This window comes from Bacillus sp. FSL W8-0770, assembly GCF_038008705.1.
Lineage (GTDB): Bacteria > Bacillota > Bacilli > Bacillales > Bacillaceae_G > Bacillus_A > Bacillus_A cereus.
The window spans coordinates 519,041-569,478 of record NZ_JBBOZR010000002.1 but is presented as its reverse complement, the minus strand read 5'-3'; the positions used below and the strand labels follow the sequence as shown (position 1 = coordinate 569,478).

Sequence of the window (50,438 nt, the reverse complement as noted above, 5' to 3'; positions counted from 1 at the left end):
GTAAAACTATATCTAAATGATGAGGTTTTACTTGAGATCCAGGTGATAGCGGTAAAATACATCACCATTTGCTAGTATTCTTCCATTACTTCTTTTTGAATTATACTCCCTCCTGTTCTCCATACAATATACCTACCTAGATTCAATTTATGTTTTAAATTGTTATTTTTTATCCACCTCAATCAAGCTAGCAAAACTAAATATCATTTTACTTTTTTATTATATAGACTATACTAATTTCTCTTCCCACTTATAGGTTTCGTTTAAGCTAAAAAATATAGCCTCAAGAACGGGATCCTGAGACTCTATTTTTATTTTAGAAAGGACAGCATAACTTTCTCTGTTTCTTCTTTACTTAAATCACCTGCAATAATAAAGACTTGAAAAGCGCTATTCTTTCCTTTTGCAGGAACAATCATTTGCATTACTTTATAGGTTTCCTCTGTATCAAGACTTTCAACTAAGGTTATTTTTGTACCTTCTAATTCATAATTTGTTACCTTTTCATTATAATCCGCTTTTTTATTCGAGAATTCTATTCCCTCAGCAGTAACTGCAGATTGGTGCACAATATATACATTATCTTTACTTTCATTTTGATATTCATAAATAAAATCGGGATTCATTTTTCCAGTAGTCATCGGTGTATTAACACCTTCTCCAGTTAATTTAAACCCTTTTACCACATAACTTGGGGTGTTAATTGGAAAATCAACATATTTCTGTGCTTCCTTTTTAGTTAATCTAAAATGCGAATGAATTTTCTCTCTAAATGGTCCAATTTCTTCACTGTTTTTCTCATATTTTTTTTCCTCTTCTGGGTCTAACTTTTCAGGACTTCCTACTTGCCTTACTTTTTTATCTAAAATATGTGCTTCTGTTTCCAATGTAATGAATCGATCAAATTCTTCTTTCGTAAACAGATTCCTCGCCACTCCAATCTCTGTAAGTAAAGTATTATAGTCTCCTTCGGAAACAAAAAATTCTGCTTCTGCTTGTTCTTTTGTACCAATCATTTTTTCTACAATTCGCTGTATAGGAGCATCTGTTCGTGTTTTTAATTCTTTCATATTATTTTTCACTTCTAATTGTTGTTTCTCAGGGTTAGTCGGCTGATCAGCACGGGCGTTTAATAAGGATACAGATGATACTGCAATCACTGCCACAGCCCCTATCGCAGACCAACGATATGATTTTTTTTGGAATTTTTTAATCATTAGAATTCTCCTTTTTAACGCTCTCTTGTTTTTACTAAAATTTGCTATACTTGGTACTTGATAATAACTTGAGTAGTGTTCCAAAAGACTAATAATAGTATGTCCATACGCAATTTGTTCCTCTGAATCTATACATGTAAGAGCTAATGCATCGCATGCTAGTTCTTGATCTTCCCGCATACATGAGTAGGCATACCATAGAATGGGATTAAACCAATTTAAAATGAGTAAGCCATGCATAAGCCAGTTCACACCAACATCTCTTCGCTTGATGTGAGCTAATTCATGATAAAAAATATATCGTAACTGTTGTTCATCTAATATTTCCATATGTACAGTTGACAATAACAACTTGGGACGAATAAATCCGAACACTGTTGGACTGGAAACCTTTCCAGATACAAATAGAGGGATATTCCGTTGAATAGACATAGAGTGCTTACACTTTTCAAAAATCTGGATAATCTTTTCATCTGTAATAACAGGTTGTTTTTTTATGTAAAGTAATAAACGCCTGTTCATTATAAAAGTAGCAAAGCATAGAAGGATAACTCCAGTAAGCCAAATATATATAAAGATTGTATAGAATGGAACCGTCTTTTCATTATTGTATGTTTGTGTTGAACTTGAGGTATAAGTATCTTCTTTTGTGAGATCCTTTGTATTATCTATATTCTTCAATTCTTGCATACGTTCTTTTGTAAGAATACTAGCTACAGGGTTTTGGCTAGAAATAAATGCATCATCATTCTTGTAAGTAAGTACAGAATAGATACTATAGGAACTATCTGGCGACCAAGGTAATACAAGTCTTATAATTAATATGATCCATAGCATATACTGCCAGCGTGGCGTTAACTTATTTCTAAACAAGACCTTAATACACAATATTAGTCCCACTAATATACTAGCCATAATAGAAGTCTCAATCATCCAATCAAAAAAAGCAGGTAGATAGATATTTATAAATTTTTCTATCACTATAATCTATCCTTCCTCTGATTTTCCTCAGTTTTCTCATCCAAAATACGTTTAAGTTCGTTAATATCTTCTGAAGACAGCTTTTCTTCTTTTAAGAAATTTACAAGTAAAGGTTTAAATGCTGCACCATAGAAACGTTTAAGTAAAGATTTCGTTTCTACCTGTAAATAACTATCTTGCGATACCAAAGGATAATAAGAGTACAAACGCCCTTTATCTTGATGATAAGCCACTGCTTCTTTGTGAACTAATCGATTAATCAACGTTCGAATCGTTTTCGGTTTCCAATCCATTTTTACCTCCAACGCTTCAATTACTTCATTTGCTGTTTGTGGAGATTGTGACCATAATACTTTCATTACTTCTAATTCAGCCTCCGAAATTTTAGGTAATTCTTTCATTGTTTAAAATTACACCTCTCTGTATTACATTTGTAATCTATAACTGCATATTACACTTGTAATCTCGCGTTGTCAATCGTATTTAATGTTTGTAGAATCCTTTCCTATGCCCATTAACATAAATTTAGACTATCATGTTCTCCTAATGAGACAAGAAAGCAGATCTTTCATAAATATTTTTTGTTACTAATATAGACTTAAATTTTAACTTCAAACTTTGTGCATTTGTTGTTGTATAAAGGCATGAACATGGGAGCTTTTTAGACAAGATAGTGGATACTATTTTATAAACAATAGCTTCTGTAAAATTTAATATTATTATATTATAAAGACATTTACTTACTCTAAATCATAAGTAAATGTCTTTTGATTAAAAGATAGTTATTTCTATATAATAACTCCCAGTGGGAAATCCAACAATATAATTAACTATTTAAATTTAACTGTTAATCAGACTTAAAAATTGCCCTATTTTAATAGCAATTTTTTATTATTTTCACATTATATTTGATTGCTCTTTGTCTTGCTTCTCGATAGTAAATTTTGAAACTAATGCTGACAATGCTTCTACTTTTTCTTTTATTTTGTTAGATTGATTCGATATCTCCTTGATTGATGCTGCTTGTGATTGGATAGATTGTACAGTTTGAGTTGTTTCCTTAGCTACTTGCGTGGCAGTTTCAGAAACACTGGACATAGAGGCATTGACTTCTTCTGTACCCGCAGACATTTCTTCTGTCGCTGCAGATACTTCTTGAATTTGACTAGTGATTTTATTAATAGCCGACATAATAGATGTGAATGCTTGATCTGCTTTATTAGCTGTTTCTTTTCCTTCTGAAGCTTTTTGTTGACCTCTTTGCATTGCAACAACTGTATCTTTTGTATCTTGTTGAATGGCTTGTATTAAATGATTGATTTCATATGCAGATGTTTTAGACTGCTCAGCTAAATTTCCTACTTCCGCTGCCACTACTGCAAATCCTTTTCCGTTTTCTCCAGCACGTGCAGCTTCAATTGAGGCGTTCAAGGCAAGAAGATTTGTTTGTTCTGCAATATTAGTGATTGCATCCAGGGCTTTATCTATTTGTTGCGTACGTGTAACAAGCCTCTCAATTACTTTAGAAGTTTCTTCAACAACCTCATGAATACTATTCATTTGAAGTATAGATTGTTTTATCACTTCACTACCAGAATTGACTTGTTCTGTTGTTGTGACAGCCACTTCTGTAACCGTTGCTGAAGATTCAGCTACTGTTTGAACGCCAGTCGCAATTTCTTCCATTGAGGATGAACTTTCTTGAATACTTGTAACTTGTACTTCTATTTTTTTATCAACCTCAGATATTGTTTGAACAACTTCTCTTGAAATATGGGATGCTCGTTTAGTATCTTGTAACATCTCATCGGTCGAAGAAATAACCTCTTGTGTCGTGATTTTTACTTCTCCAATTAATTGTTGTAAGTTATCCAACATACTATTAAAAGATGTTACAATACTTCCTAATTCATTATTTGATTTATAAGAAGTACGTATCGTTAAATCACCTGCAGATACCCCTTCCATATCTTTTTCTAATAATACAATTGGTTGATTAATAGCTTTTTTAATAATATAGCCAATAAAAATAACGATTGCGATTGCTATAATGGAGATACTAACAAACAGCATCATGGTATTTGTTGCACTGTCAGTATTATTTTTTTGTAATTGATCTGCATTATTATTATTAAATTGGATAAGTTCGCGAATTGCCTGAATTGACTTTTTCATATTAGGATCAACCTCTTTTAGGTAATAAGCATATGCTTCTTCATTATTAGATTGTCCCAAATCTTGCACGTTTTTCAGTTGTGTTCTTAAGTCTTTGAATATTGTATAAAATGTGTTATACAATTCCTTTTCTCTATTAGAACTAACTCTTGTCTCAAATTTCTTTAATAATTGATCAGTTTCTGCACGAGCTACATCTATTTCTGTTAAAAGTTCTTTTATTCGTTTTTCATCTTTTGATAGGATCGTTTCCTTTACATTCATATTAATAAGATAAAAATTAGACTCTATAGCTCCTATCCACTGAATTGGCAATAAACTATCTTCATACATAGTAGTAGAAGCATGCTCCCCTTTTTTAAGGCCCCAAAATCCTAGTATAGATAATATGATACAAGAGACACTTGCTATAACTACCATTAAGTTTAGTGTTGTTCCAATTTTACTGTTTTTTAAAAACGACAATTAAATCCACCTCATTGTTATATAGTAATTAAGTAATTGAATGTATAAAAATAAAAACCATTTAATTAATTATTTTTATACATTGAAAAAACCTATACTTAAATTTAATAATAAAAAATAAATGGTTAAAAGAGCGTGTTGTTATATATTTAGGTCAACGCGCTCTTACATATATTTAAACCCTATATCAATTTCTTATTCCATTCTTTTAACTAATAAATACTTTTTATATTCGGTTATCATGCCAGAAGTTTATTGAAAAATGATTATTCTCCTCATAAGCTTCAAATTCATAACCTTTTTCTTTTAATCCCTTTATAATTGCTGGAACTGCCGAGACAGATTGTGGATGAATATCATGCATTAAAATAATTTCTTTTGAAGACGTCGCACCAGCTAAGACATTTTGAACAATTTTTGCGGCTGCTACATCAACGGGGAATTTATTGTATTTCCAATCTAAAGAATCAATTGTCCAATCCCATACTTTTAAATTATTTCCGACCACTTCACTTCGAAGTGATTCATTTAACCCGGGCATCGATCCATATGGTGGGCGTGTTAATTTCGGCGAGTTTCCAATAACATTTCTAATTAAAGATTGATCCTCTTTCATTTCCTTAACATATTGCTGATTGGTGTATAGCTTTTTAAAATCATGTGTCATACTATGCATGCCCACATAATGGCTCTCTACATGCTCTCGTTTCACTAAATCTGGGAACCTTTTCACATTGTCGCCAATTAAAAAGAATGTTGCTTTCACATTATTTCTTTTTAATATATCTAATAGGTTAGCTGTATATTTTCCTGGTCCATCATCAAATGTTAAATATGCAACTTTTCTTTCTTTACCATCAAAACGAGTAGGTATCGATTTTTTCAATTCATTTTTAGGTAGACTGCTAACATGTTGAACACTGTATACTTCTTCTGCATTTACCAGCTTAGGATTTGTAATAGATTGAAACATGTAATACCCTATTGCTACTAATGTAATAGCCAACAATACACTTATAATTCTTTTTTTCTTAAGCTTAATTTTCATATTATAATCTTCTTTCTATCCTATTATTTCACTTTATGTTGTTTAGTTATATTATCCTATTAGCTTATAAAGTTCTTTAACTTAACCAATGTCAATTTTGGATTACTTATTTTAATAATCTATATAGGTAAAAATTAGTGTCCTGCACTAGCATTCATGCCATTTCCTATGATAGTTAGAACCAAAGGATATAATACTGGTCCTAGGGTAAGGAAAATGTTTAAAATTACAATAAATATATATAACAGGCTGTAATTTTGACTATTTTGATGTACATATACTAGGATAACTAATGTTATTATAGTAATGAAATGTAGTAATAACATTATCAACCAATAATACATCATTATAGTAAGATTCGCCTTTCCTAATAGTTGGCATGTTATCCCTATTATTATTCCTAATACTGTAGCATTAAAGGAAATAAACAAAATTCTTTTTAATATTCTAGATAATGTTTTGTGATCCACAGTTTTATTATATAAGGCTATTAAAATGCCCAAAGATAGATATGCGAGTAATAACCCTACCCAATCCCAGATCCAATCTTGACCTTCCATTAAAGTAAACAAAAGCGAAATGACCCCTCCTACTGCAAGAATCAAGGAGATTATAATGTTAGTTAAAGCTGATTTCATAATGTTTTCACTTCCTAAAAAATTTTATAATAAAGCATTGGTGTTTACTCATATGTTGTCATTTATTTATTAGAACTTCTTTTTAATTAACTGAGAATCTGTTTGATAGTATTTTCTTCCATTACTTTTTTTGGAATCATACTTCCTCCTGCTCCCTATACAATTTGTGTACCTTGATTCAATTTATGTTTTAAATCATTATTTTGTAAAGAGCCTCTCCCCCACTTTATGCAATTTAATAGGTCTAATCATTCCTGCTAATATTGTTGGTTCTAGCTAAATAACCTCTTTACCCACTATTTTTTTTAATAGTTTATATAAATGATTATCACCAACTGTATATGCCCCACATAAAAATGGTTCCATTGCTTCCCCTACAAACCCAAATGCTATTCCAAGTGCCAGTCCATCCGCTATTGCATTATTGTCAATCCCAAAATCTTATACAGAAATTCAATCATATAATCAGGTCATCATACTTAATAGTTCACATGGAAAAATAAGTATCAATCATTTTTCGTCTTATTTACTATTCTCACAACTATGCAGGTGCTTGAAAATTAATCATACTTTATTATAATTAAGTATATTAACAACATGTTTAGTATAAGTGAATAACATTAATTTTAATTTTATTTACTTATTTAAAGGGGATTACGCATATGAACAATATTAATATCGGTGAAAAAATTATGATATTTAGAAAAGGTGCTGGATTAACTAGTAAACGGTTAGCTGAATTAGCTGATATAACACCTTCCATGTTAAGTCAGATTGAGAAAGGAATCACGAATCCATCCTTACAAACACTAAAACTAATTTCTGCAGCATTAAATATTGCTTTATTTAATTTTTTCTTAGAAGATACCATTACAGAAGAATTAGTTGTAAGAGCTAATCAAAGAAAAAAAATAACTTTCCCTGAAAGCGGCAATGTTTCGTATGAGTTATTATCACCTAATTTAGATGGATCACTGGAATTAGCTTTAATGAATCTGTTACCTCAAACCGCTTCTTCTATGGAGCCTATGGCACATAAAGGTGAAGAAATAGCATTTGTTATGGAAGGACAAGTAAAACTCTATCTAAATGATGAGGTTTTACTTCTTAACCCAGGTGATAGTGTTAAAATCCCACCATACGTAAAACATAAATGGGAAAACACTTCTTTACACAAAGTCACTGTTATATTTGGAGTAACCCCACCATCTTTTTAATTTCAAGTACTAGCGCATAAAAGTTAGAGAAAATAATTCTCTAACTTTTTTGTGTACATAACTATATTTAAAAAAGTAAAAAACTTGTCTCATAATTATATGTCATTTAAATCTAAATGATTATGAGTAGTGAAAGAGACCTTTCTAATTACATACTTAATTTACTTTTTAATGTCCAGTATTTTTCTCCAGTAGTGTCAAAAGAGAATTCCACCCATCCATTTGGATCTTCACGATAAATAAAGATGTTTGTTCCACGAGTTACTGTACCAACTTTATTTTCCTCGACTGCTACATCTGAGTTACTTTTAATTTTTAAGTTAAATGGATACGGTACATGGTAATAAGCAGCTGTTGACACAACATTTACTGTTGTCCCATCTTCATACATGTTATATGGAATGTTATTAGATAACGCTTCAACATCTAATATTTCAGGATTTTTTGGTAATTTTTTTGCAGATGTATAGTCTTCCGCACGGAAAGGTTTAATGCGTTCCATAATATTTGCAATTTTCCCAGCCCAGCCTTTGTCTGATGCATATTTTACGTTCATACCAGCTAATGTTGGTCCATTATAATGCATGCCATCTTCTTCTAAATATCTTTCTCGTACATAATTGGCGTTATAAGCAATACTGTCACCGTAGGTTGGTAAATATTTTGCATATTTAAACGGATCCTTATCATACGCGCGTAACCCAAATAAATTGTGTTTTCGATATGCGATTTCTGATTTTCCATATCCAGACTCTAAAATTGCATGTGCTGCTAAATACTGTGCATTGACACCGTATTGATTTTGCGCATTAATAAAATCTTGCCCATGTCCAACTAACGGACTATCTGAATGGTATTTTGCAATAAAACTATCAATCTCTTGGGCTGTAATTTTCGAAGCCACTGTTAAATTTAAATCCTCATACGAAGTAGCAGTAATGATTTCTTTGTCTTTTAAACCATTATTTTGATTTTGTTGCAACATATCTGTTTTAGCAGTAAGTTGAGCGGCCTCAGCGCGTGTTATAGACCTATTTGGTTGCCAACCATTATCAGTACCATTGGAAATATTTAAGTCAATTAAAATATTGGCATACTTTTCTCCCCAATGCCCTTTTAAATCCTCAAATTTACTTTGGGCATTATTATTTGCTGTACCTTGTAATTTATAAGCATTTACTAGCATCGTCGCCATAGCAGCACGTGTAACTTTTCCAGTTGGATTGAAAAGGCCATTCCCTTCGCCTTTAACAATGCCAGCTTTTTCAGCTGCAGCGATATAAGGGGTAGCCCAATGGTTTTGTGCATCTGTAAAGGATGGTTTTGCATCAAAGTCAATTTGTATACCTAATACTTTTGTCATAATTTTCGTAGCGGAAGCTCTGTCTAATGAATCATGTGAACCAAAAGTTCCATCTGGATAACCAATTATGACTTGTTTATCCACTAAATAGTTTACAGATTGTTCTGCCCACTTGGGAACATCAGGAAATTTGTGAGTATCTGCAAATATATTAGATGAGTAGGATAGTAGACTTCCTGCAATAATTCCTGTAGCAATTAACTTGGATTTCATAAAATATTCTCCTTCTAAATCTTAATTTCTATCCATTTTCATGCATTTAATTTACATTATTACTTTATTAAGAATTAGTAATAAAAAATTGCAATAAATGTTGGTGAGCTTATTGAATAATTAACTATATTGTTAATGGACAATATATATAAAGAGTTGCATAAATAAAGGCTCTTTCCCCAACAGATTATATAGAGAAAAGATTTTCTATCATTTTCTATCAATATGTATCTTTTAAAAATTTTTAAGCATAACTTACATTTGGTTCAACGATTTTAGCCGCCTGTATATAAGTGTCAATGAACAAATATAAGTTTATATTCAATTTTTTTAATTAAATTCAAGTTAGTTTTTGTATACTTGTTAAACTAGTATACAAACTTGAAAATCAATCTCAATTAATCACGATTAATTATAGTTAAGTATACATTAATACGTCAACACCTTATTAATTTTCAGTAAATAAAATTAATTTATACTGATTTTTTATGTCAATATTGAACATTTTTGTAAAAGTTATTCATTGACACTCATACATATAAGTAACTATAATCGTTACACCAAATTGAATAGATGTCAGCAGCATCACAAACATATAAATATAAAAATAAAAAATCTCAATTTGGTAATACAATAGATTGGTAGAGGTGTGTATTTTTATGAAGCGCAAATTAATTACAACAGGTATCCTTGCAGGAGCTATATTATCTTATTCTTCTAATATTTTAGCGAATACTCACAAATTTCCTGATGTTCCCAAGTGGGCAGAGCAATCTGTAAACTATTTAGTGGATAAACAAGTCATAATTGGTTATCCAGATGGAACTTTGGGCTCAAACGTTACGTTAGATCGAGCTTCCGCTGCAACAATTATAACAAAAGCTTTAGGAATAGAAATCGATCCCAAAGACAAACCTTCTTTTACAGACTCTCAAGACCACTGGGGCGCTCCGTATATTGCTGCAGCTGAAAAAGCTGGCATTGTTAAAGGAGAAGGGAATAGCATCTTCAATCCATCCGGTAAAGTAACTCGCGCTGCTATGGCGACAATGCTAGTAAATGCTTATAAACTACAGAATACAACACATGATAATGGCCAAAGTAAATTTGAGGATTTAAAAGGACATTGGGGAGAAAAGTATGCCAATATTTTAATTGACTTAAATATTTCCAATGGTACGGATAACGGATGGCAACCAAATAGACTCATAACACGAGCTGAAGCCGCTCAACTTACTGCTAAAACTGATATGCTGTCAAGAGAAATGAATAGTGAATTAAAAGAAAAAGACTATACAAGTACTAATACTCTTCTAAATCAGCACCAAAAACTTTCAGGCAAAGTAATTGAAAAAACGGATGATGGATTGGTTGTTTCTGGTAAAAATTCAAGTGTATACGCTATTGTTTCTTCCCCTGAGGTACTTAAAGATATTAAGATTGGGGATACCGTTACCATTTATGCTCCTATTTTTATAAGCACAATACCAGGTGATCCAGCTACAGCTAAATATGCAATTGTTCAAAAAGAAAATGAAGAAAACGTGTTAAAAAAACAATATAAAATGCACACTGGAAGTGTAATCAATAAAACGAAGGAAACAATCCAAATTTCTAGTGAAGGCCTGACTGTTACTGCTGTTGTTTCTTCTGAAGTGCTTGAGGATATTCAAGTTGGAGATACCGTTACTATTTATGGGGCATCTTTTATGAGTAATATGGCAAGTGGTGAATTATCTGCTAAGGCTCCAATCATTGAAAAATTGGCAAGTAAGACAATGACTCCTAATACAAGTGTAAATAAATCGAAATCTATATCAGAAGTCGATAAAAAAGAACAAAATGCTCTGGATCAACATCAAAAACTTTCAGGTAAAGTTATTGAAAAAACGGAAGACGGATTAGTGGTTTCTGGTAAAAACTCAAGCGTATACGCTATCGTTTCTTCCCCTGAGGTACTTAAAGATATTAAGATTGGGGATACCGTTACCATTTATGCTCCTATTTTTATAGGCTCAATACCAGGTGATCCAGCTACAGCTAAATATGCAATTGTTCAAAAAGAAAATGAGGAAAACGTGTTAAAAAAACAATATAAAATGCACACTGGAATTGTAATCAATAAAACGAAGGAAACTGTCCAAATTTCTAGTGAAGGCCTGACTGTTACTGCTGTTGTTTCTTCTGAAGTGCTTGAGGATATTCAAGTAGGGGATACCGTTACTATTTATGGGGCATCCTTTATGAGTAATATGGCAAGTGGTGAATTATCTGCTAAAGCTCCAATCATTGAAAAGTTGGCAAAATAAATATTAGGTTTCCAATGGGAAAATCCCCATACTAATAAGTATATAGATGCTATTTCTCTAATAACTATGGTTGTGTTAGTTATTTAAAATTGATATAAATTTTCTTTGTCTAAAACTAAAAACAAGAGGCTTCTTACAATTAAGAAGCTTCTTGTTTTTTGTATAAGTGAATGAGATTTATAATTATTAAAATGGAACATTTTATCCCCTATAAATCTATTTTTTAGAATACTTCCATGGATATTTTATTATAAGCTAAGTAGTTTAAGGTTTCTTGTTCCTAGTTCAAAAAGTTTAGACTTTCATGTCACATTATTGAGACATGAAAGTACCTACAAAATTTATGATAATGGCTATTTATCAACGAATGTTCATGAGATTTTAGTATAGAGATTTATGTCTTTCTACACTAGTAGCAAAACGTCATACTAAAAGTAAAAGAACCACCCAGACGTCTGCCAAACGTAAGAAAGGTGGTTCAAAGAAAAATAATTAAACTTTGCAATATACCACCTAAAGACAGCGGTTACAAATCAGACGGGATTTTACCAGCATCTCGTCTTTTATTATTATGCACATAGTTAGTGAGTTAAAACCTTTAATAAAAGGTTTATCTCTACACTCTCATTATACATTTTATCTCATTGGAGAACAATATCATCTTGTTTGGTATTTTTTATAATGAATTCTAGATTGATACTGCTTAAGACTTTTTTATTTTGGTGAGCTTTTTTCAACTACTTCTTTCTTTATATATGTCTTTTAATACCGCTTCATTTATTTTCAAATCCGATTTATCAACTAAATTCTTCTATATATAGGATTGTCCTTTTTATCTTTGCATTCCTTTTATGATAATTTGAGATGCATTGAGTTGGTGACTTGCACTACCTTATCAAAATTAATTAATTCAAGCTAATCCGAACATATCAGATGTAAATTTTTAATAATTTCCCTCTACAAATAAGAACTTCATTCGTTTCTGCATTCGCAAAGTAACAAGTGCACTATGTCACCAGTATGGCTTTGAGGATCTCTAGTTCTTCTATCTCTAAGTTTGGCTATCTTGTCACTCAATAGACAAACGAATTGAATTTCATGGTAAAATAGTAAATGTTTTTAAATAAGGGGATGGAGGGGTTTCAAGTGAAACTTAGAAAGATTTTTATGATTTGTTTTTTATTTATATTCACATTAACTATTGTGACTGGTTGTAGTTCTTCACAAAGTTCTACAACTGTAAAAAATGGAAAGGCATCTTCGTCTTCGAAGAACGTGGAAATTGAAGTTGAAAATGCTGAGTACGTATTACCATTAAGTGGGTCAATAGGAGGAATAAATAAAGATAAAGTATTGAAATTCAAAGTGAGTTTGAAAAATAAAGGGGATGAAATGTTAGAGATATCACCTTATCTCTTTACACTATATCAAGGTGATGAAAAAATGAAGAAATATGATAAGGCTGATTCAGATAAATTACGTTTAATAGAATTAGAACCTGGTAAAAAAACATCGGGGATTCTCTACTATGAAGTGAATAAAGCCTCATCATATGAGCTCGTTTATTCCAATGAAGAAACAAAAAAAAGAGACGATGAAACAGAAAAAGTTTCTTTCAAAATTGATACACAAGAAATAGAAAAGAATACAAAAGACTTAAACAAACCAGCTGAAGCTCTAAAAACCTATATAAACGCTGTTTATTATGATAAAGATATAGACAAAATTAATGAATTGTCCGGTGAAGATGGAAAACAATTTACTCAAAATATACATCAAGAATTTAAAAAAGATGCAATGTCCAGTACGCATAATGGAATTAGTGACCAGGAATTTGAAAGCTATTATAAAAAGTTAAAATCTGTACTGCAGGAAAAAGTTACATTTACAGTAAAATCAGTAGGTTCTTCTCCTGAGGAAGATAAAGTTGAAGTGGAATTAAAAGTAAAACCATTATTATTAAGCGAATTGCAGCCAAAATTAAATAAGGAAAATGAAAAATTGTTAAAAGAAAATCCAGGAATCGAACAGCCTAAATTATTTAGCCAATCGTTTAGTTACTTCATATCTATTTTGCCAGAAGCAAAAGTTTCAGATAAAGAAAAAGTAATAAAGGTTGAGATGGAACGATATGGAAAAGAACAATGGCGTTTTTCTAAAGGTAAAGTAACCGATTCAGAGGACGTAATGGAAATAATGGGAGAGTTTTTAAAACAATAAAAAGATATAAATGAAAACGAAGTTTGCAACAACCAAACTTCGTTTTTTCGATTTATAATAACTTACAACAACTGTTACCTCCAAACGATAAAAACACAAACTTTCAATTTAGAGAATATTTTAAAATCTTAGCTTGATGGATATGTGTCGGTACCCCATGTCCATCAAGCTAAGAACTTGTTTTACCCCCTAGTTTTTTGAGAGTAAGTTGTTTTTTGGAACCAGAAAGTTATATTTTTAACTATAAAAACTATGGGAAATTTTATCTGTTTTTCCTTTTTACCTACTTGCTAAATTCAGCAAGTAAAATATTTTTAAAAGGATCAGAACGACTAGTTTTATGGCCATTCAAATTGATAGCCACTGTATGCTTGCCTCCAAGTGTACCTCCAGCAAAAGTAGAAAACCCTGGGACACCTCCTGAGTGTCCCCATATCGAGACACCGTTTTGAAGTTTTGTTTCAAAGATTCCAAGACCATATCCATCGATTACTTCTGTTCCTGTAGGAACTGTAGTAAGCATTTGTTTTAGTTGCTGTTCCTTCAGTAATTTGCCACTGAGCAAGTAAGAGAAGAATTTATTTAAGTCGTCAGCAGTAGAAATCATATCACCATCCGAGCTACCTGGATTAGAATAAGTAACGTCTTTCAGCTCACTTTCTCCGTCATATCTTTCATATCCTCGGGCATGATTGGTGCCTGGAATAACCGTTGAATTGCCAGGTAGGAATGTATTCGACAATTCAAGCGGTTCAACAATTCGATTTTCAACCTCTTCCGCATAGCTGTTTCCAGTTACTTTTTCAATAAGGATACCCAATAATACATATCCCGTGTTTGAATAAGACCAACCCTTTCCTGGAGCAAAGTCTGGGGGAAGAGAAATCCCCATCTTTACGAATTCTTCAGCTGTATACGCTTTTTTTGTATCTTTAATATCAAAGTCCTTTGACTTTATGTAGTCAGCGATACCACTTGTATGGTTCAATATCTGCCGGATCGTAATCTGGTTACTATCATATCCGTTTCCTTGAATAACACCAGGCAACCATTTTTCAATGGAGTCGTCTAAATTCAAGCGGTTTTCTGCAGCTAATTGAAGTAGTACTGTTGCAATGAATGTTTTCGTCACACTACCAATGCGAAAGCGAAAATCTGCCTTCATTGGTTTCTTGGTTCTCAGATCCGCTATCCCGGCGGCATAGCTCCAATTTTTACCACCCTTAGAAATTTGAGCGAGTATTCCAGGGTATCCAAGTTGGAGTGCATCCCGCATTGCTTTCTTAACGGAAGTACGATCGCTTTGATTACTTGTTTGTAACGAACTAGATACATTTTGCGTGGGTTCTGCTTTTACAATTGAGGCTGGTGTTATGTATAACAGGGAACTTCCAGCTATTAAAAATGATAGACTTGCACATGTAATTTTACTGCGTGTTTTCATAAAGCACCCCACTCCTTTTTTTAAATTGTATAGTTAGTTGCTTGCTGTTTCGTATTAATCACACAGCTGTTATCTCCACCAATGACAAAAAGTCAGAATTGAATTCGTAATCATATTCATAATTATTATTTTTACGGACGCTATTCTGTCTTAGCAAACGGTAAATCCCTCTTCTTCCACATATATGTTAACGCCAGAAATTAGTTCTTTTGCTTAAAACACTCTTGTTACTGGTTTGTTTTTCATATATAAGTCATATCTGTTCCGCCTTACACACCTCCTTATATTTTGATCTTACACATTAAAAATCTCTTTTTTCTTACCTATTCCTTACAAATTACTTACGTTCAAAATAGCTTCTATAATAAAATAAAAACACAGAGATTTTTCACTTCTATGTTTCTTTTTTCGTTTTGGGAAACAATTAATTTTTAAGTTAATAGCGATGTGTCAGTACCCCATATTCATCAAGCTAGTGAAAAAACAACCCAAAACAGTAAAATTGATATTTCTGGGTAAAAATGTACAAAAATCTTATTTGAGGGCGTTATAAAATCCTTAAGTTGATGGATATGGGGTTCTACATTTTTTGCTGCACTAAAACAATCTTCAATAATCTAAATTAGATTTGTAACTACAAGTGGGTTTCTACTTGCATTAATATCATGAATGTTGCTTACTGCTATAAGATTACGCTTCTTGTAATCTTTCAAATGTAGACATATTAGTTCCCATCTTTGGTGCAGATACGGAATGTTGTTACCTTCAGTGCTCGCTTCTCTTGGTGGGACATAAATAATCCTGTAATGTTCCTTTAAAGACCTGAATCCCGTTCGAGTATGCGATAACAGTTTTATCAAAATTTAACGATGTAAGTGTAGACATTAAGTTTTTCATCTTATTTATTCACTCCTGTTTTCCATTCAGATTTTGTAATGGTCCCGTCAAAGTTGTATGAAATCTCTAATTGGTCGAATCCACTCTTATAGATATGCTTCGTACTTGTTCCGTTCAGCTCGGTAACATCTGTCCATGGCAGGTTACTATCATCTATCTCAATAAAGTTTACACCCTCCTTAGCTACTTGTAACATATCCTTACTAGCCCATCTCGAAAGCTTCGGCTTAATTAGTTCTTTGTATGTCTCCTGCGCTTCTAAACTTCCTAGAGAATTGAGATTCGCATATGCTTTCTTTTCTCGGGCTGCATATTGCTCCTCTTTGAGTGTTTCCTCTTCAGATTTCTCTGGCTCCTTATCTTGAATCAGCGTCTCTTCCACCTTCTCAACAGGTTTTTCTTCAGTGTCATCAACTTCTGCAGGTTTCTCCTCGGGTAGATTCTCTATCGCATCTAGTTTAGCCTTCAGCTTAATGTAATTAATTTCTAATTCATCATACTCTTTGGCTAATTTCTCTGACTCTGCTTGATAACGTTCTACTTGTGATGATAATCTATCGGTTTTTTGGTTATAACAAGATGTCAGCCCAAAGAATAGAAGAACTGTTGCCCCATACTTTGCAGCTGTCTTTCCTTTAATAGATTGTACTTTCTCGGTAAATGTAAATTTCTTTGATTCCATAATTTGTAGTCTCCCCCAAGTCACTCACATATCTAATTATAATGATTTAGTTACATATAAAATTTTACACGACTATTAATCAGATGTACAGTTGACTATACTAGACGATTAGTCATTTTTTCAAGGATTTAATATAGTGATAATATACGCGTATTTTGCCACTGTTTAATGACTACAGCGTATTTCTACTTAATGAGTTCTCACCACACAACAATCAGCTTAAGGTTTTAAATTATCCCCATAACAAAAATTTAGAACCATGTTAGTTAATTTTTTTAAAATTAGGAAAGCCATCCTCATAACTGAGAATGGCTCTTATAAATAAAGGTTTATGAATGCATTTTTGTACGTATACGTTTTAAATAGTGGTGTCTAATAATAAAGAAGTAAACCATTTGAATGCAAATAAAGCTTACTAATACTACAATTGAGCTTTGTAAAACAGACATTTCCCTACTTACTGTTTGTCCTAATTGATGAAACGTTAGAAATGCAAAACTACTGTGAAGCATAGCCACTACTATCGGCAGGAAAAATAGTAACATCATTTGTCTTGTCACGATTTGCTTTAACTCTCTTTTACTTAAACCTAATTTTGAGATCATTTCATATTGCTCTTGATCGCGTTCTAAATCAGTAAATAGCCGGAAATATAAAAAGCTTAACGTAAACACGAAAAATACAATCCCCACCATTACACTTGAAATAGAAAGTAGTCCGTTTTGTTGTTTCATTTCAATCCATCTTAAATACAGTGATGAAAACTTATAATAGTCTTCTTGATTCGTACCAATGAACTTCTTAAGACTTGTCGAAATCGCACTTGTTTCAGACCAATCTTTAACGATAAAACCGTAAATCGTGTAATCTCGGAGTACGCCTTCTTCTTGAACATGTAGGACCTTATTATAAACAGCATCAGAAACAATAACAGGGTTATCAATCATGGCTAACTCTGGGATATACACTGTTTTTTGTACAGAAAGTGGAATCTCGAGTTCACCATGATTTATTTCAAAAAATTTCAGATGCTCTGTACTTTTCTCTTTCTTATTAAGTCGTATAGCAATGCTATCATTTTCATTTGTTAATTTCTCTATTTCATACCCTAATTTTTTAGCGTATTCATTATACGCAGAAAGTTTAATCAAAGCCAATCCGTCTAATGTCCTTTTAAATTCTGTTGCTACAAGGTTATATGAAAATCCAGATTCCTCTAATTGTTTCTTTATCTCTTCAATATGAGCTTTTTCTTCTATATTCCCCTTATCTGAACGATAGGTAAATGCATATGGAGTCTCATGCTTAGCCAATTCAGGATTTGCAATAGCCGTACAAACTCCAATTGCTGTAAAAGATACTGCAGATATAATTGATACGATAAAAAAGGTTCTCGCATTATCTTTCATGCGATACATTAATTCTGAAATAACAAGGAGATTGGTTCTTTTAAAGAATGTAGTTTCTCTATTTTTTAAAGCGGATAACACATATACACACAATTGAGTAAAGAAAAAATAGGTCCCACATACAATGAATACGACTCCTACTCCTACGAGTAGGAATAATTGATTTAAACGCATGTAATCGACCGCGGCGATACTGTGGTGAACGCAGGAGTAACCCGCTCCAAATAAAATAATGACCAACAAGGATATATAAACAGACACTATTGGCTCAGTTTTTGGTTTTTCATCTGATTTTATGAGTTCTACAAGTTCATTCATTTTCACCATTTTTGATGTAAACAAAGAAATAAGTAGAAATAAAATAAAAAAGGACATTGCTGTTACTACCATTGCCTTGATTGGAAAGTAAAATGCTAACGTTTGCTCTATCCCTAATAAAGACCCACTAATCAATAAAAACAATTTAGAAAAAACCATTCCTAGTCCAATGCCTACTACGATTGAAGGGATTCCAATCAACATATTTTCGAAGTAAATTAATCGATAAAGCTGCTTATTAGACATTCCGTGTAACATTAATAATCCAAACTCTTTTTTTCTATTTTTTAAAAATGCACTAACAGAATAGAAAATAAATAAGAAAGAAAAAACAAAGATTAAGTAATAGGATAAATGAAATCCTATTTTTCCAAATGCACTCATGATGGTACTTAGATGAGTCAGCTCATCTTGTAGGTTCGGATGAAAGACAAGTAGTCCATAAGTGAAAAAAATCAATACCGCAAATGTACTACTAAAAAAATGACCAAGATATATTCTTTTATTTCGTAAAACATTATTAAATGCGAGTTGTCGAAAAGTCATGTTTATTCCCCCCTAACATAGAAAGACTATCCATAATTTTTTTATAGAATAATGGACGCTCATCTTTGCAAGTAACTTCATTGCATAACTGGCCATCTTTAATAAAAATTATGCGGTCACAGTAACTTGCAGTAACTGGATCGTGCGTTACTAACATCATTGTTGCCTTTTCTTCTTTGTTTAATAGTGTTAATAGTTCCATCACATCTTGAGAGGCTTTAGAATCTAAGTTTCCTGTCGGCTCGTCGGCAAGAACCAATTTAGGAGAGTGAATGAGTGCACGGGCAATCGCTGTTCGATGTGCTTGCCCTCCTGATATTTCATATGTTCGCTTATTTAAAATTTCGTTGATTCCTAATTTTTCCGAAATAGATTCTACTTGTTTATTTATTCTTTTCACATTCATGCCATCTAATACGAGTGGAAGAACTATATTCTCTTTTACTGTTAAGGTATGCAGCAGATTAAAGGATTGAAAAACGAATCCTAATTGCTTTCTGCGAAATAAGGCCAAATCATCAGAGGAGAGTTGATACGGATTTTGATTATGAATACATACACTGCCTGATGTTGGCGCGTCAATAGTAGAAATCATATTCAATAATGTTGTTTTCCCACTTCCCGAAGGTCCCATTATCCCAACAAATTCCCCCTCCATAATTGTTAAGTCTATATTTGAAAGTGCTGTATGTGGAACCTTTCCTGTATATTCTTTACTAAGATCATTTACTTTTACTATTTTCATATGAGAAATTCCCTCCAAATGTACACACTACGAATAAGATTTGATAGAAGATATCTGCCCACATTATGATTTTTTTAATACGAGTCATGTACCATTCACAACTAATCTGTTTCGGCTTCTCCTATTGAAACTAGAATACTTGGTCAAATTTATTAAGTACCAAATTAAATTTTATATCGTAACACATGATTTTTATTCATGTTTCTGTTTTTCATTGTAGTAGTAAGGTTGTTTTTCTCATATTGAATTACCTTTCATTTGTCTTACACGCTTGCAATGTTTCTGAAAATACAGTTTATAAAGTCAGTGAGCGTATTTTTTGAGGAGATAGCAAAAAGAATGCTACACGATTACTTTCCTTTACCGAACTAGGTTTCTATATAGTAATTCATAATATTTTTTCACCATACTCAAGTTCTTCTTCATCTAAAAGTGGAACAAATGCATTACTTAGAATGTCTATTACGTGTATTCCTGAAAATAGATGTCCAAATTGGATACAACCTATCTCCGCTGGACACCTATTTATACGGTTAATAAAAAAATGAGAGGATTCATTATTTTGCAAAAGAGAAGGATGTATAAAAGGTGTGTATTGAAATACTACGTTTACATGTTACCAGTTTCATACTTTTACGGGATACTCATTGCAAGTGAAAAAGTAAAAAAATATTTCACTTGAATTTTGGGTTATTCATTCCGTAAACGTTTTGAATGTGCTGTAACCTGAAAAATTTAAGCTGTAGAGTATCGTTATCGTATGCTCTCTACACTCGCATCAGTATGAAGTACTAAATTAAAAACATATATTCTTGAAAGAGGTTGAAAATTTATGTTCGTTTTAAACAAGTTCTTTACCAATTCACATTATAAAAAGATTGTACCTGTCGTATTACTTTCATGCGCGACACTGATAGGCTGTTCTAATAGTAATACGCAATCAGAATCAAATAAACAAACAAATCAAACCAATCAAGTTAAGCAAGAAAATAAAGGTAATCATGCTTTTGCTAAACTTGAAAAAGAATATAACGCTAAACTTGGTATTTACGCACTGGACACAAGTACGAATCAGACTGTTGCTTACCATGCAGATGATCGTTTTGCATTTGCCTCTACATCTAAATCATTAGCAGTGGGAGCTCTTTTACGTCAGAATTCAATAGAAGCTCTTGATGAAAGAATTACGTATACACGTGAAGACCTATCTAATTATAATCCAATTACTGAAAAGCATGTGGATACAGGAATGACGTTAAAAGAACTTGCAGATGCTTCTGTTCGATATAGTGACAGTACGGCACATAATTTAATTCTTAAAAAGTTAGGTGGTCCATCCGCATTTGAAAAAATCTTGAGGGAAATGGGTGATACTGTTACTAACTCCGAGCGATTTGAACCTGAATTAAATGAAGTAAATCCAGGAGAAACACATGATACGAGTACACCAAAAGCAATCGCTAAGACGCTTCAATCTTTTACATTAGGAACTGTACTACCATCTGAGAAACGTGAACTGTTAGTAGATTGGATGAAGAGAAATACGACTGGGGATAAATTAATTCGTGCGGGTGTACCAAAAGGATGGGAAGTAGCTGATAAAACAGGTGCAGGATCTTATGGAACAAGGAATGATATCGCAATTATTTGGCCACCAAATAAAAAGCCGATTGTTCTTTCCATCCTTTCTAATCATGATAAAGAAGATGCAGAATACGATGATACACTTATTGCAGACGCTACGAAAATCGTGTTAGAAACTCTAAAGGTTACGAATAAATAAAAATAGGTTAAAAGTTTTCCATTTTAGTCACGTGTATTCTCTGTTAACAGACACATGCATGCTACTCAAGTCAACTACCCCCACTGAGATGAAGCGTTTCAGTGGGGGCTTGAGTTAGAACTCTAGGTCTTTTCTTCTATCGCTAGACAGTTTGACGCTCTAGAATTCATGCCACCGTATGGTAACACCCCAAGTATGTTTTTGGTTGGTACTAGCAACGAACTATTGCTTTCCCACTTGCACCACCCTTTCAAAAAGAGCAATTCTTCCTTGTGGAAGAAGCCACCACTCAGATGAATCCGACGTGAGCTACAAGCCTCGACAAGTCGAATACATATGGATGGTTGACGCACCCACTAAGCTATGCGCGAAGTAACAGCCTTACGTTTTTGCACTTCTAATAGAATCGGCGTTTTTACTTTAAGATTTTCATCTGATACAGTAAGATTAATTACTTCCTGTCGTAGACTTTTTACTGTATCTATTTTTATCTTATTTGTTTTTTCTAATATCTTGTACTTCTATTGTTTGATCGTTATGACTGGTACTTGCTCGGTGTCAGAAATTTTACTGTAACCATAATAAAGTAGAAAAAATAATAAAATAATTGTCCAAATAAATATAAACACTTTATAATCATACTTCATATGAAAAACCTCATTTTCCCTATATAAGTGAATGTACATACACCTTATAAATTCAATTACATAAATTATTGGATGTTTTAGTTGTAAAAAATCATTAAAGATTAGAAATCGTTATTCATAAACATATCCAAGAAATCTTCAAAAAAATATCATCTAGGCATTTTAACATTTCATAAAAATGCACAGATGATATTTTTACGTTTAGCTAAGTAATGCTTTTTATGTAATAAATCTTTATCTCTATTTCACCTTAATGTTTATATGTACAAGAGTCTGTGTAGCAACTAGGCTGTACTTTAAATATGTACTAATTTGTGTGTGTGGGAAAGGAAGCACATTTTATTTAAAGTTGTTACTTTAAACCCCTTAATTAGTTGGTAGTCTTCTTCATTCAGACAGAAAAGAAATTTAAAGTGTACACGTATTTTAAACTCAGGCTCTTTACTACACACACTCCTATCCACATAAAAACATCTATAGCTTTTTGTAACAATACAGAAATTGAAGGAAATAAAAATGAAATAATTTTAATGTTAAGTAACATCTTTGTAACACAAATGTAACATAAAACATTTAATCGTACAATACTTTTTTAACTAATTATTAACAAAGTTCTATTAAAATCGTTCAATTTTAATAATGTTCCCATAGACTATTACAATTAGAGTTGCTTGTGTTTTATTAATTATCCTTCATTTCAGCTCCATTTCGGCATGTGTCTGTTATACAATAAGCATATACTTGAAAGGCAATGGAGTAACTGTTTATGTATGTCAAACAATTAAGATAGCTTCCTTTCATCTCTTGCCCGAAACCAATTCATCTTCACCTACTCAATTCGCGTTCCTTTTGGAAGGAGTCTTCTTGGCTAAAATGACAAAAAAGTTGAGGATTCCCCCAACTTTTTTATACATTTATTGTCTTATTAATCCTGTAGATGTAACCTGATATGTTCTTTTCTTTCCTATATATTCCTGTTTTCCATTCTCAAGGTTAGTTAAAGTCGCTCTTGTTTTTTCCTTAGCTGCATCCCCTTCTATATGAGTAAATTCTATATAATCTCCCACTTTTATAGGTACTGTTTGGGTTTCAGCATTTTGTTGTCCATTTCCCATGATTTCTTTATTGTACATAACGCTACCAGACGAGTTCTGGACTTTAATACTTGCATATGTACTATTGAAGTAAGAATGCGGTACGCCAGCTTCTAATTTGATTTTCAGCTCTTCTGCTGTTTGATTATAATCTACTTTTGCAATTTCTCGATCACTATATCCTTTTAATGACCATGCAAATTGTTTTCCATCTAGAATTGTTGTCTCTGGCATTTTTTCTACTTTCTTTAAGCCCTCTTTTGTAACCTGGTATCTTGCTGTCTTTCCAATAGTTTCATTTTTGTTATTTTCAAGATTCATTAATGTTGCGCGTTTTTTTTCCTTTACAGCGTCTCCTTCTATATGAGTTAATTCAATGTAATCTCCCACTTTTACGGGCACTGTTTGGGTTTCAGTATTTTGTTGTTTGTTTCCATAAATGTCATTATTATACACTACTTTTCCTAATGCATTTTGTACTTTAATACTCGCATACGTTTCATTAAAATAATGATGCGGTACGCCTGCTTTTAAGTCAATTTGCATTTCTTCTGTCGACTTATTGAAATTGATTTTTGCAAACTCAAAATCACTAATTCCTTTTAGGGACCATGCAAATCGATTCCCTACTAAAATATCAGAATTTCCATTTGTAATTCCTACTTTTTTCTCTACAGTTCGATCAAATATATCTGTTAATGTAATTTTAGCAAAAGCTGTTTGAGGCAATTGCATAGTTTGACTTACCTCAGTTTGGTAGGACTTAATATTATCAATTACTTTTAAAGGTTGTCCCGCTAACTTTTCATTGTCATAGATTTCAATTTTCCCTTTAAACTGTGGAGTACTTTGTTCTTTCAATTTCCATGAAACATTTAATTTTCCAGCTTCAAAGCGAGTATTTTGGATATCAAAATCTAAATTTCCCATTTCTGGTTGACTAGGCTGATTTATATTAAACGTTTTTCCAGTACCAATAGTTGATTGAGTATTTCCTCCTGCCCTAACCCATAGATATTCTGAAGTTGCTCCTCCATCGTATTGATAGGACGTATCATGTTGCCCAGAGATACGCTGATTATTCCAAGAATTCCATTGTTTATCTGAAACTTTTCTGCTGTATCCATTCTTAAGACGTGCTTCTCTTACATCTTGTCCATTACCAGCCCAGTCCTCTTGAAACATCGATAAACCATAGTTAAATGCAACATTCGTAACTGGATGATCCATAATAACAACTAACTTCCATTGATTTAATGTATTATCTTTTATCCACTGGCCAAACTTTGTATGGCCATCTTCTTGCCAAGAGCGTAGAGTCATTCTATACCATTCACTATCTTTCCAATTATAAGTTGTTTGTACCTTCAGACCTGTTCCTTCTCCACCAAATCTGCTGGCTTCTGAAGTCGGCGATAAATATTCAGCTTTTATTGCTTGGTTTGATGCTATTGGATCCCAAAGTGCAAAGTGAAGGGTACGTTTACCGAATTGATCAAAACCACTTTGTTGTTGGAAACCCGCATAACCACCACCCTCCCCTCCCTGATTCCAGTTATGCACAGCCCAATACGTATAAGGTGCTGTTTGGACTGGTGACCAGTCTATACTAATAATATCTGAAGCAGCAGTATTTTGTGGTGTTACATAAACTGATGGGGCATGCGATCGGGTTGCTGCCTCTGTACTAGAAATTGGTGCTCCATACATTGACAACATGGTACAAGCCGTTGAAACCATAACAATTCTTTTTATTTTTCCCCTTGTTTTTACTTTAAACATAACTTCCTATCTCCTTTTAAATTATTTTAGTTACATTGAATAATAACCCTATATATCCCTTTAAACAAATTATGTAATAAAGTAACATTAGCTCTAAAATCTAAATATATTTAATGTTTTTTACACTGCTATTATTAATCAAATTATAGTATTTTGTATTAAAATCGTATGATTTAGGACTAAATATAAAGTGAAAATTTTATAAAATTTCATAAATATGTAGTTTTAGATATTTATGATGAAAGACCCACTAAATAACTTAATTGATTTTATAAAAGATTTCCTTTCGTTATTGATTACACTATTAAACCCAGAATTGTTTACTAGAAAAATGTTATGTAAACTTCGGTTTATCGATTAGACAAAATAGTTTATCAATTTGCTGATATCTTATCATTAGTTAGAAAGAGCCTACTTAAAAACGTAGACTCCTTTAGGTATCTATACATTACATATATAACAAACATAAAAAAATAACATCGCATTCTTCTGTTAGTTTATTTAATATTTAATGACGTAGATAATGTATTCCAAGGTGCATTTGTAGATGTATTTTGATATTTAAATTGCCCATTTTGCTGTCCTGAAGCATCCCATTTATATTCCCATCCATCCACTGTTCTATCCCCATTTATATCAATCATCTTAGAATCTACTTTTTTTAGTTTTTGACCACTCATTTGAGCAATTGGATTTCTACCATATCCCATTTCATTTGTATAAATGTATAAATAGCTCCCTCCATGATCTTTAACTGTACTTAAATTATTAGGACCAATAAATTCAACCCCGCCTAATTGAGATTCAACTTTTACCACATTTAATGATGTTAATGGTGGTGCAGGTGCTGCGGATACATCAGTCGCTAAGCCAACTGTTGCTCCCACTACTAATGATGAAACTCCTAAAATCATTCTTTTTAGCATACACTCATCCCCTTTGTATTTAATACAAATTGATTCTATCATACTAATTTCATACATTTCGTTTTCTGTGAAAGAGTTAACAAAAAGTACCTATTTATATATGAAATTGTGCATATTCATTGCATTTTTACTATTTACACTTACTACTAATCCTACTACAGCATAATTGCTTCTCTATCTTGATTGACTTAATACATTTTGCCTTATTTCAAGCTGTTTTTTGTAAGAACTAATAAATGGTGTGTAGTTCGGTGTTTTAACAAATAAAGAATAGAGTTGCAAATCCCACTCTATTTAAGTCGGCTTTTCCTCTAGCATTATAAACAAGATCCACCACTTGCATCAATTAACTCACCAGTTATCCAACGACTGTCTGATGAAGAAAGAAAACCTACAATATCAGCTATATCATTAGGTTCTCCCAACCTATTAAATGTAGATAAACCTGCGGCATATTTTTGCCCATCTCTATTCCCCAATGTCTCAGCGTTCATTTCTGTATTAATTATACCCGGGAGAATTGCATTTACTGTAATACCACGGGCACCAAGTTGTTGTGCTAAAGTATGAGTGAGTGTATTAATTGCTCCCTTAGATATACTGTAGGCAAAAACACTTGGGGAGGCTACCCGTGTGACAAAAGACGAAATATTGATAATCCGGCCTCCATCTTTTAAACGTGGCAAAGCCTTTTGAATAATGAAAAATGGAGCTTTCACATTAATATTCATAACCTCATCAAAAGACTCCTCTGTAGATTCCTCTAACGTTAAAATCTGCCCAATTCCAGCGTTGTTTACAAGAATATCAAATGTAGTATCGCCTATATATTTTTGAAGAGATTGATCCATCATTGAATACAATTTATTAATACCGTTAAAGGTACTTAAGTCTGCACTAATCGCAAATGCGGAACCGCCATCTTGTTTAATTTTATCCACTACACTTTCTGCTTCTTCTTTTCTTTTACTATAGTGAACAACGACTAACGCACCAGCCTGTGCCAAATGTAAGGCAATGCTTCGGCCTATTCCTCTACTAGCCCCTGTTACTACTGCAATTTTCCCCTTCAATTTATTCATCTCATCATCCCCTTGCTTAAAATTCTACTTAGTTATATCACAAGATACCCTTTGAAATGTTGCTCTCTCATTTGGTTTTCTTAAAGAACCTAGATAGTATTGCTACTAATTTTATTTAATACTAAAAACATCTAATTTTCTTTTGATGATATAGTGCCTCATGTCCGTTAAGCTGGGAAAGTGAATACCAAAAACTAAGAAAATTATTAGGTTAAGATTGTAGTACCCGAAAAATATTTAGTTTCTAAACTCTTGTTAAGTAGCTACGATGAACAATTATACTAAACTAATAATGAAAAAAGGATCTGATATGAATATCAAACCCTTTTTTACTATGTATAATTATTTCACAGATTCTTTTAATTCTTTTCTAGCTTTAAATGCCGGTGCTTTAGAAGCAATAATCCAACATTATTATATACGGTTTCAACGAATTTTATGTTGAACTTATTATATTTCAAGAAGTCCGTTACTTTTAGAATCGACAATTCTTCAATACCCTTAGACTTTCCCTACGCCCCCTGTAGAGATTTTTTCAATAAACTAACATACTTTTTGTACGCTTTCTGAACCTTATCTCTACTATTTTGTAGCCACTTCAATGTTAAATCTTTTATCAAAATAGAAATCCCTTTAGTATTGTGAACTACCCGCCACTTAACGCCCTAACGGACTGTTTGAAGTGGGGGCTTCTCGGTTAGTCGTTACTTTTGGTAGCTAACGAATTCGTCCTAAGACAGCCGAGCTAACTCCCTTGTTCCAAGGGTTATTTTATTGCTATCTATACTAACGCCAATAGGCGTATTGCTTCATTTTTGATATTGATAGCTGCGTTATAATCTCTATCGAGATTTACACCGCATATACAAGAATAGACTCGCTCAGACAATGACATATTTTTCACATTTCCACAACTGCTACATGTTTTTGTGGAAGGAAACCATTTGTCTATTTTCACAAGTTGTTTGCCTTGTTCATGTAGTTTATAAGCTAAAAAAGAAGTGAACATACCCCAACCATTGTCAGCGACACTTTTTCCAAAATGAAGTGCTTGCGACATTCCTTTCATATTTAGATCTTCAATAGCTACAACATCAAAATGAGTAGCTAACTCTTTAGACTTATGATGAAGGAAGTTCTTACGTTGGTTTGCTACTTTTTCATGCAGCTTAGCTACACGGATACGTTGTTTATTCCAACGCCCTGAACCTTTTGTACGTCTTGATAATACTCGTTGAGCCTTTGCTAATCGGTCTAACATTTCACGATAGAACTTAGGATAATTGGCTCTCTCATCCTCAGAACTGACGTATAATTGATCCATCGCAAAGTCTAATCCAACAACTGTTTCTACTTCTTTTTGTACGATCTCTTTTTCGTATTCAGTCAAAATGGACACATAGTATTTACCAGTAGGTGTCATAGAAATCGTACATGACTTGATTATATGGCCTTGTGGTATTTCTCTATGCTGTTTGATACGTACCATTTTCAGTTTTGGCAATTTGATATGACCGTTAAGCAATATAATATTTCCGTTCACTACATTCGTTGTATAAGACTTTCTGTCTTTTTTGCTTTTGAATGTTGGGAAGTCATTTTGACCACGAAAGAAATTTTTATAGGCAGTTTGCAAGTTTAGTTGAGCATTTGCCAAAGCTAATGAATCAACTTCTTTTAACCACTCAAATTCTGCTTTGTATTTCGCAGGAGTGGGAAGCTTTTGTTTCTTTAGTTGATTCTTATCATCTTTATGTTTTTCATACGCTTCTTTCCGTTCAGCTAACATTCTGTTATACACGAAACGTACGCAACCAAAAGTTTTATGCATAAGATGTGCTTGGTCTTCTGTTGGATACAAACGGAATTTATATGCTTTATTCTGCTTTGTCATATCATTTCACCTCACTTTTCACTTTGATTTTCAATATATGTTTTTACTACGTCTATTGGCGAACCACCAGTAGTTAGCAAGCAAAAACTTCTTGACCAAAACATCTCTTTCCAAAGTTTCTTTTTCACTTGTGGAAAGTCTCTTTTAATAAGTCGAGAACTTGCACTTTTATAAGCATTGATGAATTTTGTCATTTCTGTATTAGGGTGTGCCTTGAACAAAATATGAACGTGGTCTACATCATGATTCCATTCAACTAACGTGATGTTATAGTTTTTAGATAGTCGAACAAACATATCTTTTGCATAGTCTGACATATCATTATCAAACACATTTCTTCTGTATTTCACGACCAACACAAGGTGATAATATAACAAGAATACTGAATGGTTATTACTATCTAATTTCATTTATATACCAGCCCTTATAATTTATAAGACTGATTATATCAGAGGCAAAATAAAAAGGAAAACCTTTTGGCTACGCCAAACCGAAATTCATCTCCCACCTACCGTTGGGCTACGCCCTTCACACGCTTGAGGAAGGAGAATTCTTTCCGGAAATTCGTTAAAATATTCCAAAGTAATTCTCATTAAACGGCAATTATAAATGTAGGGTTCTACTTATGTCTGTTATTTATATAAATAATATGATTTATCAACTTATCTATATCTTGACTTAAACTTAGCACCTGCTGATGTCTAAATCCATATTTATCTACAAGTTTAATTAATTCTACTTTCTTGTCTTCAATTAGTTTTTGTAAGTTTCTCATCTCCATATCTATTAGAACTCCTTTTTTACGATTTAGCAGTTAAATTATAGTATAGATATAAAAAATAAAGAAACTGGAACTTTTGGAAATCGAAAGAAATTCAGACGTGTCTAAAATATAATAAAATTATATATATGCATAAATGCATTTAAATTCTTCCCTGATAATGTTATAATAGAATTAACCAAGAAGTATCCAACAAATTATGATTAATCACTACACTTTCTTTCAGAATAAGTCAACATATAAAAAGACACTATGCATACTATAGTGTCTTTTTATATGTTCTAATATTAATTGAACGCCTCCCACCTACTCACTGGACTGTGCCCCTTCACACTCCTTGAGAAAGAAGTCTTCTTAGCTAAAATGATAAAAAACACTAATAGCCTTATTATTTTTCGTGATATTCAGTTAATAAAAACAATAAGGGTTTATTGTTTCCATTCCTAAAAATCCTTATTTTTAAATAAAAAAAGAAAAACACTCCCGAGAGTGCTTTTCTTTTTAATAAATATCATCTATACTGTTTTTACTAGGAGTTGATTTTAGAATATGATCTCTTAGGCTTAGGTAATACTTTTTATTTAATAAACCGCAAAATTGGCTGATTTTGTGGTTTATTTTTATGGGCGATAAAATTTAACATGGCCACCATCACGATCAAACCAACCTCTAAATGCCCAGTTAATCCATCCGCCATCACCTTTATTCGTGAATTCCCCATCCTCAAATACCCAAATTCCAAAAGTGATTCCATCATATACTGTTGTTCCGAAGAATTTAACACCGTTAAAACGATCCTCATAGTTTTGGTTTAAGTTAAAAACCATAACATTATAACGTTGACCTGCAGAATAAAATGTTGATTCCATTACACCTTTTACAAATCCTGAACGATTAGTTTGACTATTAATAGCATTCCTAATCAAATTAGCGATACCTAATACATCTATGCTTACATCTAAATTCGCACTAGCTTTGGCTGCATTTGGTAACTTAGACTCTACAAAATTAGTAGGTAATTCAGTAGATAAGTTAGTAGGAATATTAGTTTTAGCAGGAGAGACCTCAGCTGCACTTGCATCTGTTGGTGCGAAAGCTCCCAATCCTCCTAAACCAATAGTTCCAGCTAAAGCAAGGTTCACTAACTTTTTCATTTTTTTCATAAAAAAACCTCCTTTAAATTTTTATAAGGTATTCACCCTTACACCTCAAAGTATATATTTCTTATACAGAAGAGGCAAACGATTTTATCGAAATTTTTTTAAAGTTTTAATAGTCAAAAAGTTAATAAATATGCAAACAAAACTATTGAAAATGCATATAATGGATAAAATCCAAAAGATATATACATTTAAAGGAATAAAAAACCATTAACTGAATTTTTTGTAAATAAATGAAAAAACTTTTGTTTTAGTGTCTTAGATTCTTGTGCAAGAAATACTTGTATTGTGTACAACGAGGTAGAGCCGCATCGCTATTAAGCTAAACTATTATAGTATCCATATAAAAAATCAATTTTCCAGACAAATAAGAGTTATATAATATTGTAAATAAAAACATATCATCAACTCTAATAGAATAGAGCTTTTAATTTATTAATTAAAGAGAACTTTATTTTCGTACAGCTATGTACAACGATTCTTTCTAAAATAAAAATACATCACTATTAAATAGTGATGTATTTTTATTTTAGATATTAGAATAGGAATACGGACGAATTACTAAGGAAAAGGTTACTGAATAATATTTCCATAATAGAGCATTTAAATCCTAACTTCTCAATTTTATCTACACTTTCTTATCTGCCAACGAAACATTAGATACAATTATCAATCCATTTCCCTTTTAGGCTCTACCAACATGATGTGGGATTCCTTTTCAGTGAAAGGTTTATGCTCAACGCTTCTCGGGACAATAAACATCTCGCCCTTAGAAATTTTCACCTGTCCATCACGAAAATCGATGAACATCTCCCCTTCAAGCACAATAAATAGCTTATCCGTATTAGGATGCTCATGCCATATAAAATCTCCATTAGCTTTAAAAAGCTGAATTTGATCATCATTCATTTCACCAATCACTCGTGGATACCAATAATCGTTAATTTTAGATAACTCGTCATTTAGTTTAATAGGTTGGTAATGGATAATAATCCCTCCTCATTTTTAACTTCCACTATATTACAGTAATCTAACTAAAAAAGTCGTCATTATGCTTAAAAAGAAAATGCTCATGCCAGAACTTTTTATTCAGATAGTACAAAGGAGTGATTTCAATGAAAGTTCTTTCAATCCAATGTTCCTTTAACTCTCCATAAGTATAGAACAGTGATTTTCAAATAAGAATGGACCCCTGTTGACATTAGTATGGATTATTGATGAAATTCTCGCGATATTTAGTAGGCGAAATGCCAACTCGCTTCTTGAAAACTCTACTAAAATAAAAAGGGTCTGCGATTCCAATAGCTTGCGCAATTTGTTGTACAGGCACACCACTTGTACATAACATTTTTTGAGCCATCTTTATACGATAGTTCAATAAATATTCTGCTGGCCCCATACCTGCATGCTTTCTAAACACGTAAGAAAGACGATTTCGATTAATATTATTTTGTTCTGCAAGTGTATGAATTGTAATATCTTTATAATAGTATTTATGAACATAACTAGATATTCTTTCGAATAAAGTATGCGACTCATAGTTGTTTTCTCTATTGACAACACTTAATAAAGCTTCATTCAACGCTTCGCGAAACAGCATTTCGGTCTGAAACATCGAAATGCCTCCACGCTGATTATATACATCCCAAAGACGCATAAGTAATTCGACAAGACGAGGAGATTGTCCTGTTAATAATTCAAAATGCTGATGAGTAAAGCCAGAGTCTTCTCGTTCTGAATTGCTTATCCGATATAAAACAAGAATATATTCCCAGTTTATTTCACCAAGCATTCTATGGGCTAATGTCATTTTTGCACCCCCATGTATAACTTTTCCTGGGGAGAGGGTATACGGCGTACCATTAAATTGAAATTGCGTCTTCCCTGCAAGTGGAAATACAAATCCCGGGAAAGAATCTGTAGACTCAGCACAAGGCACACCTGGATTTTTAGCATAACGATATACTCCTTCTACTCGGAAAGGATTATTGGCAAGATACTCTGCTAACTCACTCACGTCCAACTTCACAATGCACGCCTCATTTCAATAATAGTTTTCTTGTAATTCGCGAGATTAATTGGTGTACATTCTGGGCAACGCTAAACTAAAAATAGTACATACGACTTAACAAGATTTGGTTACTAACCTATAAATATATTTTTTTCATTTATTGACAAAAGTATCCTCCCCATATTATTGATAATGATTTTCATTGTAGTTTGATAAAAAAACATTTGTCAAGTTAGATGACCTAGAAAAATGACGAAACAAGGGGTACAGAGGGACGGTTCTGTTGCAAATAATACCTGGTCTTTGTTAACTAATTCCCCTCAAAACTGGAATGATCATGTACACACCGGGTTTCATCAGCCGATTCGAATAATGGTACAGCAGATCAACGAAGCTAAGTCGAACTCTGATCTAATACAACTTAGTAATTCCCCCTATTGCAAATGAAACAAAGTATACAAGAGTTAGCTAATGAGATAGAAGCGTTTGGATATGAAGAACCAAAAGTTTTTTTGCACTACGTCAATCTATTAGTACATACTCAAAATCTCATTGCATAAAAGCATCACCTGATTCTATTCTTATCGTTTCAGGTGCTCTACAAGCTCTAGATCTTATATCTGTAGGTTTATTGAAACCTGAATCGACAGCTTTACTTGAAAGGCCATCTTACCTTTATTTCTTACATGTATTTCAATCTGCCGATATGGATTTTTCAGGATTACCCATAGATAATGAGGGCATAATAACAAAGTCAATTTTAAATCAAACGCAAAAATCTCAGCAAAATATTCTATACACTATTCCATCTTTTCATAATCCTACAGGATTTATTATGTTAGATTCTAGAAGGCCTGAGCTTTTAAAGGTTTGCAAAGAAGAAAGAATCCCCATTATAGAAGATGATATTTATAGAGAATTATGGATTGATAAGGAACCTCCTCTAGTCTTAAAAACAAAAGACATGCATGGTCTGGTTCTTTATCTTGGAAGTCTTTCAAAAAACCTCACTCCAGGATTACGAATTGGATGGATTGTAGGTCCACAATCTGTTATTAATTGTCTAGCTGATATCAAGATGCAATCTGATTACGGATCGAGCACTTTATCCCAACGTGTTGCATTTAAATGGATGAGTAGTGGCTTATAACAATAACATTTATCATAATTTTCAATAGTATTTCATCAATAAATAGAGAATTTTTTTCTGTACAGCTGCGTAGAATGATTCTACCTAAAATAAAAAATAGAGTCTCAAGACTGGGATCTTGAGACTCTATTTTTTATTTTAGACAGGAAACCATAATTTTCTCTAACTCTTCTCTACTTAAATTATCTGCAAGAATTGTGACTTGATAAGTATTATTCTTTCCTTTTGCAGGAACAATCATTCTCATCACTTTAAATTTATCCTTTGTGCTTTCAGATAAAGTTATTTTTGTACTAACTAATTCATAATTAGTTATCTTTTCACTAGTCCCTACTATCCCCTTCAACGACTCTTCTCCTTGATCTCTAACTGCAGATTGATACACCATATATACGGAATCTTCATTTCGATATTCATAAACAATAGTGGGATCCATTTTTTTAATAGCCAATGGTGTTTGAATATCTTCTCCAGTGAATTTATACCCTTTTACTACATACGTTGGTCTCTTAATTTGAAAACCAAGATATTCCTGTGCTTGCTTTTTATTCAATTTTAAAGACGAATAAATTTTCTGTCTAAATGGTCCAATTTCTTCAACATTTTTCTCATATTTTTTTTGCTCTTCTGGTTCTAATTTTTCAGGACTTCCTGCTAATTTTACTTTCTTATACAAAATCTGTGATTCTGTTTCTAAATTAATAAATCGCTCAAATTCTTCCTTCGTAAACAGATCCCTCGCCACTCCAAGCTCTGTAAGTAAAGTATTATATTCTCCTTCTGAAACAAAAAATTCTGATTCTGCCTGTTCTTTAGTACCAATCATTTTTTCTACAATTTGCTGTATAGAAATATCAGGTTGTGTTTTTAATTCTTTCATATTATCTTTTACTTCTATTTGTTGTTTCTCAGAATTTTTCGGTATATCAGCACGGGCATTTAATAAGGATACAGATGATACAGCAATAACTGCCAAAGCTCCTAGCGCAGACCAGCGATATGATTTTTTTTGGAATTTTTTAATCATTAGAATTCTCCTTTTTAACATTCTTTTGTTTTTACTAAAATTCGCCACACCGGGTACTTGATAATAACCTGAGTAATGTTCCAAAAGACTAATAATAGTATGGCCATATGCAATTTGTTCCTCTGAATCTATACATGTAAGAGCTAATGCATCGCATGCTAGTTCTTGATCTTCCCGCATACATGAGTAGGCATACCAAAGAGTAGGATTAAACCAATTTAAAATGAGTAAGCCATGCATTATCCAGTTCACACCAACATCTCTTCGCTTGATGTGAGCTAATTCATGATGAAAAATATACCGTAATTGTTGCTCATCTAATATTTTCATATGTACAGTTGACAATAGCAACTTGGGACGAATAAATCCAAACACTGTTGGACTGGAAACCTTTCCAGATACAAATAGAGGGATATTCCGTTGAATAGACATAGATTGCTTACACTTTTCAAAAATCTGTACAATCTTCTCGTCTGTAATAACAGGTTGTTTTTTTATGTAAAGTAATAAATGCCTGTTCATTATAAAAGTAGCAACACTTAGAAGGATAACGCCAGTAAGCCAAATATACATACAGATTGTATAGAATGAAATCGTCTCATCATCCTGCTTTTCATTCATGCCTGTTTGTGTCTTGTTTGCCTGAGCAGTTTTTGTTGAATTTGAGGTATAAGTATCTTCTTTTGTGAGAACCTTTGTATCGTCTACATCTTTTAATTCTTGCATACGTTCTTTTGTAAGAAAATTAGCTACAGGATTTCCCTTAAAAATGAATGCATCATCATTCTTGTAAGTAAGAACAGAATAGATACTATAGGAACTATCTGGCGACCAAGGTAATACAAGTCTTATAATTAATATAATCCACAGCATATATTGCCAACGTGGCGTTAACTTATTTCTAAACAAGACCTTGATACACAATATTAGTCCCACTAATATACTAGCCATAATAGAGGTCTCAATCATCCAATCAAAAAAAGCAGGTAGATAGATATTTATAAATTTTTCTATCACTACAGTCTATCCTTCCTCTGATTTTCCTCAGTTTTCTCATCCAAAATACGTTTAAGTTCGTTAATATCCTCTGAAGACAGCTTTTCTTCTTTCAAGAAATTTACAAGTAAAGGTTTAAATGCTGCACCATAGAAACGTTTAAGTAAAGATTTCGTTTCTACTTGTAAATAACTATCTTGCGATACCAAAGGATAATAAGAGTACAAACGCCCTTTATCTTGATGGTAAGCCACTGCTTCTTTGTGAACTAATCGATTAATCAGCGTTCGAATCGTTTTGGGTTTCCAATCCATTTTCACCTCTAACGCTTCAATCACCTCATTTGCCGTTTGTGGAGATTTTGACCACAGTACTTTCATAACTTCTAACTCAGCTTCTGAAATTTTAGGTAATTCATTCATTGTTTAAAATTACACCCCTCGTATTACGTTTGTAATCCACAACTGAATATTACACTTGTAATCTCTTATTGTCAATCGTATTTAATGTTTGTAGAACCCTTTCCTATGCCCATTAACATAAATTTAGACTATCATGTTCTCCTAATGAGACAAGAAAGCAGATCTTTCATAAATATTTTTTGTTACTAATATAGAATTAAATTTTAACTTCACACTTAATTAGTATTTGCTACTTTTACAAAGTACCCATTTTCTTGTCCCTATACATGGACAAGAAAATGGGTACTAAATGAAATATATCTGTAGATAATTCAGCATTTTACACTATAAATAGGTTCCTACTTTCATGTCTTTGTACAATAATAAATGTACAAGGACATGAATCTCTAAACAATTTAGACAAAAAAGTCTAAACTTTCGTTTTTAGATATTAGGTGTAACAAGACATTCTAAGCTGAAATTTTATATATTTACATAACTAACCCCATTTAAATGTCTCATTCAGATTATAGTAAAAGTATACATTTACATATTGTTTTAACTTACAGTTATCAACATTTTTTTACCTTCATCTTAGTAAAAAGATAAATCATGAAACTAAAATTATTATTATGCAAAATTGCATTTCAAATGCAGTTGATAATAACTCTTATTGTAACTATAATTGTTACACGTTAGGTGATATACGAAAGTTATTTACGGTTATATCTAACTGTGCATTTAAATACAATCGGAATGGAGATGTTATAAGGTATGAAAAAAATCATTTTAGCTGGTGCATTAGGAATTGCAGCTCTTGCAGGAACAAATTTACCAGGGTTAGAGGTAACCAAAGCAAGTGCAGCTGTTGAATCAAATATTTCATCAATAGAAGGACGTGTAGTAGAAGTTTCAGGGAATACTATTTATATTGAAGTGAAAGGATCCAATAAGAATATTGATAATACTAATCGTTTTAGTATTACTACAACTAACTTTAATCCTAATGTAAAAATTGGTGATGATATAAAAGCTACTGGTGCGATGATGCGTGATTTTGAGAGTTATATGATTGCACAGTCTATTGAAAAAGTTCAAGGGACTGATACATTGCATCAGGGAGAATATTTAGAACATGTTTTCGCATACGAATATGAAATAGGATATATTAAAGAAGTAGGTAAATTTCAATCATTAGATTATGTAATCGTTCAATATAATGGAAAAGATGGGATTCAAAAAAAGAATGTTACGGTTTATTTGACAAAAGGTCAAAAATTTAATGCACATGAAAAAGTGAAAGTGCATATGGCGAACGCTGAAAGAAGTAATGAGTGGTCGGTAATGGACGAAATTGAAAAAGTTAATGATTCTCAGGCACAAAGTAACCCTATTTTGAATCGTGAAGTAAATGGCCATGTAACAGGTGAAATCATAGAGGTTGGAAATAAATTTAATGAGTTTAATTACGTAATAGTTCCTTATATTAATCAATATGGTCAAAAGGAAATTATCGAAGTTCGTTTAACTCAAGGACAACAATTTAAACTAGGCGACAAAGTGAAAATTAATATGGAATTGGCTTTGGGACGTGGTAATATCGATGCAGATGTAACCGTTATAGATAATATTCAAAAAGTAGATGAAACCAACACTCAAGCTTATCAAAATGATCAGTGGGTTTGGTCTTAAATATAATTAGAAATTCAATTTTTCTCTTTAATGTATATACCAATTCAAAAAACCTTACAAAAATCTTGCAAGGTTTTTTGTTTATTTAACGGATTATCTTTTATATGTCCCTAAAAAGTACTCATTCGCGATTTGATTATATATTGAATCTTTTACTACTAATATAGAATCATAATTCGGTCTTAGTTCTTCAATTTCTACATTCTTTTGAATAGGAAGATTTATATGTAAGTTTCCTTGTTTAATTTGCATATTTTTCTGCTTTTAATTTCTTCATTTCTATCCTTCTTTGCTTTCTTAGATGTTATTAGCAAACTTTCTTTATCATTTTTTAAGCTTTCCACTGGATACCCCAGCTTTTAAACATATTCATTATAATCCGTTAATCTGATTAAGGTCCTTCCATTTTCTGTTGTTATAAACTTTGGAGAAACTAAGATATATTGAAAATGGGCCTTTTCTAGTTGTTTTTTTATTAGGAACAGGACAATTCCCGAAATTTAAGGAAGATATATTTACATTAGAAGGCACAGATTACTCTTTAATCCCAACGGCGAAAGTACCGTTAGCGAACTATTATCGCGATGAAATTTTAAATGTTGAGGAATTACCTATTAATTTTACTGCTCATACGCCATGCTTCCGTTCTGAAGCCGGTAGTGCAGGACATGATACGAGAGGACTTATTCGTCAACACCAATTTAGCAAAGTTGAAATGGTTAAATATACAAAGCCAGAAGAATCATACGATGCGCTAGAAAAATTAACAGCGAATGCTGAAAGAGCACTGCAATTATTACAATTACCTTATCGAATAATTGTATTATGTACAGTTGAGATAGCATTTCCATCTGCGAAAACATATGACATTGAAGTGTGGTTACCTTGCTATGAGATTTATCGTGGGATTTCTTCTTGCTCAAACTGTAAGGATTTCCAAGCACTTCGTGCAAGCATTCGTTTCCGCCGTACACAAGGTGCAAAACTATTGTACACACACTAAATGGTTCTGGATTGGCTATAGGTCGCACAATAGCGGCTATTTTAGAGAACTATCAACAAGAAGACGGCTCAATTATAATCCCAGAAGTATTACGTCCATATATGGGAGGAGTAGAGGTTATTAAATGAGAAAGATGTTGATTTGTGATAAAGTTTAACCATGAGGAATAGAGTCCTATTAATATAGGACTCTATTTATATAGCAAATTCTTTTAGGAGTCTCACGACATGCCCATCTACTTAAGAATTTTATAACAACCCAAAACAATAAAATTGTACATTTTCACATGAAGATGTCAATTTTCTCTTTTTGAAGGTATTTGTATTTCTTAGCTTGATAGCGATGGGATGTATCACTCACTGCATTAACTATTTAATTTTACTCCTTGTTATAGAGGATGTAACTAGGTTCATGATAAACCCACTCATCTGTACCAAATCTTAGCCAACCGTTCTTTTCTTCGTATACTTTAACTTTTTCACCTTTGCTTGCTTTTCTAACAACCGAATAGCTAGTTCCTGCCCCGCTTCGAACATTTACGCCAATGCCATTAATTTCAGCCGTTCCAATTCCCTTTTGAACACTACCAGTTTCAACTAATTGAAGCATGTTTAATATGAATGATGCTGTTTCACCACGAGTTGTTGTTCCTTTAGGAGCATACAAATTATTTCCCATCCCTTTTACAATACCTAAGCCGTATAGTCTTTGTACATCTTCTTTATAGATGATTTGATCTTTATCTGCAAATGGTACGTTTGCCAATGGTCCATTTATTCCTTTATACTGTAATGTTTTATTTACAATGACCGCTGCTTCTTCTCTTGTAATTGGTGTGTTCGGGTCAAAATAACCGTCTCCTCTACCTTTAATGATTCCTGCACTTGCAGTGCGTTTAATACCATCTCGTAGAGTTGGGTTTGCATCATTTAGGTCTTTAAATGATGCATCTCCGGCTGGTAGGTTTAGAGATCTAGAGGTTAATTGAGCAAATTCAGCTCTTGTTACTGCTCTATTAGGCGCGAAAATTCCGTTTCCTTCTCCTAGCATAATACCTCTTCTATTCAAATCACGAATAGCTGGTTCATACCAACCTCCTGTGATATCGTCTGTTGGTTGATTAAATTTATTATAATACCCTTCAACACCATTTACGAATGGAACCCATTGTCCACTGTTTATCATAATAGCAGGACAGTTTTTACCACTCCATCTTTGGTGTTTTACGATGTTATTTAATGGTACACCCGTTTCTTTCATTAAATACGCTACAAGTTTCTTAGCATTATCTACTGCCTTATTGTAGTTACCATCCCTGTTAACTGCAATTTCAATTGCAATAGATTCCCTATTACCTGAGCCATTACCGTCTCCTGCGTGCCATCCGTTCTCGCTTAATGGTAAGTGTTGATAAATCTCTTTATCATCTACTGTAAAGTGCCATGATGCAGCTCGGTCTGTTTTCCCTACTGCTTGGTTATATAAGTATTGGGCGTGATTTTTAGCTCCTGCTCCTACACTTTTATTATCGGTCTCATGAATTGTAATATACTTTGGAATCATATGGTTTTGAGGGCGAATATTATCGTTTCCTGCTGGAACAATCCATTCAGTGAATGGAACGCCATTTATAGTACTAGAAATTTTAGGTGCTGAAAAAGAAAGACTACGCTTTGTTCTATTTGGATTTTTAGGGACCGTTAATGTACCCGTTTCTTCATAAATACCTTCTGAACTTTGAAGACTATCTACTTTTTTATTATCAACAGTACCTTCACCACGTCCGTCTACTCCCTCAAAACTCTTCTCAATACTTTTTAAAGCTTGTTCATCTGATACTTGAAGTGGGTCTGTTCCGACTTGTTCTTGAACACTTATAGATTGATGGTTATTTACTGATTGTTGTTCTTCTGCAAACGATACCATTGGTGAGGATACTACCGTTAGTCCTACTGTTAATGCTACTACTTTTTTATTAAATTTAATACTCATGTTTAAATTGGTATATCTCGAATTTTTAGTAGATATACCTTCCTCCTTACACTTTTTTTAATGCGCATCATAATAGTTTAAAACCTAAAAATAACAACTTAATTTTCATTACTTATAATCAATGGAAGTACATAAATACTCCTGAATATATAGATATTTAGTATTAGTTTGAACAATCATTACAGAGATTGATAGGAACTGCAATAGTTCTTTTTTACGATTTCCCCCATACTATACATGATAAGATTTCCTCTCATACACTTACAAAAATATCATCAAAATAACCTTTGAAATGGATAAAAAATACATAATAATATACTTGAAATCCCGTTTGTTTTCTATGAAATCCACAAATTCTTTAAAAATAATACCTATAAAAAAAGGAAAGTTTTCTTATAATGGGTGCTTTAAAAAATTATTATGATGAGCGTGTATCTGTTTCTGTACGATCTTTATCTATTTCTGTAATAAGATCGTTCATCCTTTTTTCATCTTTTGATATTATTATTTCATTTACATTCTTTCCTTGAGCGCTTTTTATGCTGATTTAAAAGGATTTGCTCTTTATTATTCTGTTTTTAAACAGCTGTATCAATAGTTAAAGAGCGATTTTCTATTGTAGATGACTCAATCTTTTTATTATTGGCATCTAAATCTTTAGTGCTAGTTTTTGCTATTAATTCATCCTTTATTTTTTTGAAAAGCATATCTGTTTTTGCAGTAAGTTGAGAGGCTTCAGCGCGTGTTATGAATCTACTTGGTTGCCAAGTGTTATCAGTACCATTAGAAATTTTTAAATCAATTAAAATATTGGCATATTTTTCTCCATTAGCTTCAAAAGAGAATTTACCCCATTCATTTGGATCTTCACAATAAATAATGATGTTTGTTCCAAGAGTTAATGCTGCAACTTTGTTTTGCTCAATACCTGGTTTACTTTTAATCTGTAAATCAAATGAATATGGTACATGGTAGTAAGCAGATGAGGATACAACATTTACTTTTTCCTCATCTGCTTACATTTTATACGGGATTTCATTAGATAGCACTCCAACATCTAATGTTTCAGGATTCTTTGGTAAAGTACTATATATTCAATTGAAGTACCTATTATATGCACTTATACATACAAGTGTCAAGGGAATAGATATTAAGGTTTTATGAATAACTACTAGTATCTAATCTCACAATAAATCACGTGTAAACGGTGGTAAATATCCCTCTTTCATTTAAACTAGAGAGCCCTTTTATTCCATAGGATTAAAAACCCTTTTAACGATTTTTATATTTATTATAGCGATTAATTATTCACCTTATATAATAATTACTTACTATATTATTAATATAGTCACCTTACAAAAGTGTAAGATTCATTTCATTGACACTCATCTATATAAGTAACTATACTGGTTACACATGCTTAGTGAATATGTCAAATAGTCACTGCCTATAAGTGTATGTCTATGGATTCTTTTCAAAATAATAGTTTAATGGAGTTAAAGATTATTTATCTGTAATGTAGTGATAAATCCAACCTAATCAATTGTTCTTTAAGCTAAGTCGTATTACTTATAAGCTTAACTATAAATGATATATTTACTAACTTGTAATAATTTTTTAGAGGTGCTAAATTTTGAAAAACAAATTAATTGCTACAGGAATTATTGCTGGTAGTCTACTATCCTACTCATCTAGTGCATTTGCCAGTACTCATAAGTTTCCAGATGTCCCAAATTGGGCAAGCCCTTCTGGTAAATTACCTAGTTGATAGAGGCGCATTACACGGAAAACCCGACGGTACTTTTTCTCCTGCTGAAACAATTGACCGCGGTTCAGCTGCTAAAATAATGGCCATTATGCTTGGACTAGATATTAATCCAAATGCTAAACCATCTTTCCAAGATGCTCAAAATCACTGGGCAGCACCATACATTGCAGCTATTGAAAAAGTAGGTGTTATTAAAGGAGATGGCAATGGTAACTTCCTTCCAACAGGTTTAATTAATCGTGCATCAATGGCTTCAATGGTGGCAAACGCTTACAAATTAGAAAATAAAGTTGCTGGAAATATAGTAACTACGTTTGAGGATTTAAAAGGACATTGGGGAGAAAAATATGCAAATATTTTAATACAAACAGAAATTTCTAAGGGCACTGAAGATGGAGAAAACTGGTCCCCTAATAGACCGATTACCCGTGCAGAGGCTGCACAATTTATTGCAAAATCTGATCAAATCGTCCACCAAACAAAGAAAGAAGAAAATGCTGTAGTTGGTGTAATAAATGATGCAGATCCTTATTATGTGACAGTTACGTATAAAGATGCCAGTGGAAATAATCAAGAAGTTACTATAAACTTCTCGAATGGCAGTAACTCAAGCTTTAAAAAGGATGACAAAGTTAAAGTTGTTAACAAAGATCAATGGAAGCAACAAAAAATCTATGGACAAACTGTATTTTACACTGATGCAAATTCTATTTCTTAAGTAAATGATGAATCTAAAAAACAACAAGAAAACCATGTAGTTGGTGTAATAAATGATGCAGATCCTTATTATGTGACAGTTACGTATAAAGATGCCAATGGAAATAATCAAGAAGTTACTATAAACTTCTCGAATGGCAGTAACTCAAGCTTTAAAAAGGATGACAAAGTTAAAGTTGTTAACAAAGATCAATGGAAACAACAAAAAATCTATGGACAAACTGTATTTTATACTGATGCAAATTCTATTTCTAAAGTAAATGATGAATCTAAAAAACAACAAGAAAATCATGTAATGAGTAAAGATAACGAACAAAAACTCTTAGCGCAATTAAAAAAACGTTCTGGTACTGTGATAAAAAAATCCGAAGATAACATTGAAATTTCAAGTGAAAACAACATTGTTCGTGCCCATGTTAATCCGAAAATACTTTCAAATATTAAAATAGGTGATACAGTAAATGTTTATGCTAAAGCATTTGAAATGGATCCTATCCTTTTAAAGGACTTACCTTTCGAGGCAAGAAACGCGATTATTCAAAAGGGAAATGAACAAAACATTTTAGAGAATCAATACAACAAAATCACAGGAAATGTAATACAAAAATCTGAGAATTCAATTGTTGTTTCAAGCAACAACATAACTTATGCAGCTGGGGTTTCACCCGAAATATTACAAGATATTAAAATAGGTGATACAGTGAATGTTTATGCCGCATCTTTTGAAAGTAGTCCTACTTTACTACCTAATACTCCTGTGGATGCTATTTCTCCAATTGTTGAAAAAGCAAATTAGTATTCTACATTCTGTGATTTTATCCAAAATCATACTAAATAATCTAGGAATGTCTTTAAAATATTTATTCTAATAAGGTTATATGCCATGGTATAAGTAAAGGTCGCATAAAACTTTTCTATGTTAAACAATCATGTAGTGTAATTCCCTCCCCTACTAGCCCCTTTTTGGTTAGGTGAAGGGGGGGCTCATATTTTGACAAGCTAAGGTGAGGTAAACCTTTTGGACAGAAATGGCGCTTTAAAATAAGAGCCTCTTTTCAGGTTTGTACTTAAAATATTATAAGTATATTATTTTTAATAAGAAATATTTAATTTACAGTCTTCGAAAATCAGAATTGATTGGTATGATTCTATTAGTGTCTAGGTCCCCATCATTAATAAGATACGTATTATACTTTTCTATATAATCTTGCATTTCTTTAAATTTCTCCCTATCTATGATATACATGTAGGAATATATTTGTTCACCATCTATCTTGAAAGGTTCAGACAGCTGGAAAGCATTTTCATACTTCTCTTTAAAATGCTTTTTTGCTTCTTCATAGATCTTAAAATCATGAATTTCCGCTTCTTCCTCACGACTTATCCATAACTTTAATGGCATGACATTCACTCAGTGTTGTTACTTTCAGTAATTTTTCTGATGTATCGTATAGTATCATTATAAGTTATTGTCCTAGTAATCCCTTCAATAATTATTAATATTCTGTTTCTTGTTAATTGTAATTAAATACATATCTTACCTTCTGGGATAACACCTGCAGATACAAAATACATAACTATTACTACATCTACTCATGTATATGCTGAACTCTTCAAGAAAAGATAAAAGCCCTCCTAATTAAAGAAGGGCTTTTATCTTTCATATAAGTGAATCCGATTTTATGATTTTAAAAATGAATGTCGTCTGTTATACCCCTATAACGTCAGAGCATGCTCTGACGTTATTATTATACTAATGTATATAACGGAATTCAATACTATAATAATAGGTAGATTTTCCCTACCTTTCTTCGTTTTTATGATTATAATATTATAAAATTATTATATATAATTATATAGTTTTAATTATTATATACTTATACGAGTAATTTAGCTCTTTTTACGAGTTGAAATTAAGTTATATATAAGGAACAGTTTAAATGAAGAACAAAGTTACGCGTATGATTATGTTAATAGTGGTAATGGCTTTATCAGTTACAGCACTTGCAGCATGTGGAAATAATCGTGATCCTGAAGAAGTTGCTACAGCGTATTTCGAAGATGCAAAAGAAGGAAATGTTAAAGATTTTGGCGAGTTATTCACTCCTGAAGCGAAGAAAATCGTTGCTTTTGTGGGCGGAAATGCAGACCTAATGAAATCGGTTAGCAAAGATCTTAAAAGCTATAAAATTTGAAAAGTCGAAGAGAAAAATGAAATTGCTACAGTAACTGTTGATGCAGTATATAAGGATAATCCTAAAAAAGTAATCGTAATTGAATTAGAGAAAACGGACGAAGGTTGGAAAATTAGTAAATCATAATAGAAAAGTACAGATCCTTAATTGATTAAGGACCTGTACTTTTTTATTATCTGGGGAGCACATACATTTTTTTAGTTTAGATTTACAATTTCGCTTTAGTTAAATGCTGATTGGCAAAGAAACCCTATAATAAATTTAATATTGTAATCAAAACAAAGGTACCTATTTTTCAATTTCCCAGTAGCTAATTTATATAGTTATAGGTATTGGTTACCTAGGATAAAGTATAATTTCATTTGAAATCAGTTTTCCTATAGGCTGTGTATGAGCAGCATCTTTGTATAATTGAACGATGACAACTGTAGTTTCTTTTTCACGAACACTACCTATTTTTAATTGTTTTATTGGAGTTTTCGAAGAAAAGCTTCCAACAGTTCCATCATGTACTACAGACTCTAGGCCTTTATATGTTAAATCTGCAATGTAATACATTGTACTACACTTTCCTTCTGCCTCTAATTGAATACCCACTGTTTTATTATTGGACTTATACTCTGTTTGATCAGTATTTACTCTAGTTTTACAATTGTTACCTGCAGCTGTAACTTTATACCATCCCCCCGATGCAGCTTCAACATTTCCAGATGTAACGAAAATACAACCAAACATAAAACTCAATCCCATTAAAACTTTCACATAATGTTTCATAAATTTATCCCCTTTCTATTTATTTATATAAATATTAACATATTTACTTAAGTGTTGGTTATTTTTTCTATATTTATCAAGTTATTACAGAACATTGCGTTAACTGTATTGTTTCTTTCTTGGTGTAACTTCTTTATTTCCCTTTCAAATGTTCTTTTGTTCTCATTTCCCAATAGTTTTTAAAAAATTATTATACTTTTTATTTAACGCTTACTTGGCTGTTTTCCTGTTTTCCTGTTTTCCTGTTTTACTTTCCTAATTACTATCATTTTACTAGCTGTGTGCTCTATCACACTTTTAAACTTATTTTTTTAAGATACCCTTCCTTATTTTTTAACTGCTCTGTTACTAAATCTATAATTTGTTTGCTCGTAGAAGTCATTGTGTTCTTTTTTTGAAAATACTGTTGACCAGTGTATTTCTCCCATTCGAAGATTTTATTTTCCAAACGTGCGTTTTTTTTCTTTAATTTTTCATATGTAAAATTCATTCTTTCTCCTTTATAACTATCGGTAACAATGAACTTTCCGACGTTATTACAGTAACCGTGTATGCATATCCAATGTGATATTACATGTTTTTGTATCCTGTTAAAACCGAGGAGAGCTTTTATATCATCTACTAACCCCAATATATTATATTGTTTAAGAATGCTAAAAAGAATAAAGGCTTCATTGTTGTTCAATTGCTGGATAAGAGAGTATTGTGTCAAATCACTAACGTTCGCTATTTCTATTTCATACTTAAGATTATCATCTACAGGGTTAATTTCACCTGAAATTATGTTTTTATGCAGTTCATGAATCACATTTTCAATGAATCTTTTAAATGTATTGAATTTGAAAAATTCGCCTACTAAAGTGTATCCAGTGAATTCATTATCTTGGATTCTAAACTTGAATTCTTTTAGTAGTTCATAGATTTCTTGATCAATCTTTTCTTTTTTGTGGCTACTTACTTTGTTCATGTTAAGTAATCCATTTGCAAGACCGTATATTCCACAAGTGGGTCCTGTTTGATTAATATCTAGGTTCATAATCTTTATACAACCTCCTATTCCTTCCAATATTGACCCGTAAATAAAAATATGGTATGTTTACTGTAGATTAAATATATATTGAATGCATATCCAATATATATTAAGTATAGTACTTAACTGAATTGCATAAACTAAAAATGACGAGATGCTGTCAACATCCCGTCTCATAACTGCTACTGTCAAGGTGGTTGTTATTATGCATTATCTTTTTCTTTTAGACCCACGCTTGTACTTTGGTCGGTGAAGCGCGGGTTTTTTGTTGTCTTTTTTTTCGAATTGCTTTCTCAGTGCGTATGCTGAAACCTCACGCACAACTGCTCTTGCAATTTCTTTTAAAAGTTCAAACAAAAATTCCATGTTATATCCCTTCTTTCCTTCCGAATGGAAAGAAGGGATAATAACAAGCCCACCTTCACACGATATACAGTTATACTTCTATTTTATCATACTTCAAATGAATAATATATTATAACCTCTTCAGTTTACTATAATCTAATTATAGCAAACTATTTTTGATGTTTTATTGTTCTGTAAAATATGTTTCATAATTTAAATATATTTCATAATCATTTTCTGACAGCATCAACTCTTTACGATTCTCAATATTATGTAAGAAATTATATTTATTTAAGAGTTGTAATACTTCTGTTGATCCATATTCACTTAATCCATTATATAGAAGTAGTATTAATTCATCTGTTGATAATTGAGCACGTATTATACGGATGTATGTTTGTTTTTCATTAATATCTGATTCATCTATAAACTTGATTATATGGTATAAATTTCTAAAGTAATTCCCTAGTTCATTATCATATGCTTTATAAAGAGACGCATACGAAATTCTAATAATTTTCAGTGTTTCTTCTATACTCTTTTCTCCCACCCATGATTTCTGTTTGTATATGCTTTTCAATTCTGATAAAGCTTCTGTAATAACTGCTTTTCCCTGTAACTCAATTTCTATAATTGGCTTTAAATATCCACCTGACTTTGAAACATTCTTTCTTAATTTAGATGTTAAATTATTATGTAAATTAACCATTTGAAAAAAAGTATTTTCGAATCTTTGAATTGACAAAGTGGTATTTTGCTCTTTAAATTCAGCACGAGTTAATTTTAATTCATCACGGGTTAGTGTCAATTCCTCTCTTTGAATAGCAATTGTAGCTAGAATTAATAATATACTTGCTATATTAAAAAATGGTACAGTCGAACCCCCCAGTAAATCTCCTGTAGGGCCTAAATTTTCAATACCACCAAACCTTTCGGCAACTTTATATATTAGTGGCGCTAATACAAAAGGGCTTATTAATGCTATTATCATAAATGTTATCCCAGTCTTAATTAAAAATTTAAAATTAAATAGCTTGTCTTTTATTTTGTTCATCATATATTCTCCTTTTCTAATATTTAAAATTATAGCATAAATCCTACTATATTATGAAAAAGTAAAATGACATAAAAAAAACAGCTTCTCAAATTCGTTTGTAATCGCAATTAACTATCTGCTTAATGCGATTATATTAAAACTCAGAAAAAATCCTTGAAATTAATAATAGACCCCTTAGAACGTTTCTGTTTTTTCGGGGTCTATTCTCTCTAGAATTTCTATTCTTCTATGTCTTCTTTTACTTCAGCGGATAAAATGTCTTCAGCAAACTTCTTGTAGCCATTATACCCTTTCTTTGCAGCCTTTTTCTTTATTGCTTCTACTACCTTTTCATCAAGATAGAGACTTAGATGCTGCTTTTTTTCTTTCAATTCCTCTTTTGATCTGTTTTCAATTTTTTCTTTGAAAACTTCCAAATCTTTTTTTAAGTATAATCGTTCAGTAGATTTCCCTTTAGCAATCTCTTTAAAGGGCAATATCCAATCTTTAGCCGCATTATGAACGTAAGTCTTAGACTTATTTAGAAATTCAGCCGCCTCTTTTAATGTAAAAGAGTCTTTGTATAATTCCTCTAACTTTTTTACGTCTTCTTGCTTAAAACGATATCCGCCATCTGCTTTCCAGGTAGCCAGATTGATAGGTTCGATTTGTTTATACTTAATTAAATAGCCTAATTGATTTTTTGTTATACCTACCCGATCGCATACCTCTTCTAAAGATAAATATTCTATTTCTCACCTCATCCGAAACTCTCACTCTAGCTGTTGTTTGAATTTTCTTAGTTGATACTTTGTTAAACCTGTTTCTTTTACTACATCTGTGATTGAGTACTTCTTATATTGAAGATACTTAAATGGATTTTCCATATAACGTTCTCGTACCTTATTAAATGTACTCTTTTTGATAAAGAATTCAATTGCTCCCCTTTCTCACGAATGGAATCGAAAATGGGACAACCTTTACAATGTTTATAATTTCTTTGTTTTGCCTTTTTCTGCTCATCTGCACAATTCATTGATAGGTTGTTCAGAGGGCAAGTTGAACAATAGGTATATTCTAAATCATAGATTTCATCTAAAATTTTTCGACGAAGATTAGTCAAAAAAATCTCCTTCTATCGTACTTGGATTGAAATGCACAAGAAAATCAATTAAACATTTCCGTTACACATCTGTTAAAAAGAAACGATTAAATAAAAACAAAAAATATTTACTTAATCATTTCAATCTATACCACAATAAATA

General features: G+C 32.2%; 34 protein-coding genes and 8 pseudogenes. 10 read left to right on the top strand and 32 right to left on the bottom strand.

What is annotated here, in order from left to right; all coding sequences use genetic code 11:
* Positions 1-311 precede the first annotated feature (311 nt).
* The 5 genes from NST27_RS29415 to NST27_RS29395 form a co-directional block, all read right to left on the bottom strand.
* Entirely contained in the window at positions 312-2,198 is a 1,887-nt protein-coding gene (locus NST27_RS29415; RefSeq protein WP_098349474.1) for a M56 family metallopeptidase, read from the bottom strand.
* Positions 2,198-2,599, bottom strand: coding sequence for a BlaI/MecI/CopY family transcriptional regulator (locus NST27_RS29410; protein WP_000661434.1), 402 nt, complete (start codon positions 2,597-2,599; stop codon positions 2,198-2,200). Before NST27_RS29410 ends, NST27_RS29415 begins: the two co-directional genes overlap by 1 nt.
* A gap of 496 nt (positions 2,600-3,095) precedes the next feature.
* Positions 3,096-4,838 (bottom strand): methyl-accepting chemotaxis protein, encoded by a 1,743-nt coding sequence (locus tag NST27_RS29405; RefSeq protein ID WP_000008935.1) that lies wholly within the window; start codon positions 4,836-4,838, stop codon positions 3,096-3,098.
* Between the two features lie 226 nt (positions 4,839-5,064).
* Positions 5,065-5,886 carry a peptidoglycan-N-acetylglucosamine deacetylase gene (locus NST27_RS29400; protein WP_000694601.1) on the bottom strand — a complete coding sequence of 274 codons (822 nt, stop codon included), beginning with the start codon at positions 5,884-5,886 and terminating at the stop codon, positions 5,065-5,067.
* Between the two features lie 134 nt (positions 5,887-6,020).
* Complete coding sequence (locus NST27_RS29395) at positions 6,021-6,524, bottom strand: DUF3902 family protein (protein WP_061661837.1); 504 nt, start codon at positions 6,522-6,524, stop codon at positions 6,021-6,023.
* 662 nt (positions 6,525-7,186) lie between these two features.
* On the opposite strand from NST27_RS29395, the gene NST27_RS29390 reads away from it, so the two are divergent.
* Positions 7,187-7,741, top strand: coding sequence for a helix-turn-helix domain-containing protein (locus NST27_RS29390; RefSeq protein WP_001059761.1), 555 nt, complete (start codon positions 7,187-7,189; stop codon positions 7,739-7,741).
* Positions 7,742-7,889: 148 nt separating this feature from the next.
* On the opposite strand, the gene NST27_RS29385 is transcribed toward NST27_RS29390, so the two are convergent.
* The gene (locus NST27_RS29385) at positions 7,890-9,317 is read right to left on the bottom strand and encodes an S-layer homology domain-containing protein (protein ID WP_000837502.1); all 1,428 of its coding nucleotides are present in this window, start codon (positions 9,315-9,317) and stop codon (positions 7,890-7,892) included.
* A 659-nt stretch (positions 9,318-9,976) separates the two neighbouring features.
* On the opposite strand from NST27_RS29385, the gene NST27_RS29380 reads away from it, so the two are divergent.
* Positions 9,977-11,626: an S-layer homology domain-containing protein gene (locus NST27_RS29380; RefSeq protein WP_000823692.1), complete on the top strand. Its 1,650-nt coding sequence runs from the start codon at positions 9,977-9,979 to the stop codon at positions 11,624-11,626.
* Positions 11,627-12,772: 1,146 nt separating this feature from the next.
* Positions 12,773-13,846, top strand: a complete 1,074-nt coding sequence (locus NST27_RS29375; RefSeq protein WP_000776671.1) for a DUF5105 domain-containing protein — start codon at positions 12,773-12,775, stop codon at positions 13,844-13,846.
* Positions 13,847-14,129: 283 nt separating this feature from the next.
* Here NST27_RS29375 and NST27_RS29370 read toward each other — a convergent pair whose 3' ends face one another.
* The 4 genes from NST27_RS29370 to NST27_RS29355 form a co-directional block, all read right to left on the bottom strand.
* A complete protein-coding gene (locus tag NST27_RS29370; RefSeq protein WP_000857813.1) occupies positions 14,130-15,290 on the bottom strand; it encodes a serine hydrolase domain-containing protein in 1,161 nt (386 codons plus the stop codon).
* An 898-nt stretch (positions 15,291-16,188) separates the two neighbouring features.
* Positions 16,189-16,869, bottom strand: a complete 681-nt coding sequence (locus tag NST27_RS29365) for a hypothetical protein (protein WP_000444115.1) — start codon at positions 16,867-16,869, stop codon at positions 16,189-16,191.
* Positions 16,870-17,198: 329 nt separating this feature from the next.
* The gene (locus tag NST27_RS29360; protein WP_047386494.1) at positions 17,199-19,142 is read right to left on the bottom strand and encodes an FtsX-like permease family protein; all 1,944 of its coding nucleotides are present in this window, start codon (positions 19,140-19,142) and stop codon (positions 17,199-17,201) included.
* A complete protein-coding gene (locus tag NST27_RS29355; protein ID WP_047386496.1) occupies positions 19,117-19,887 on the bottom strand; it encodes an ABC transporter ATP-binding protein in 771 nt (256 codons plus the stop codon). Before NST27_RS29355 ends, NST27_RS29360 begins: the two co-directional genes overlap by 26 nt.
* An 832-nt stretch (positions 19,888-20,719) precedes the next feature.
* On the opposite strand from NST27_RS29355, the gene blaIII reads away from it, so the two are divergent.
* On the top strand, positions 20,720-21,670 hold the full coding sequence (gene blaIII / locus NST27_RS29350) for a class A beta-lactamase BlaIII (RefSeq protein ID WP_000497838.1): 951 nt from the start codon (positions 20,720-20,722) through the stop codon (positions 21,668-21,670).
* 1,561 nt (positions 21,671-23,231) lie between these two features.
* Here the strand turns inward: blaIII and NST27_RS29345 are convergent.
* From NST27_RS29345 to NST27_RS29305, 9 genes are all read right to left on the bottom strand, one after another.
* The gene (locus tag NST27_RS29345) at positions 23,232-25,193 is read right to left on the bottom strand and encodes a DUF3472 domain-containing protein (protein WP_061661906.1); all 1,962 of its coding nucleotides are present in this window, start codon (positions 25,191-25,193) and stop codon (positions 23,232-23,234) included.
* Positions 25,194-25,690: 497 nt separating this feature from the next.
* Positions 25,691-26,176, bottom strand: coding sequence for a DUF4879 domain-containing protein (locus tag NST27_RS29340; protein ID WP_002001753.1), 486 nt, complete (start codon positions 26,174-26,176; stop codon positions 25,691-25,693).
* Positions 26,177-26,436: 260 nt separating this feature from the next.
* Positions 26,437-27,201 carry an SDR family oxidoreductase gene (locus tag NST27_RS29335; RefSeq protein WP_001037518.1) on the bottom strand — a complete coding sequence of 255 codons (765 nt, stop codon included), beginning with the start codon at positions 27,199-27,201 and terminating at the stop codon, positions 26,437-26,439.
* Positions 27,202-27,982: 781 nt separating this feature from the next.
* Positions 27,983-29,095, bottom strand: a complete 1,113-nt coding sequence (locus tag NST27_RS29330; protein ID WP_341035324.1) for an RNA-guided endonuclease TnpB family protein — start codon at positions 29,093-29,095, stop codon at positions 27,983-27,985.
* Positions 29,096-29,106: 11 nt separating this feature from the next.
* Positions 29,107-29,505, bottom strand: a complete 399-nt coding sequence (gene tnpA, locus NST27_RS29325) for an IS200/IS605 family transposase (RefSeq protein WP_016078303.1) — start codon at positions 29,503-29,505, stop codon at positions 29,107-29,109.
* Between the two features lie 209 nt (positions 29,506-29,714).
* Complete coding sequence (locus NST27_RS29320) at positions 29,715-29,876, bottom strand: aspartyl-phosphate phosphatase Spo0E family protein (RefSeq protein WP_000425962.1); 162 nt, start codon at positions 29,874-29,876, stop codon at positions 29,715-29,717.
* 620 nt (positions 29,877-30,496) lie between these two features.
* Entirely contained in the window at positions 30,497-30,994 is a 498-nt protein-coding gene (locus tag NST27_RS29315) for a stress protein (protein ID WP_372584636.1), read from the bottom strand.
* A gap of 711 nt (positions 30,995-31,705) precedes the next feature.
* Positions 31,706-31,945, bottom strand: coding sequence for a cupin domain-containing protein (locus NST27_RS29310; protein WP_000997183.1), 240 nt, complete (start codon positions 31,943-31,945; stop codon positions 31,706-31,708).
* A gap of 292 nt (positions 31,946-32,237) precedes the next feature.
* Positions 32,238-33,065 (bottom strand): helix-turn-helix transcriptional regulator, encoded by an 828-nt coding sequence (locus NST27_RS29305; RefSeq protein WP_000762822.1) that lies wholly within the window; start codon positions 33,063-33,065, stop codon positions 32,238-32,240.
* A 264-nt stretch (positions 33,066-33,329) separates the two neighbouring features.
* Here NST27_RS29305 and NST27_RS29300 point away from each other — a divergent pair.
* Positions 33,330-34,191, top strand: a pseudogene (locus NST27_RS29300) (aminotransferase-like domain-containing protein); the annotation flags it as partial.
* 139 nt (positions 34,192-34,330) lie between these two features.
* On the opposite strand, the gene NST27_RS29295 reads toward NST27_RS29300, so the two are convergent.
* Positions 34,331-36,241: a beta-lactam sensor/signal transducer gene (locus NST27_RS29295; RefSeq protein WP_000570334.1), complete on the bottom strand. Its 1,911-nt coding sequence runs from the start codon at positions 36,239-36,241 to the stop codon at positions 34,331-34,333.
* A complete protein-coding gene (locus NST27_RS29290) occupies positions 36,241-36,642 on the bottom strand; it encodes a BlaI/MecI/CopY family transcriptional regulator (RefSeq protein WP_001004322.1) in 402 nt (133 codons plus the stop codon). The genes NST27_RS29295 and NST27_RS29290 overlap by 1 nt, the downstream gene beginning before the upstream one ends.
* Before the next feature lie 753 nt (positions 36,643-37,395).
* Between NST27_RS29290 and NST27_RS29710 the strand changes: the two are divergent.
* Positions 37,396-37,716, top strand: a pseudogene (locus NST27_RS29710) (hypothetical protein); the annotation flags it as partial.
* Between the two features lie 690 nt (positions 37,717-38,406).
* Here NST27_RS29710 and NST27_RS29280 read toward each other — a convergent pair.
* Positions 38,407-38,565, bottom strand: coding sequence for a hypothetical protein (locus tag NST27_RS29280; protein WP_001988346.1), 159 nt, complete (start codon positions 38,563-38,565; stop codon positions 38,407-38,409).
* 223 nt (positions 38,566-38,788) lie between these two features.
* On the opposite strand from NST27_RS29280, the pseudogene serS reads away from it, so the two are divergent.
* Positions 38,789-39,444 (top strand): annotated as a pseudogene (gene serS, locus NST27_RS29275) (serine--tRNA ligase); the annotation flags it as partial.
* 250 nt (positions 39,445-39,694) lie between these two features.
* Here the strand turns inward: serS and NST27_RS29270 are convergent.
* The 3 genes and pseudogenes from NST27_RS29270 to NST27_RS29260 all read right to left on the bottom strand — a co-directional run.
* Positions 39,695-41,308: an S-layer homology domain-containing protein gene (locus NST27_RS29270; protein ID WP_000023100.1), complete on the bottom strand. Its 1,614-nt coding sequence runs from the start codon at positions 41,306-41,308 to the stop codon at positions 39,695-39,697.
* Positions 41,309-42,008: 700 nt separating this feature from the next.
* A pseudogene (locus NST27_RS29265) lies at positions 42,009-42,135 on the bottom strand (S-layer homology domain-containing protein); the annotation flags it as partial.
* Positions 42,124-42,390, bottom strand: a pseudogene (locus tag NST27_RS29260) (hypothetical protein); the annotation flags it as partial. The pseudogenes NST27_RS29260 and NST27_RS29265, both read right to left, overlap by 12 nt.
* A 551-nt stretch (positions 42,391-42,941) precedes the next feature.
* On the opposite strand from NST27_RS29260, the pseudogene NST27_RS29255 reads away from it, so the two are divergent.
* Together NST27_RS29255 and NST27_RS29250 are read left to right on the top strand one after the other, a co-directional pair.
* A pseudogene (locus NST27_RS29255) lies at positions 42,942-43,575 on the top strand (S-layer homology domain-containing protein); the annotation flags it as partial.
* A 291-nt stretch (positions 43,576-43,866) separates the two neighbouring features.
* Complete coding sequence (locus tag NST27_RS29250; protein WP_341035322.1) at positions 43,867-44,589, top strand: hypothetical protein; 723 nt, start codon at positions 43,867-43,869, stop codon at positions 44,587-44,589.
* A 315-nt stretch (positions 44,590-44,904) separates the two neighbouring features.
* On the opposite strand, the gene NST27_RS29245 is transcribed toward NST27_RS29250, so the two are convergent.
* Complete coding sequence (locus NST27_RS29245; protein ID WP_001987978.1) at positions 44,905-45,195, bottom strand: hypothetical protein; 291 nt, start codon at positions 45,193-45,195, stop codon at positions 44,905-44,907.
* Positions 45,196-45,733: 538 nt separating this feature from the next.
* Here NST27_RS29245 and NST27_RS29240 point away from each other — a divergent pair.
* Positions 45,734-46,114 (top strand): annotated as a pseudogene (locus tag NST27_RS29240) (DUF4878 domain-containing protein).
* Positions 46,115-46,324: 210 nt separating this feature from the next.
* Here the strand turns inward: NST27_RS29240 and NST27_RS29235 are convergent.
* From NST27_RS29235 to NST27_RS29210, 6 genes and pseudogenes are all read right to left on the bottom strand, one after another.
* Positions 46,325-46,762, bottom strand: a complete 438-nt coding sequence (locus tag NST27_RS29235; protein ID WP_000683859.1) for a hypothetical protein — start codon at positions 46,760-46,762, stop codon at positions 46,325-46,327.
* Positions 46,763-47,051: 289 nt separating this feature from the next.
* Positions 47,052-47,798, bottom strand: a complete 747-nt coding sequence (locus tag NST27_RS29230) for a hypothetical protein (RefSeq protein ID WP_033689768.1) — start codon at positions 47,796-47,798, stop codon at positions 47,052-47,054.
* A 204-nt stretch (positions 47,799-48,002) separates the two neighbouring features.
* Complete coding sequence (locus NST27_RS29225; protein WP_000394778.1) at positions 48,003-48,158, bottom strand: hypothetical protein; 156 nt, start codon at positions 48,156-48,158, stop codon at positions 48,003-48,005.
* A 163-nt stretch (positions 48,159-48,321) separates the two neighbouring features.
* Positions 48,322-49,191 carry a putative phage abortive infection protein gene (locus tag NST27_RS29220; protein ID WP_001033550.1) on the bottom strand — a complete coding sequence of 290 codons (870 nt, stop codon included), beginning with the start codon at positions 49,189-49,191 and terminating at the stop codon, positions 48,322-48,324.
* A gap of 221 nt (positions 49,192-49,412) precedes the next feature.
* A complete protein-coding gene (locus tag NST27_RS29215; RefSeq protein ID WP_033689769.1) occupies positions 49,413-49,925 on the bottom strand; it encodes a DNA-binding protein in 513 nt (170 codons plus the stop codon).
* Positions 49,926-49,946: 21 nt separating this feature from the next.
* Positions 49,947-50,296 (bottom strand): annotated as a pseudogene (locus NST27_RS29210) (zinc-finger domain-containing protein).
* Positions 50,297-50,438 lie beyond the last annotated feature (142 nt).

What these genes read in the sequence shown, in the direction of transcription:
- blaIII (WP_000497838.1), top strand. Translation starts at nt 20,720, where the DNA reads ATGTTCGTTTTAAACAAGTTCTTTACCAATTCACATTATAAAAAGATT.
- NST27_RS29355 (WP_047386496.1), bottom strand. Translation starts at nt 19,887, where the DNA reads ATGAAAATAGTAAAAGTAAATGATCTTAGTAAAGAATATACAGGAAAG.
- NST27_RS29365 (WP_000444115.1), bottom strand. Translation starts at nt 16,869, where the DNA reads ATGGAATCAAAGAAATTTACATTTACCGAGAAAGTACAATCTATTAAA.
- NST27_RS29385 (WP_000837502.1), bottom strand. Translation starts at nt 9,317, where the DNA reads ATGAAATCCAAGTTAATTGCTACAGGAATTATTGCAGGAAGTCTACTA.
- NST27_RS29410 (WP_000661434.1), bottom strand. Translation starts at nt 2,599, where the DNA reads ATGAAAGAATTACCTAAAATTTCGGAGGCTGAATTAGAAGTAATGAAA.
- NST27_RS29220 (WP_001033550.1), bottom strand. Translation starts at nt 49,191, where the DNA reads ATGAACAAAATAAAAGACAAGCTATTTAATTTTAAATTTTTAATTAAG.
- NST27_RS29310 (WP_000997183.1), bottom strand. Translation starts at nt 31,945, where the DNA reads ATGAATGATGATCAAATTCAGCTTTTTAAAGCTAATGGAGATTTTATA.
- NST27_RS29320 (WP_000425962.1), bottom strand. Translation starts at nt 29,876, where the DNA reads ATGGAGATGAGAAACTTACAAAAACTAATTGAAGACAAGAAAGTAGAA.
- NST27_RS29235 (WP_000683859.1), bottom strand. Translation starts at nt 46,762, where the DNA reads ATGAAACATTATGTGAAAGTTTTAATGGGATTGAGTTTTATGTTTGGT.
- NST27_RS29370 (WP_000857813.1), bottom strand. Translation starts at nt 15,290, where the DNA reads ATGAAAACACGCAGTAAAATTACATGTGCAAGTCTATCATTTTTAATA.
- NST27_RS29225 (WP_000394778.1), bottom strand. Translation starts at nt 48,158, where the DNA reads ATGGAATTTTTGTTTGAACTTTTAAAAGAAATTGCAAGAGCAGTTGTG.
- NST27_RS29330 (WP_341035324.1), bottom strand. Translation starts at nt 29,095, where the DNA reads ATGACAAAGCAGAATAAAGCATATAAATTCCGTTTGTATCCAACAGAA.
- NST27_RS29395 (WP_061661837.1), bottom strand. Translation starts at nt 6,524, where the DNA reads ATGAAATCAGCTTTAACTAACATTATAATCTCCTTGATTCTTGCAGTA.
- NST27_RS29380 (WP_000823692.1), top strand. Translation starts at nt 9,977, where the DNA reads ATGAAGCGCAAATTAATTACAACAGGTATCCTTGCAGGAGCTATATTA.
- NST27_RS29245 (WP_001987978.1), bottom strand. Translation starts at nt 45,195, where the DNA reads ATGCCATTAAAGTTATGGATAAGTCGTGAGGAAGAAGCGGAAATTCAT.
- NST27_RS29335 (WP_001037518.1), bottom strand. Translation starts at nt 27,201, where the DNA reads ATGAATAAATTGAAGGGGAAAATTGCAGTAGTAACAGGGGCTAGTAGA.
- NST27_RS29400 (WP_000694601.1), bottom strand. Translation starts at nt 5,886, where the DNA reads ATGAAAATTAAGCTTAAGAAAAAAAGAATTATAAGTGTATTGTTGGCT.
- NST27_RS29230 (WP_033689768.1), bottom strand. Translation starts at nt 47,798, where the DNA reads ATGAACCTAGATATTAATCAAACAGGACCCACTTGTGGAATATACGGT.
- tnpA (WP_016078303.1), bottom strand. Translation starts at nt 29,505, where the DNA reads ATGAAATTAGATAGTAATAACCATTCAGTATTCTTGTTATATTATCAC.
- NST27_RS29270 (WP_000023100.1), bottom strand. Translation starts at nt 41,308, where the DNA reads ATGAGTATTAAATTTAATAAAAAAGTAGTAGCATTAACAGTAGGACTA.
- NST27_RS29280 (WP_001988346.1), bottom strand. Translation starts at nt 38,565, where the DNA reads ATGCAAATTAAACAAGGAAACTTACATATAAATCTTCCTATTCAAAAG.
- NST27_RS29340 (WP_002001753.1), bottom strand. Translation starts at nt 26,176, where the DNA reads ATGTATGAAATTAGTATGATAGAATCAATTTGTATTAAATACAAAGGG.
- NST27_RS29290 (WP_001004322.1), bottom strand. Translation starts at nt 36,642, where the DNA reads ATGAATGAATTACCTAAAATTTCAGAAGCTGAGTTAGAAGTTATGAAA.
- NST27_RS29390 (WP_001059761.1), top strand. Translation starts at nt 7,187, where the DNA reads ATGAACAATATTAATATCGGTGAAAAAATTATGATATTTAGAAAAGGT.
- NST27_RS29360 (WP_047386494.1), bottom strand. Translation starts at nt 19,142, where the DNA reads ATGACTTTTCGACAACTCGCATTTAATAATGTTTTACGAAATAAAAGA.
- NST27_RS29345 (WP_061661906.1), bottom strand. Translation starts at nt 25,193, where the DNA reads ATGTTTAAAGTAAAAACAAGGGGAAAAATAAAAAGAATTGTTATGGTT.